The sequence below is a fragment of the Flavobacterium poyangense genome (assembly GCF_011751075.1).
GTDB classification, from domain to species: Bacteria; Bacteroidota; Bacteroidia; order Flavobacteriales; family Flavobacteriaceae; genus Flavobacterium; species Flavobacterium poyangense.
The window spans coordinates 1-49,149 of sequence record NZ_JAALLN010000027.1; the positions used below are offsets into that span (position 1 = coordinate 1).

General features: G+C 32.0%; 30 protein-coding genes and 2 pseudogenes. 13 read left to right on the forward strand and 19 right to left on the reverse strand.

The features are described 5' to 3' along the window. The coding region (locus G3A47_RS21860; RefSeq protein ID WP_166926320.1) for a DUF11 domain-containing protein at positions 1-1,553 on the reverse strand (1,553 nt) is incomplete at its 3' end. 1,500 nt (positions 1,554-3,053) lie between these two features. Between G3A47_RS21860 and G3A47_RS21865 the strand changes: the two genes are divergently transcribed. Then, positions 3,054-3,749: a LytR/AlgR family response regulator transcription factor gene (locus tag G3A47_RS21865; protein ID WP_166926322.1), complete on the forward strand. Its 696-nt coding sequence runs from the start codon at positions 3,054-3,056 to the stop codon at positions 3,747-3,749. 52 nt (positions 3,750-3,801) lie between these two features. Here the strand turns inward: G3A47_RS21865 and G3A47_RS21870 are convergent, their stop codons facing one another. The 4 genes from G3A47_RS21870 to G3A47_RS21885 form a co-directional block, all read right to left on the reverse strand. Beyond that, entirely contained in the window at positions 3,802-5,880 is a 2,079-nt protein-coding gene (locus G3A47_RS21870; RefSeq protein WP_166926323.1) for a tetratricopeptide repeat protein, read from the reverse strand. Between the two features lie 551 nt (positions 5,881-6,431). Continuing rightward, positions 6,432-7,985 carry a cellulase family glycosylhydrolase gene (locus tag G3A47_RS21875; protein ID WP_208328386.1) on the reverse strand — a complete coding sequence of 518 codons (1,554 nt, stop codon included), beginning with the start codon at positions 7,983-7,985 and terminating at the stop codon, positions 6,432-6,434. Continuing rightward, positions 7,972-9,201: a hypothetical protein gene (locus G3A47_RS21880; RefSeq protein ID WP_166926325.1), complete on the reverse strand. Its 1,230-nt coding sequence runs from the start codon at positions 9,199-9,201 to the stop codon at positions 7,972-7,974. The genes G3A47_RS21875 and G3A47_RS21880 overlap by 14 nt, the downstream gene beginning before the upstream one ends. Further along, positions 9,201-12,293 carry a hypothetical protein gene (locus tag G3A47_RS21885; RefSeq protein ID WP_166926327.1) on the reverse strand — a complete coding sequence of 1,031 codons (3,093 nt, stop codon included), beginning with the start codon at positions 12,291-12,293 and terminating at the stop codon, positions 9,201-9,203. Before G3A47_RS21885 ends, G3A47_RS21880 begins: the two co-directional genes overlap by 1 nt. A gap of 543 nt (positions 12,294-12,836) precedes the next feature. On the opposite strand from G3A47_RS21885, the gene G3A47_RS21890 reads away from it, so the two are divergent. From G3A47_RS21890 to G3A47_RS21900, 3 genes are read left to right on the forward strand one after another with little or no spacing between them, the layout of a single operon-like run. Further along, positions 12,837-14,075 carry an MATE family efflux transporter gene (locus G3A47_RS21890; protein WP_306783668.1) on the forward strand — a complete coding sequence of 413 codons (1,239 nt, stop codon included), beginning with the start codon at positions 12,837-12,839 and terminating at the stop codon, positions 14,073-14,075. Positions 14,076-14,087: 12 nt separating this feature from the next. Beyond that, the gene (locus G3A47_RS21895) at positions 14,088-15,254 is read left to right on the forward strand and encodes a glycosyltransferase (RefSeq protein WP_070905725.1); all 1,167 of its coding nucleotides are present in this window, start codon (positions 14,088-14,090) and stop codon (positions 15,252-15,254) included. A gap of 16 nt (positions 15,255-15,270) precedes the next feature. Next, on the forward strand, positions 15,271-16,443 hold the full coding sequence (locus G3A47_RS21900; RefSeq protein WP_166926329.1) for a response regulator: 1,173 nt from the start codon (positions 15,271-15,273) through the stop codon (positions 16,441-16,443). 207 nt (positions 16,444-16,650) lie between these two features. Here G3A47_RS21900 and G3A47_RS21905 read toward each other — a convergent pair whose 3' ends face one another. The 6 genes from G3A47_RS21905 to G3A47_RS21930 all read right to left on the reverse strand — a co-directional run bounded on the left by G3A47_RS21905 (position 16,651) and on the right by G3A47_RS21930 (position 24,685). Then, positions 16,651-16,971 (reverse strand): histidine kinase, encoded by a 321-nt coding sequence (locus G3A47_RS21905; protein WP_070905723.1) that lies wholly within the window; start codon positions 16,969-16,971, stop codon positions 16,651-16,653. Further along, positions 16,958-17,998: a sensor histidine kinase gene (locus tag G3A47_RS21910; protein WP_070905722.1), complete on the reverse strand. Its 1,041-nt coding sequence runs from the start codon at positions 17,996-17,998 to the stop codon at positions 16,958-16,960. Before G3A47_RS21910 ends, G3A47_RS21905 begins: the two co-directional genes overlap by 14 nt. Further along, positions 17,998-19,131: an FIST signal transduction protein gene (locus G3A47_RS21915; RefSeq protein ID WP_070905721.1), complete on the reverse strand. Its 1,134-nt coding sequence runs from the start codon at positions 19,129-19,131 to the stop codon at positions 17,998-18,000. Before G3A47_RS21915 ends, G3A47_RS21910 begins: the two co-directional genes overlap by 1 nt. Before the next feature lie 5 nt (positions 19,132-19,136). Continuing rightward, a complete protein-coding gene (locus G3A47_RS21920) occupies positions 19,137-22,133 on the reverse strand; it encodes a PAS domain S-box protein (RefSeq protein WP_070905720.1) in 2,997 nt (998 codons plus the stop codon). Positions 22,134-22,418: 285 nt separating this feature from the next. Then, the gene (locus G3A47_RS21925) at positions 22,419-22,832 is read right to left on the reverse strand and encodes a response regulator (RefSeq protein WP_070905719.1); all 414 of its coding nucleotides are present in this window, start codon (positions 22,830-22,832) and stop codon (positions 22,419-22,421) included. Positions 22,833-23,470: 638 nt separating this feature from the next. Next, positions 23,471-24,685, reverse strand: coding sequence for a sensor histidine kinase (locus G3A47_RS21930; protein WP_070905734.1), 1,215 nt, complete (start codon positions 24,683-24,685; stop codon positions 23,471-23,473). Positions 24,686-25,561: 876 nt separating this feature from the next. Here G3A47_RS21930 and G3A47_RS21935 point away from each other — a divergent pair. Together G3A47_RS21935 and G3A47_RS21940 are read left to right on the forward strand one after the other, a co-directional pair. Beyond that, positions 25,562-26,137, forward strand: a complete 576-nt coding sequence (locus G3A47_RS21935; protein WP_070905718.1) for a Crp/Fnr family transcriptional regulator — start codon at positions 25,562-25,564, stop codon at positions 26,135-26,137. 56 nt (positions 26,138-26,193) lie between these two features. Further along, complete coding sequence (locus G3A47_RS21940; protein WP_166926331.1) at positions 26,194-27,141, forward strand: MBL fold metallo-hydrolase; 948 nt, start codon at positions 26,194-26,196, stop codon at positions 27,139-27,141. 1,043 nt (positions 27,142-28,184) lie between these two features. Here the strand turns inward: G3A47_RS21940 and G3A47_RS21945 are convergent. The 3 genes and pseudogenes from G3A47_RS21945 to G3A47_RS23915 form a co-directional block, all read right to left on the reverse strand. After that, entirely contained in the window at positions 28,185-28,436 is a 252-nt protein-coding gene (locus G3A47_RS21945) for a hypothetical protein (RefSeq protein ID WP_070905716.1), read from the reverse strand. Positions 28,437-28,559: 123 nt separating this feature from the next. Further along, positions 28,560-30,635 (reverse strand): FAD-dependent oxidoreductase, encoded by a 2,076-nt coding sequence (locus G3A47_RS21950; RefSeq protein WP_166926333.1) that lies wholly within the window; start codon positions 30,633-30,635, stop codon positions 28,560-28,562. An 86-nt stretch (positions 30,636-30,721) separates the two neighbouring features. Beyond that, a pseudogene (locus tag G3A47_RS23915) lies at positions 30,722-32,650 on the reverse strand (amidohydrolase). A 523-nt stretch (positions 32,651-33,173) separates the two neighbouring features. On the opposite strand from G3A47_RS23915, the gene G3A47_RS21960 reads away from it, so the two are divergent. The 6 genes and pseudogenes from G3A47_RS21960 to G3A47_RS21985 all read left to right on the forward strand — a co-directional run bounded on the left by G3A47_RS21960 (position 33,174) and on the right by G3A47_RS21985 (position 39,647). Then, the gene (locus G3A47_RS21960) at positions 33,174-33,536 is read left to right on the forward strand and encodes a hypothetical protein (RefSeq protein ID WP_166926335.1); all 363 of its coding nucleotides are present in this window, start codon (positions 33,174-33,176) and stop codon (positions 33,534-33,536) included. Between the two features lie 258 nt (positions 33,537-33,794). Further along, a complete protein-coding gene (locus tag G3A47_RS21965) occupies positions 33,795-35,087 on the forward strand; it encodes a hypothetical protein (protein WP_070905713.1) in 1,293 nt (430 codons plus the stop codon). Between the two features lie 1,215 nt (positions 35,088-36,302). Continuing rightward, entirely contained in the window at positions 36,303-37,148 is an 846-nt protein-coding gene (locus G3A47_RS21970; protein ID WP_070905678.1) for a chromate resistance protein ChrB domain-containing protein, read from the forward strand. An 85-nt stretch (positions 37,149-37,233) separates the two neighbouring features. After that, positions 37,234-37,731 (forward strand): hypothetical protein, encoded by a 498-nt coding sequence (locus G3A47_RS21975; RefSeq protein ID WP_070905711.1) that lies wholly within the window; start codon positions 37,234-37,236, stop codon positions 37,729-37,731. 10 nt (positions 37,732-37,741) lie between these two features. Then, positions 37,742-38,917: pseudogene (locus G3A47_RS21980) on the forward strand (chromate transporter). Positions 38,918-39,098: 181 nt separating this feature from the next. After that, complete coding sequence (locus tag G3A47_RS21985) at positions 39,099-39,647, forward strand: superoxide dismutase (RefSeq protein WP_230001321.1); 549 nt, start codon at positions 39,099-39,101, stop codon at positions 39,645-39,647. 286 nt (positions 39,648-39,933) lie between these two features. Here the strand turns inward: G3A47_RS21985 and G3A47_RS21990 are convergent, their stop codons facing one another. From G3A47_RS21990 to G3A47_RS22000, 3 genes are all read right to left on the reverse strand, one after another. Beyond that, the gene (locus G3A47_RS21990) at positions 39,934-40,326 is read right to left on the reverse strand and encodes an amidohydrolase family protein (protein ID WP_255664656.1); all 393 of its coding nucleotides are present in this window, start codon (positions 40,324-40,326) and stop codon (positions 39,934-39,936) included. Between the two features lie 445 nt (positions 40,327-40,771). Continuing rightward, a complete protein-coding gene (locus G3A47_RS21995; RefSeq protein WP_070905708.1) occupies positions 40,772-42,265 on the reverse strand; it encodes a hypothetical protein in 1,494 nt (497 codons plus the stop codon). 52 nt (positions 42,266-42,317) lie between these two features. After that, positions 42,318-44,102, reverse strand: a complete 1,785-nt coding sequence (locus G3A47_RS22000; protein WP_243860550.1) for a T9SS type A sorting domain-containing protein — start codon at positions 44,100-44,102, stop codon at positions 42,318-42,320. A gap of 46 nt (positions 44,103-44,148) precedes the next feature. Between G3A47_RS22000 and G3A47_RS22005 the strand changes: the two genes are divergently transcribed. Beyond that, positions 44,149-44,391, forward strand: coding sequence for a hypothetical protein (locus tag G3A47_RS22005; RefSeq protein ID WP_123923537.1), 243 nt, complete (start codon positions 44,149-44,151; stop codon positions 44,389-44,391). Positions 44,392-45,011: 620 nt separating this feature from the next. Here G3A47_RS22005 and G3A47_RS22010 read toward each other — a convergent pair. Both G3A47_RS22010 and G3A47_RS22015 read right to left on the reverse strand, forming a co-directional pair. Continuing rightward, positions 45,012-45,908, reverse strand: coding sequence for a PorP/SprF family type IX secretion system membrane protein (locus tag G3A47_RS22010; protein ID WP_070905705.1), 897 nt, complete (start codon positions 45,906-45,908; stop codon positions 45,012-45,014). 52 nt (positions 45,909-45,960) lie between these two features. Further along, positions 45,961-49,149: T9SS type B sorting domain-containing protein (locus tag G3A47_RS22015; protein WP_166926337.1), on the reverse strand; the 3,189-nt coding region annotated here is incomplete at its 5' end.

Genomic DNA, 49,149 nt, shown 5'->3' on the forward strand with positions numbered 1-49,149 from the left:
GTTTTGGTTATACCAACATTAGACTGCGCAACCGGGGTTGGGGTAACACTAGAGGTATTATTTCCAGGGGTAGGATCTGCTTCATTGGCAGTTATACTCGCACTGTTGGTATACGTTCCTGAGGCATTGACTGTAGCAATGATAGATAAGGTAGCATTAGCTCCATTGGCTAAAGTACCAATGGCCCAGATTCCTGTTCCACTTGTATAGGTTCCTGAAGCTGTGCTGGCGCTTACAAAAGTATAACCGGAAGGTAAAATATCCGTTACACTTACTCCTGTTGCGTTGCTTGGACCTGCATTAGTTGCTGTTAAAGTAAAAGTAACATTACTGCCAACATTAGGCGTAGCGCTACTTGCAGTTTTGGTTATACCAACATTAGACTGCGCAACCGGGGTTGGGGTAACACTAGAGGTATTATTTCCAGGGGTAGGATCTGCAATATCTGGAGATGCTATAGAAGCACTATTCAAATAAGGACCTGCAGCTTTTACCGTAGCAGTAATTTGCAAAGTTGGGGAAGAGCCTATATTTAATAAACCAATATCCCAAACCCCTGTCGAGGAATCGTATGTCCCAACACTTGGCGTAGCAGACACAAAAGTGTAACCAGCTGGTAACAAATCAGTAACCTTGGTATTTGGTGCATTACCAGGACCAGTATTGCCTGCTGTGAGTGTAAAAACAACATTGCTTCCCACATTTGGACTTGGGTTATTTACAGTTTTAGAAACAGAGAGATCGGCAGAAATTATACCCTCTATAATATCTAAAAAAACACCCGAATCCAACGATGCATCACCAGCGTCAGCAATTACAATTTTAAAAGTATAAGTTCCTCCAGGAGTTAAGCCAACAATGGATTTCTTTATCGACTTTGTTAAACCATTATGTTCTGTAAAAATTGGGAAAGGTCCTGGTTGAGGCGCTGTATTCAGGTTATATTTACCTCCAGTAGTAGTTGTAATGTGACCATTATTGATATACAAAGCAGATTGAGAACCATCGTATGCAGCGACAGGTGTTGCCGGTGAGCTAAATCCAGGAATACCAGAATTTACCTTATTTATTGATGTGGCATTACCATTTGGCAATGTTGCGAAATTCTGAACTCCAGAAATACCAGGCCCCGAAACAAAAAAACCAAAAGCATCATCAAAATTAGAACCTACATAATCTGGAAACTCCTCTGAACCAAATTGATAACCAAAAATTAGTCCCGAAACATTCGGTGCTAAAGTTATTGTAAAAGAATACGATACTAAGTCACGTGTTGCGGTAGGATCAATTAAAGATAAATTGGGATCTGATAATGTTGTAGCTCCAGCAGGGTTAGAACTATTTTGGACAGCAGTATTTTTGTTTGCTAATTCGAAAGGGGCACTTCCTGTAGTAAAGTACACACCGCTCGGTATCTGCAAACCAGCGCCACTAATACCATTAGAAAAGGTGGCAACTTGATTTGCACGCAATGTTGCGGCAGTTGCTGCTCCCGACAATGTTCCACCAACGATAACTATTCCAGGCCCATTTAAAGCAGTATTTATCTGCAAATTTGAAGGATTTGTTACAACAGTAGCTTGAGCATATATTGAAGATGATATATTAAAAAGAAAAAAAACATTTATAAAAAAAGAAAAAGAATTAAACTTTAATAACTTATTCAAAATCAATAGTACTTTGCTAAATAGAAAATAGAAAATCGATAATAAACTTTTAATTACAGAATTAATGAGTGTAAAATTATTCATACTATAGAAATTTTAATTAAAAATTAGATATTAAATTAAAACACGAGATAAATTATAAATTGGTTTATATAACAAAGAAAAAATCGGACAAAAAAACTTAAAAAAACATTATAAACCTACAAATAAAAATCAAAATGTTGCTGATTTTTTTAAAAAAAAAAGTTTTTTTTTTAAATCATCGACGGACATCAATAACCACAAGGATTATTAATTTGAAATTCGAATTAAATACTATATAATATTTAATGTTATGAAAAAAAATATTAAAACTTATAGTTAAAATTTAGCCACTTGTACGAAATTATTTGCTTCATAATTATTGGTTGCAAATAAGTATTAAATTTTTGTCTACAGAAACAATGAGATTAAACTTTTGGCATTTTGCAATTAAAAACTTTAAATTAATTTAATAAATCAAGGTATACTATTTTTTAAAAAAGTTATTTGTACTGACCAATTTGAAATACTTTTATAATTAATATTTCTGAATACATATCGATGAGTTAAATCTATTATCTAATACCAAAATTATCATCTATTTTTTTAGACGATTAAACATTTTCGTTAAGTCATTAACAAGTTACGGCAAATCACCAAAAAATATCGACAAACGGTTTCTAGCCTACTGACGTTGAACAAAAAATTAAAGAATATCGAACTTATCATCTGCAAGCGAATAGAGCTTGAATTCAGATCGAATTACAGCAAATGAAATAATATTAAAATATAGATAAGCAAAATATCTTAAGCTTTCAATTATTGCATATCAAAAAATTCTAAATTACATTCCATCAATACAAATCCGCTTTAAAACAATAAAAACTTCTTGCCACTTCTATCGTAATAAGTAATTTACAGCTTAATTTAGTAGGGAAATCGTTTACAATATTCTAAATTCACTATGGATTAATCTTAGATTAGATATTGTCGCAAAAATATTTTTGGGTTCAAAGATTTAAAAATATCCGAACTATCAGTAATCTAGAAATCAATACTGATATATTAACAAAATCTTAATAATAATAATAATTTCAAAAAAACCAACAAGAAACTGCAAAACACTTTAAAATAATAGAAAGATTAATTAAACTTTTACTTTAAACTATCCAAAAAAACTTTTTTAGAATCATTTAAAAATTAAAATCTAAAATTTCCATATTAGGTCTTGCAAAAAGTTCATATATTGCTAAAAAATAAGAAGAAAATTAAAAAAAGAAATAGTACTAACCGACAATATGAACTTTAGATTACTTTTAGGAACTACAATAGACTTGTAATATAATTATAATATCTTATTAAACTATGAATTGCATTATTATCGATGACGAAGAAATGGCAAGATCCATAATAGAAAAAATGATTGAAAATACATCTCAATTAAACTTGTTAAAAGAATTCTCAAATGCTATTCATTCCATAAAGTATTTAAATGAAAATAATGTCGATTTAATTTTTCTAGACATCCACATGCCTGATTTTACAGGTTTTGATTTTATTAAAACAATTAAAAGTCCACCCAAAATTATACTGATAACTTCTGATAAAAATTTTGCTATCGAAGCTTTTGAATACGACTGTATTGTAGATTATTTAGTAAAACCAATTACCGAAGATCGCTTTCAAAAAGCAATTCAAAAAGCGAATACTACAACAACAATTTTAAATAGAAGTGCTAATGAAGATAATGCAAACGAATTTTACATCAATATTGATCGCCGTCTGATCAAAATTGAATTTGCTTTCGTCAATATTATAGAAGCTAAAGGAGATTATATTCATATCAAAACGGAAAACAAAAACTATGTGGTCCACTCAACCCTTAAAAAAATAGAACACAAATTACCTAAAGATTTGTTTTTGAAAGTGCATCGTTCCTTTATTATCAATACAAAAAAAATTATTGACATTGAAGACAATAGTGTCTTAATTTGCAAAGACGTCGTTCCTGTAAGTCGCGCCAATAGACCAGCTTTAATGAAACGACTGAACTTATTGTAGCATTTTTATAAAAGAAAATACTACTTCTTTAATACTAAGTTGAAAAAAGCTGTTATTTCTCGTTTTTCTTCACTTTGAATACTGGTTTAGATGTCAACATCCATCTAAGACGCAAACCTACTTCTGTATATTGAAACCCGGCAGCAGTAGCAGACGCAATATTACTTTTAACACCATAAAAATTCGCCAAAAAGCGATCTGAAAATTTATAGCCAAATTTAGCTTGCACTCGATAAGTCGATTGCTTGCTATCATTTTCAATGTATTGAAATCCTGTTGCAGCACTTAGTGTGTAAAAGATAGCATTGTTTTCAGCCGATTTTTCATCTTTCAAAAAATCAACAAAAATCTCATAAGCATTAAATTTACTTGGACTAAAATAAATTGTTGGCACTTGTTTTTGAAAGGCAATAAATTGATAATTAAAGCCTGCTTTCAAAATTGGTTTTGATAAAAAATTATAATATAATGAGGTAAATAATAAGTTTCGCTGGTTACTATCACTTTGCGCGCTGTAATAATATTGTGTAAACCATCCTAATTTGAAGTTTGTGCCAATATTATAATTGAAATAAAAATTATTAGCTGTTATCTCTCTACTTACCAGATCAGCATTGAAGTTCTGAATATCTCGCTTATACCCTAATTCTAAATCTTGCAATTTTAAGGGCTTTATTTTGAAAAATACGTCTACTAATAATTGACTATAATTACTAACGAAAGATCTTGCATTACTTGAACCTACTAAAACATTAAAATTTATTTTGGGATGAAATTGCCATTGTGCGCCGACCTTGAAGTCATTAGAGACAGCCGAATTTTTAGTGACTGTATTTTCAGTTTTTCTGTATTGATACATTCCTAAAAAAGCCCATTCCGTCGATATTGGAAAATTCAAAACTGTATTATTAGCGTAGGCTTCATTCTTTCCATTATCAAATGAATAACTTATTATCTCCTCTACACTTGGTGTGAAATTTTCATTTATTTTTTTTAGAAATCCAATAGCATCTTTTTGGTTTTCAAATATTTTCAAGGTAGTATCAACTGCTTCATAAGCTTTTAATGGTTCGCCATCTGCAAAGTAAGCATTCGATATTCCTAAGTTTCCATCAAATGATTTTGCATCGTTGACCAATATATTTTGGTAGTCAGCAATACTTTCCTTAAAATCACTACGATACATTCCTAAAGTTGCAGAAAGCGCTAATACCCAATTTTCATTGGGATTACTAATTTGGTATTCCTTTATTTTTGCTGCTGCTTCTTTGTACTTTTTATTCCAAATTAGTGCCTGAACATAGCGTTCTTTTGTTTGACTTTGTAATTTTATGTCCTCAATAAATTGGCTATTTTTTAATGCTTTTTTGGCTATAGATAAAGCTTCGCTATCTCTTTCGGCTATATGCGAAACTAATGACAATCCGTTTAAAGAAAACAAGCTATCCTTTTTGGATACTGCTAATTCTTGATATGCCTTGGTTGCATTTTTTTTATCCTTAGTGATTAAATAAATATTAGCTTTATTCATTAATGTTTCCTTGTCTTTCGGAAAATCCTCAAAATTTTCATCTAATAAAGAAAGTGCAGTTTTATAATTTTGTTGTTGTACCAATTGATTGGCGTATCCCATGCGAATGTATTTCTTAGAAACTAGGGCATTTGGATTTTTAACAGAAACTGCCAAAGCTTTATTTACATATATTAAAGCCTCCGTATATTCTTTTAAATTAGACAAAGTATTTGCATAGCCTAGTAAAGCCGGAAAACTTTCGGGATGCTTTGCTATCAGGCCAAAGTAATAAGGTTTTGCCTCAGAAAAATTTTTATTCCATAACATGCATTCAGCATAATTCAGCTGGATTTCAAAATCATCTGGATAGGTTTTTAGTAATTCAGAAAAAATCACTGTGGCTTTTTCAGGACTCGAATTTAAACCGACAGCTCTCCCGTAACAAAGCTTTGCCGTTTTATTATCTGGATATGTCTTTAAGATTTTGCTGAAAAAAATTTCGGCTTGAGCAAATTCTCCTTTCTCTAAATTGGTAAAACCCCCTTGCATATCTTGCGCTTGAATTGATAATCCAAGGAGAAAGCAAAAAACTAAGACTATTTCCTTTTTAATGTTCATTTTTAAGATATTATTTGTAATTAACTGCAAGTTAACTATAAACATTGATTATCCCTCTACAGTAAACGCAGATCATCGAAAAAAAATAAAAAAAAATCTTATAATCAATGTAGATTTGTATCAGAATTAAGAAACAAAATAGTAAAATTAATTATGAATAACAGATTTAGCTTGCTGAGTATGTAATACTATTAAGAAAAGAAAGAATTTTAAGAGCTGTCTGAAAGATGACAAACTAAAACACTTTTTTTTATTTCATTTATGTCACTGCCATTAACCTGTTTGTACCAATATTATGCGACTACTTCCAGAATTACATTGCCCTTTATTGTTAGACTTTTGCCTTTTTAAAAATCAATTTTAAAATTGCCTGCAAATTCAAAAAAGACTTGCTAAGTATCAAAAATATGATCTCCTTTTTTGCCCCAAAAGCTATACGTTTTTTTTAAATTAAAATCAATAAAGGCGATGTAATTCTAGTGAAGTACTATTTTAAAAGTTAATTCAATGTCAAATAAAAAGACTTAATTGTTTTTATTTAAAAATTAAAATCAATAATTTATATACAAAAAAGAAGGTTTGTTTTTTCCTTCTGAATCGATGAATCCAAACTGTTTTTGTTTGTTTTTTATCCACGGCCATTTTCCAGCAACTTTATCTGGAACTTTCGGAAAATCATATAAAGTCCAGGAAACAAATGCAAGTTGCTTCTTTTTGAATATAGATTGCATTTTTTTATGATAATTAGCCTGCTTTTCTTTTGAATTACCAAACCAACTCCACAGTCCTCGATTGGACGAAAGCCCAAATTCTTGCATTACCAAAGGCTTTTTGGCTGCTTTTTCTAAAACAGCAAGTTTGTCTTCAAAAAGCGAAATATCTTCATAATAATGATACGATACAAAATCTACCTTATCTTTTAGTATCTCTGCCGATGCAATATTAGAATATCCAATAGTGACCAAATGATTAGCATCGAATTTCTTGACTGCTGCAATCATTTGTTCCAACCAAGGCTTTACATTTTGTTCCCCACGTGATTCAAAATCTAAATCAGGTTCGTTTTTAATATCCCAAGCAATAATATTTTTGCAGTCCTTAAAAGTCGTTACAATTTTCTCTGCATGTCGATGAGTTAAAGTCCAGCTTTCTGGAGCATAATCTCCATAAAAATCGAATAATGTAACGATTACAGCTAGTTTTTTTTCTTCAGCCAAGTCTAAAACTATTTTTACCTTATCTAATTTCTCTTGTGAAACCTCTGCTTTACCAAATTCTTCATAAGGAACAAAAATCCTAATCGTATTGAGTTTTGCTTTTGTTATTATATCAAAATCAGCAGCTATAGTATCTTTATTAAATTTATTTCCAAACATATCCCAAGCAGAATTTTTAGGATAATAATTAATACCTTTTATGATATAGGGAGCACCATTTTTTAAAATTTCATTTCCTTTTACCGTGTATATTTTTTTATTCAATTCTACAGCAACCAAACTCTTTTCTTTTTGCATCCGAACATAGTGTCGAATACGCCAAAAACCATCCTCTAGCAACATTAAAACCTTATAATTTGCAGTATCCCGAACAGAAGTTATAAGCTTGTTATCTTGATAAATATTTTGAAATTCAACTACATTTTTATCGGTAATAACGACTTGTTGGCCGTCTTCGCTATAAAAATCTAACGATGCATGATGTTCTATTATTGTACTCTGGATCGAAATTTTTTTGGCCTTATTATAGGCTATAATTTGTTCTAATTGCTTTCGCGAACTTTCTGTAAAATAATCGTCAATTCCATCATTGACATTGTTTTTAAGAGCATTATTTTTTATTACATAAGAAAACAAATAATGCTTCTCAATTTTCTGGATGGTTTGATTTTCCATCCGTCTACCTTGATTTTTGAAGGTTTCCCACGTTACTTTGGGTAAATATGTATCTGAAGTCTCTTTCTCTAAATGCAGCATCGAACTTCTATCTGCTCCCGAATTTAAGTAGCCCAAAATTTCACTCATTCCAAATAATACCAAAATATTAATCGCAATAAATGAAACTATTAAAATTGCCCGATAATTATTTTTATTGTTAATTACTATCATAATTTTTTTCTTCTACTTTTTGAATACTTCCTAAGGTTGAAATTTCAAATGAATATTTTTTTTCTTTATAATATTCAGATGAAATAGTAAAAACAGCATGGCCTTTTACGCTATCTTCTTGCAAAGTTGCTACGAGTTGATTATGATGATACACTTTTAGAGTCACTTTAATTCCGTCTGGAACTAACTGATTCATAAAACTACGCAACGGACCAACTATTACAGTGCGCTTATCTTTTGAAAATTCAAATTCAATTTTCGGATTAATCGGTTTGTAGTTAATTGCTATAGAATTACTTTCTGCTATTCCCGCTACATACGCTTTTGCAGTATAAACATCTTGGTGATCAGGATGCAAAATCTGAGCAGTTGCAACTCCGTTTATAGTTGTGCCAAATGATTTTAAAACCATATTATTAGCAGTAGAAATCACAAATGAGACCATGGTTCCGTCGCTTACAACGTTACCAAATTTGTCTTTAATAACAGCTGTTTTTAAGGTCGTAATTTGATTTCCATCAGCATATAGATGATTTCTAGTAAAAGAAATTATGAAATTTGTAGCGATTCCAGGAAAAATTACAGCGTTAAATTCTTTAGTAATTGTAGCATTGCATTGGGCAGAAACCAAAACTATTCCTGATTTTGTAGGGGCATTAACTATTTTCCAAGCAATAAGATCTTTCGTTTTTACCGTTTGAGACGTAATAGCATTTAAAAACTGACTTCTAAAAATTACGGGAGTATTTTCAGGTTTCGGATTATCAAAGCCATCTGTCGGAATCGTAACGTACATTACAAAATGACCATCTCCTACCAACGTACTTGGTGGGCCTAAATAATTTTCGATATCCGTTTTAGTGTCGTTGTTGGGCAAAATTTCAAAGTTTCCCTGTAGTTTATTTTCTCCGTTTACAACCAAAAACCAATCAATACGACCCGATTTTTTAGCATAAACTTTAGGAAGGATAAAAGTTAATTTATCATTTTTTATGGTACCCTCTAAAAGCGTTTTTCCTAAAGAATGAATTAAAAATAACTTCGGTTGATTTGACGAATTTACCGTAAAATCTAAAGCTATTTTGGCACCTGCGGAAAAGGTTTTCTGTTGGGTCATTAATACAATAGTACCCGTTTGTTTTTTAGGCAATAAAGTAACTGATACCAATAATATAGTAAACAAACAAAAACAAAATATATAGATTTTATTCTTCATTATCTAGGATTTCCAATGTAATTATTGATTTCAATTTTAATAAACGAATACCCTTTATGTCCTTTAACCCTTTGCATTTTTGCACTTTCTTGTTTACTATTTCGTACTGGAATTACCGCACGAGCAAGACCTTCTGATTTTAAACCATTTACAAAACAATTTTCTGTTGAAGATTTTATAATCACAGGATTCAAATCTCTTGGCAAATTATAAGTAAAATATTGCTTACGCTGAATGCGAACACCCTCTTTTATAAACTGGTGATCAACATAAACCAATTCTTTTTTATCATTGTAATACGAAATTAAGAGCTCTGGAATGGTTACTTCTTGAATTCCGTAATTGAATAAAGTACCTTTGATCTGGTTGTTATCTATCACTAAATCTGAAATAGCAACCGAATTATACAAGTCGGTGGTTGCGACATTTCCAGCACTTTGAATATCAAATGTAGCGGGAATATTTTTCAATTCTTTTGGTGTAAATTCATTGGGGTTAAAAGTTGTTGGCTTTACATCAGTTGGCTTTAACCACGCAATATCTTCAAAATTCACCTTAAAACTCGTGACTTCTTTTGGCATCAACTTATGTTTAATATTATACTTTGCGTTGAAAACGGCAATCGATTTATCATTTCGATCATATAAAGTAGCTTTCAAGACCACATCTGCAGGAACATTATCTATATTTTGAACTTCACCAATCACGATATATTGACTGTCTATTTTTACCAAACTTGCCGATATAATTTCTAAATCTGGTTGGCGCAGTACATCTTCATGATAGGTCTGCTGGGCAGTTATCTTTCGTCTCCCTTGCTTGTAATACGAATTGATATTGTCTGAAATAAATTCGTCTGGAGGAATATCGGTATCTTTTTTATCTGGAATAATAAACCATTTCCCTTTTATTTTCTGAACGTTATGTGTGTACTTTTTTTCAATTAATTCTAATGGTGTAACCCATTTGGTCGTAGCAATAACTCTGGCTTTGTCTTTACTTTGCTGAACAATTTTAGTTTCGATAGCATCTAACTTGGCGTAAGAATTAAGAATACCATCAGAAACAGAAATTTCCAGCATAAACTGAGCCACCGAGTATTCTTTATTAGGAACAACATAAGAGTGCGCTTTATCATAAAACTTAAAATCTAGAGCATCATAATACGCTTTTACAACATTTTCAGGACTAATCTGCGTAGCATTTTTGATGTAAATGCGATATACTCCAAAGCTTATAATTAGCAGTAAAATCCCTGTCCAAATGTGTAGAAATTTTATCATCGCTCTTGGAAAATTAGCATAAACAATTCCATACTTATTGAAAGAAGGTTTTTCTAAAGGCTTTATTTTTAAGGCCTGCAACCAAATCATCTGAACATTAAGTATAAAAGCCATAAGAATGGTTAACATCGGAATAATTCCCCACATTAATTTCAAATAGATCGGTACTTCATCTTTTGGAAGAATTTTAGACAAGGGCTGCACATTTAGTTTTTCCCACACCATTATACCATTTTCTAATTGTGATAATCGATGCCAACCGCAGAAATATAGAATTGGATCGTAGAATTTATCGTTAGAAAAAACATATTTCAAATTGTATTTTTCAGGAACGGTTAGAAATTGCTGCAAGGAACCAATACCTTCGAGTCCTCGAAATTTAGAGTTTTCAAGCCGCTCTACTGCACGAGAAGTTAATTCTGGTAATCTTCTTGCAGAATGGTAATTTCCATCAACCGTCATTGCCTTTGTTTGTGTCGATAAGTAGGCCATCTGATCGCCAAAACCTAATGGTAGAAACCTCCAATGATCATGCTGATCCTGATTCAAGAAATTGATAATTGGCAAAAAGTTAATTTTTTGCGGTTGCAAGGGTCTAAAATAACCTAACGTCATGGTAAACACTCCAAAAAACAAAAAGCAACCAGCAAATAACCCGCCTACGATCCTCCTATAAACACTCCCGAATTTTACTTGCAAAGCCGTTCTTAAGTCACCTTCAACTAATCGGTACACAAATTCACCAAAAATGGGCAAACTCATTATAGAAGCCCAAAGTGTAAAGCGATCCAAGGTTAGGATATTAAAAGCATTTTCTCCTAAAATTGCTAAGGGAATTGGAGTTGTGCCGCCTGTTCCTAAAACAGTGAGCAAGGTTAAGGATAATCCGAAAAAAATATACCTTTTGCTGTAATATCTATAAAATATATAAGGCAATATAAAAAGTAATATTCCCCAAGGTATCAAGAAGAACATCAAGCCAGAAGAGGTTACTTCTATAAAATTGTCGCGACTCCCATGCGGAATAGGAACCTGAGTGATGGGATTGGCTTTAGAAGTAATCCAATACGGCAGTATACAAAATACTAGCAGAAAAACGGCGCTACCACAGAAAAGAATAATCCGTTTTAATAATGATAGAAATGTTTTATAGAATATTTTGAATGTGATTTCCTTGAATGAATTGACATTTTCGCGAGCGGTATCCATTACTATCATACCGATTAAAGGCGAAACAAAAAATACCATTCCAAATAAAGGTGTAACATGATGCGAACAAACGGTTACGGCCATCAAAGACAGAGAGGTGAAGTAATATTTCTTTTTGCCTGTTTTGATAAAAAGATAAATCTCTGGAAGTGCATGCATTAAAACAGAAACTCCAATAATACTGGGAAGCTGTCCAAAAATATGCAATGTTTCTACAAAAGAAGAAGAAACCACCGCCAGAATAGCAGAATAGCCTGCAACGGTTCTATTTCCAGTTATTAAAAGTGAAAATCTAAAAGTTCCTGTAATGAATAAAATAATCCCAACGATGGCAACAGTAAACATACCAAATTTCAAACCTCCAATTAAAGAAAGTAACCCAATGGTTTGGTGCACTAATGGAGGATAACTCATCACATTAAAACCCGTATACCAACTATAATTCCAAGGTTCAAACCAACTGTGGGCATAATGATTTCCGAAAAACATGTGAATTAAAGCATCATAAGTACTTTCTAAAGTAAAAAAAATAGCGCTGCCATGGAAAGTCAATCCAAAAAGTAAGGCTACTATCAAATATTTATTAGAAGTTTCTTTCAATCACTCTTATTTTACATTATTGTTTTTGTAAATATAGCGATATCGTCTTATAGAAGAAAACGATATAACTGTACAAAATGTCCTTTCATCGAAAGAAACAGTACCAAACATCTAAAATATCAAAAAAAAACATACAAAAGCACCAATATTATATCAGAATAATGATCTAAAGGTAATTATTAACAGAATGAGAACATTTACTGTGATATTATTTTATAAAAATATAATTCAATAAATTATATCAAATAAAGTTGAAGTTTTTTTTTAATAGGTTTTCAAATTGGCTTTAGGTTTAGAAAAAGACAGCATTACATAACCTTGTTTGTTTAAATCTATGTCTTGGCATTGATTTAAATTACAGTTAAATTTCAAAATTACAATTCATAATAAATATGTTGATTTAGTTAATTGTTAAAAAGAGGGAATTTATCCTAATAAATTTCTTTGTTACTCTTGTTAAAATTTTCTTATTTTTATTATATTTGTTTGTAAGAATCAGCCCTTTAAAATATTATTTTTATTATTTATTACAATACACTTGAATTGAATATTAAAACTACATATAGAAAGATCACTGCGGAGAATTTTTTCATGCTTACAATTTTATTTGTAAATGCAGGCAATTATTTGTACAATCTGCTATTAGGAAGAATACTTGGACCTTCTGGATTTGCTGATGCTGCAATCTTAATAACTTTGCTCTTAGTATTATCTTTTATTGGAATTACATTTCAGGTTACTGCTACTAAATATACCGTTTTACTCTCAGTAACTCAATCGCATTTCTTTTTAAAATTTATTTTTAAGTATGCAATGTTATTCGGTGTAATACTAGGATGTATAGTAGCCGTATTCAGTACTCAATTACAGGAAATTTTTAAAACCAAAACCTCATTAATGTTCATTTTGTTTGGTTTGGGACTTCCAATCTATTTTATAATGAGTATTAATAGAGGTTTATACCAGGGAAAAAATGATCTGAGAAATTTGTCAAAAACTTACTACTTTGAGATGTTATGTCGTTTGATTGTGACACTTTTGTTGCTCTACTTTTTACCTCAAATCCAATCTTCTATTATTATCTCACTAGGAATTTTAATTTCTTTTGCCTTTGGTTTGATTCCTTTTCAAAAAATAATTTACTGCAAAAACAACAAAACTCTAAGTAATAATTTAGATAAAAAATCCATTATTACATTTTTTGCTCTAACAGCCTTCTATGAATTAACGCAAATTATCATTAACAATAGTGATATTATGTTGGTTAAACATTATTTTGATAATGAAAAAGCGGGCTTATATGCTTCTTTAGCATTAATAGGCCGGGTTGTATATTTTGTTGCCTGGATGTTTGTAATGCTCCTTTTACCTAAAGTAATACATTTAAAAAAAAAAGGAGAAGATACACTTCCAATTCTGTTAAAATATGTTTTATATATTGTTTGCTTGTCTACTATAATTGTTTTAGGTACACTCTTATTTCCCGAAATTGTAGTGCAATTGATGTTTGGCAAGAAATACCTACCCATTGCTTTCTTGCTTTGGAAATATGCATTGGCTACTTCAATTTTTGCCATTGCAAATATTTTTACTTACTATTTTCTTTCTATAAATAAGTATGTACCTGTTATAATATCAGCCTTTCTGGGGCTTACACAAATAATTCTGATCGTCCTCTATCATAATTCAATCGAACAGATCGTTGTTATGCAAATCATCGCGATGACAGCATTATTATTATTTCAACTGTTTTTTTTCTTTTTTAATAACAATAAAAAGTAACATTTTTAAAACATGAAAGTAGCTCTAGTCACTGCATTTCCACCAAGTAAAGTTACACTAAATGAATATGGTTATCATTTGGTAAAAAACTTTGTTCACAACTCAGAAATAGCCGAATTAATTTTATTATCGGATAAAACACTTGAAGCGAAACAATTAGACTTTGACCAAAAAGAAAAAGTTAAAGTTAAAGAATGTTGGAGATTTAACAGTTACACCACTATTTTTTCTATTCTTAATGCAGTTCGACAAGAACAACCAGATGTAATTTTATTTAATCTTCAGTTTGTAAAATTTGGAGATAAAAAAATACCTTCTGCCTTGGGATTATTGTTACCTATGATTTTGAGATTTTTTGGATATAAAACAGTGGTTTTATTGCACAATATATTAGAACAGGTTGATCTGAAAAAAGCGGGATTCACAGAAAATAAATCCATGCAGAAGATTTATAATTTTATTGGAACTAACATTACCAGATGCATTTTGAAAGCCAATAGAGTTGCTGTAACTATTCATAAATATGTGGATGTTTTAAATGTTAAATACCATAGCCAAAATGTAATACTAATACCACATGGAACATTCGAATCGGTCAAAAATCCAAATTTTGAAATTAAATCCGGACCCAAACAAATTATGGCATTTGGAAAATTTGGAACTTATAAAAAAGTTGAAATTTTAATTGAAGCAGTTGAAATTGTTCGAAAAACAAATCCAGAAAAATTAGAGGTAGTGATTGCTGGAACAAATAGTCCAAACACAGCTGGATATTTAGAGGCGTTACAAGAAAAATATAAAAATGTTGAAGGAATTATTTTTACCGGATATGTTGATGAAAATGATGTAGAAAGAATCTTTACTGATAGTACAATTGTGGTTTTCCCTTATACATCTACTACTGGTAGTTCTGGAGTGTTGCACCAAGCGGGCAGCTATGGCAAAGCAGTTATCATGCCTGACTTGGGCGATTTGGCCTTGCTAATTAAAGATGAAGGGTATAAAGGAGAATTTTTTAATCCCGAAAGTGCAGAATCTTTAGCTGTAGCCATCGAAAAAATTATTTCAAACGATGCCTATAGAAAAGAATTAGCTATTGCGAATTTTCAGGCTGCGAGTGCCCATTCAATGGATAAAATTATAATGATGTATATAGAATGTTTCAAATCAATACAATAAACTTAAATTGAATATTATGAAAATACTAATAGTAGATGATCAGCAATTGGTTTTGTTGTCTTTAGAAAAATTACTAAGCAGTTCAGGATATGAAGTTATCAGTGCAGACAATATAATGGATGCCATTGCAAGATATGACAGTGAAAAACCAAATTTAATTATTGTTGACATTAATATGTCTAACCTTTCTAATGCGGAATCTTTGAACGAAAGTGGATCTGGTTTGGAGGTCGTCAAATATATCAAGCAAATCAAAAAAGACAGCACACCTGTAATGGTACTATCTGGTAATACTGATGAAGAAGTCATTATAAAAGCTTTTGATTTAGGCATTGATGACTACATGAAGAAGCCTTTGAGTTTAAGCGAAATTGGCGCAAGAGTAAAAAGGTTAATTGGCTCTACTATTGAAAAAAGTGTTACAGAAAAAACCAATTCGAAAGAGCGATATATCCAAAACAAATGTATTGGAGTTGTTATTCCGTGCTATAACGAAGAAACCCGTTTGTCTAGTGATGAATTTAAGTCTTTTGTACATAAAAATTTAGGATACCATTTGTGTTTTGTGAACGACGGAAGTAAAGACAATACATTAGCAGTTTTAAATGAATTAACAAAAGGGAAAGAAGAATATATTAGTGTATATGATTGCATAAAAAATGGTGGAAAAGCTGAAGCTGTTCGCCTCGGAATGTTACACTTAGCTAAGCAAAATCAATTTGATTATATCGGTTTTTTAGATGCCGATTTGTCTACCAATTTTGATGATTTTCAAGATTTGGCAGATACTATCTATAACTCTAAATACAAATTAGTTTTTGGTTCGAGAATTTCAAGAATGGGAGCTGACATTACCAAACAATCTGCAAGAGTACTGATCAGTAAAACCATAAATTATATTATCATAAAGATTCTTGGAATGAAAATTAATGATACACAATGTGGAGCCAAAATAATGACAAAAGAAATTATAGAAAAAACTTTTAGTGAAAAATTTGTAACAAAATGGATTTTTGATGTAGAGATTTTCATGAGAATGAAAAAAATATATGGTTCTGCAAAAACTCAGGAATTAATTTTAGAGAAACCTTTAAATAGATGGATTCATATGGATGGTTCTAAATTATCATTTAAAGATTCAGTAAAAATTATGGGGCAAATTGGCCAGATTGCACTCCATTACAGGTAAAAAAACTACAACCAATACTATATAGAGCAAGTCAAAAAAAACTTGCTTTGAGTTTTTTTTATTAGAGAAATGTGTTAATTACAAACAGTTAAAGATTATTTTTTATCATGTTTTTTTACATAATATATATAAGAATGCAAGGTATAATAATACATCTATTTATTTAACCGCTAATAATAAATATACCATTAGAAAACTATGTTTTTTTTACAAGTCGTTTACAAAACTTTGCATTAACTGTAAAATACGTGCAAATTCACCTTCAGATTCAAATGTGCCATTTTTTAATAAATGATTTTCATATTCTTGTGCAAGATCGTAGCTTTTTTCAAGACCTAAAATAGATATTTTATGTTTTAATTTATGAATAACCTCTGAGGCAAGTTTGTAATTCTTGCTTTCGATACTTTTATAGTATGCGGTTATTTCAAGCGGAAGTTCTTTTTTAATAATAGTAATAATTTTTTGCTTAAACTCATCGTCTTCTGCACAAAGTTGGTCAATATAATTTAAATTAGGCTCCTCCATAGTTTTTAGGTAAGGTAAAATAAAATGTTGTTCCAATGTTTTCTTTACTTTCAAGCCGGATCGAACCTTTATAGTACTCTATAATTTTGTTAACTATAGAAAGCCCTACTCCTGAATTTTGATTGTTATTTTCTAATTTCGTGAATATTTTAAAAATTTTGCCGTGGTATTTTTCAGCAATCCCTACCCCATTGTCTTTGATATAAAATTCAAAATCCTGCTCTTTTTCTGTACAGCCAATTTCAATTTGACCTTGAGCCTTATTGTTATAGTGAATACTATTTTCAATTAAATTTTGCATTAATTGCTTGAATCGCCAGCTATTTCCCTTTATTTTTGGTAAATCATTAATTATTGAAATTTTAATATTTTTCGGAGTATGAATTTCTCTCTTAATTTCGTCAATCACCAGATTAAAGTCAATTAACCTTTCTTCCGATTCTACTTTGTCTACAGTAGAATAATCTAAAATTCCTTTGATGAGCAAATCCATTTTTTCCACATTAAGTAATACCTGATTAAGCGAACTTAAACAACTTTGCCTCATTAGGTCTTTATTATCCTCAAGAACCCAATTAATAAGAGTATCTATATTCCTGAGTGGCGCTTTTAAATCGTGAGAAACTACATGAGCATACTCGTTAAGTTCTCTATTTTGGTTCTCTAAACTTAACAACAATTCTTCTCTTTGCTTGTTCATTGCCACAATTTCTATGGATTGCTTTTTTAAGAAATCAGACTGATTAAAATCTTTTTCATTACCCAATTTTTCGGCATCCAAATTCATAGAATTTAAAATCTCTGTCAAATTTGAATTTATTTCTTTTAAACTATTAGCTTCCTCTCGCAGTTTTTTATTGGCTTCAAAAAGCTCATCGGAACTAATTTTCATCGCACGTTGAAACATACTCATCTGATCCTCATGATTATCATAAGATTCATTGACTGCCTGCAAAAAATACTTTAAATCTTTTAAATGCTCAGGGTTTATAAATTTGACAATTTGCCTTTTTAGTAGCGTATTCATTATTCACTGATTAGAGTTAAAGTCATTGTTTGGTTATGCAACTCGCAAAAAGTATTATCGCTAAATGGAGCCATTTCGCCATAAGAGTAAAACCCAGTAATCGCTACTTTATTTCCTATTATTTCCTGAACGTGCTCTATTTCCTCTTCAACCCTTTGATTCATAACTAATTTTCTTCCCACACAACTTACTAGTAAAGCAAGTTGTGGATGATTCTTTCTATTTTTCATTGCTAAAATGGCCGCTTGAGATGCTCCCTCTGCGATAGCATCTACTGAAGCCATCATGAGCTGTACTTTGGCATTCTCGGGCGCATCTCCAGCTAAAATCATGGACTGATCATCATTATTAATATTTAAAATGGTACGAACAACAGCTTGCAATTTGCCTTCAGGAGTAACGTTTAAAGGGTACAACAAAGAAGCTTGCGGCAACTGATTGGCTTTGTCTCCTAAGTATTTTTTATACAAATCCAAAGCAGGTTGTCCATCTATCTCATACAATACATTGGCTTCTGATCGGGTAATAATTCTTTCGGGACCAAAAGAGCTCCATCCTCCAAAACTCGAAAACGAAATTTCTAAAGTCTCGCCATAAAATCCAATTAAAACAACTTCTCCTTCTTTTGGATTTTCTTTGTAAGAAGCCAACGTTTTCTCAAATTTCGCGTCATCTCCACACATACCGCCCGAGATAGAAACTTTATTTTGAATACAATTTTCAAACCCCTCAATAAGCGAACTTCCGTTTACGAAACTTCCTTCTGAAAGTACAAATAAATGCTTTAAATTTTTTTTCGGTATCTGTTGATAAAGAGAATCCCCTAAAGTATTCGCATTTTTTTTGTAATTAAAAATATTATCCGTTCTAATTTCAAAGCTGCTTTTTTCAAACTCTATAGCAGTAACTACGATAGAATCATCAAATACATTTGCATCGATAATTTCGCCTGCTGTAGAACCAAATACCAGATGTTCGTAAGGAAACTCCTTTCTAATCGCTTCAATGACTTCCAGACGTTCTAATTGCATTCTGTTTCCGAAAACAAGTACAAGTGGATTTTTTAATTCCCCTTCCTTTTTCAGATACTCCCAATTTTTATTCTTTTTTTTATACGCTTGAATTATTTTCATAGTTTCTATTTTGGTAATTTAATAAAGAAGGTTGTACCTTTAGTAAGTTCACTTTCAATCCAAATTTTTCCGTTGTAATTTTTGACTATTTTTTTTACAATAGACAATCCAATACCTGTTGATCTTTTATTAGAACTAAAAGATTGAAACATTTTAAAAATTTTTTCCTGATTCTTCAGAGCAATACCGGGTCCATTGTCTTTAATTGCAAAAACATAGTACTTTTTTTCCTCTTCCCAACTTATTTCAATAATTCCCAGAGGCTTGTCAATATAATTTACCGCGTTGCTTATAATATTTAAAAACAATTGTTGCATTCTAAATCGTTCTGCCTTAATTGTTGGCAGTTCATTTTTTACCAAAACCTGAATGTTTTTTGGTATATGAATAATATCAATTATTTTACTTATTTCAAGATTCAAATTGATGCTTTCAGTAATCATTTCTATATCATCTACTTTAGAATATGTTAGAATTCCTTCAATCAAATGATCCATTTTCTCCACTTTGTCTTCTATCATATTGAGATATTTAACTGTTTGTGCATTAAACTCTTTATCACTGTCCTCTTTGATCCATGTAACCAGAGAATGTATACTTTGCAGCGGTGACTTTAAATCATGTGATACAATTTGAGCATAATCATTGAGCTGCTCATTCTGTTTTTCTAATTTTTTAAGCAACTCCTCTTTTTGTAATTCCAGGTTTTTTTGTTTAGTTATGTCTAGATGTATTCCTATTGAACCAATTACTTCACCATTGACATTGTAATTGGGCGCACCACTAATTAGCCAATGCCTTGTTTCTCCTTTCTTATTAATAGAGGCTACTTCATAAGAATCTGACTTCCCATTAATACGCTCTTTATTTTTAAAAGTAACTAATTTTTTATCTTCAGGATGCAGCAAAATTTCAGATGCTTTGTTGCCTAACAAATCAATCAAAGAAAAACCGCTCATATCACAAAAGCACTGATTAGCCAATTGTATTATATCATCCTTATCTACTTCCAATAAACCCATATTCATATTGGCAATAATATTTCGATATTTTTCTTTTTCTGCTTCCAGGCTTTCTTTATACTTTTTTTTAATTGTAATGTCTTCAAAGCTCCATAAATGACCGTCATTTTTGTTCCCTTTAGATATAGTAATAAAGCTTCTTTCATACACGCGTCCATCGGCCAGTTCAATTTCTTCAGAAAATACATTTTTTTTGTTTCTTAAAATTTCTTCAACTCTTTCAATAAACTCATCTGGTCTTTTAAAAAAGTATTTATTTTCCTCAGTGGCCATTTTTGAATCAAAACCTATCATCTCTTCTGGTTCTCCTTTAAAATCAAATAAATCACAAAAGCGTTTATTGGCAATTAGAACCTTTCTATCCTCATCTTCTAATAAAATACCAGATTGAAGATTGGTAATTAACGAAGTCAAACGATTCTCAGAATCTATAAGCTGTTGATTGAATTCTTTTTCCTGACTTATATTTTCTTCAATAGCAAAATACTTAATCACTTCTCCGTGTTTGTTATGCAGTGCCTGTCCCTGCACTCTAACCCAATATTTTTCTTTAAATTTTGTATAATTTAAGATTTCACAAGTGAAAGGAAGTCCTTGTTTTATTTGATTTTTTAAATAGGTAATGGTGTCTGGATTAGTTGCTTCTCCTTGCAATAAATGACCTGGACTCTGACCAATCAATTCTTCCTTAGAATAACCAGTCATTTTGGTAAAACTACTATTGATCCACTCTATTTTACCTGACTTGTCACAAATAATGACTGCACTTATATTTTTATCAGCTATCGAGGACAGTAATAAAAGTTGTTCTTCTTTTTGCTTGACTTCTGAAATATCCTCAATCATTGCAAAATATTGAATCACTTTTTTGGAGGGATCTAGAATGGGCTGTCCGACCGTTTTAGACCAAAAAGTACTTCCATTTTTTCTAGCATGCAAAATTTCTACCTCAAAAGCATTTCCATCGTAAAAAGCACTGATCATTCTACGGATTTCCTCTTTATCCGATAAAGGATCTGAACCTACCTCTAAAGGTGTTTTACCAATAATTTCATCTTTCTCATATCCTGTCAATTTAAGATAAGCATCATTACACCAAAATATCTTTCCATCCGGATATGTAAATAAAATGCCATTTTTATTTGTTTTTGCTACCATGGACAGCTTATTTAGCTCCTCATGATTTCTTTTTTGTTCTGTAATATCACGTCCATAGATCTTCACATAGTACTGTTCCTGCATACTTTTACAAACAAAGGAGTAACACTTACCATTACTCTCCGCTTCAAACATCCATCTTTTTTTTGTTTTATCTATTTTATGGACGATGAACTTGAAAAAATCCTTAATTTCATAATTAATTCCATGGTATGTAAGTCTTTTTAAATTCTGAGTTGCTGGATTCATTTTTAATAAATGCCCCTCAAAATCAATCCGAATTAATAGATCCTGATTTTGAGTAGGAAATAGTTCTCTATCATCAATTTCCTTATTGTCCACTTTTAATTCATTTTCCTCGTGATGTATTATAGTCAAAGACTTTTGTAATGCGGCATCAGACTTATCACGATTGTACATTAAATCAAATAAATCTAATGATGCATCGTGCTGAGCAAAATCATAAAGAGAGAGTTTTTTTTCTTCAAAATTTTTATCAGAAGTAAGCCAATTACTGCCTAAAAACAAATAGCCATTACCATATTTTTCAAATTGCCCTCGGAGCAAGATTTCATTCCTGAGTGATTTGATTATGACCAATTGATTTGTGATCTTATAAAAGTTGTCACTGTTTAGCTCTTCCAAAAATGGTTTGGTGATGGCAAATGAATACAAAAAATAGTCATTGCTTTTTAAGTCAGGAAGAATTTTGATTAAACTTCTACCTCTATCTTGGATAAGTAAGTTTTGATCGAGCAGAACATAAAAAGGGAAAAACCTATTGAATGTCTCACTATCAAAATGAAATTGAGAATTTTCCATACCTCTACCTCCTTTAATTTTAAAATTTTATTTGTACATAATCTAATCCTCGCAACACTATCCTATTTGGAATGTTTTTAACACCAGAAAACAGCTAAGCCAACTACTAAAACGACCTCAAACTCTAATTACTCGTTTTTACCAGAATTGTACTTCAGGAGTGCTATTTTTATTAAAATATTAAATATTTAAATTTCAAATCGTTTTCAATTAAAAAAAAGCAGATTAACAAAAAACGTTATTTTTTTTTCTATAAGACTAAATTTAAAAAATCGTGATATTTTTTTACTGCGAAATTAATTCATTTGTACTCCAATAATCAAGTAGTTTTTTTATTCTATCTACATAATCCTCATATTTAAGTGGTTTTAAAACATAGCCCGCAATACCTATTTTATAACACTCCATAACATCCCTATGATTGTTAGAAGTCGTTAAGATAATTGCTGGTATGTATTTTAACACATCATCCGCTTTTAAGATAGTCAAAAACTCGATTCCGTTTAATTTAGGCATATTGAGGTCTAAAACAATAATATCCGGAATTATTTCTTTCATTTTCAATACATTAACCGCTTCCTCACCATTATCTGCTTCGATGATTCGATGATTGAGTTCTAAACTTTTTAGCACTCTATTGAATTTCATCACTTCAATTACATCATCTTCTATTAATAGTATATTTAATGATTTTGCCATTTTTCTTATTATTTAAATTTTAATGCATACTTATTCAATTTCAAATGTATTTCATTAACGTAAGAGTAAAGATTCTTTTTCGTCAAATCATAACAAAGTGTAGACAACTGGAAAAAAAGTGTCGGTGAATAGTATTTATGCAGGTAATCCATTATAAAAATAAAATTAAAACAATTTTAAACCTCAATATTTTTTCGCACTCAATAGTGATTGAATATCATTTTTGAAATTTTATAAGTACCAAAACCGATATTAATTATAACAAGTTAGAATATCAAACAAGATCTTTTTGTGAACTCGTCTAAAATATTGTTCCATTATTGCAGCAACTTCCAGAATTACGTTGCCATTTTTTGTTGACTTTTTCTTTACAAAAATCAATTTTGAAATCGCCTACCTTTTCAAAAAAAACTTCCTAAGTACCAAAAATATGACACCCCTTTTTTTCCAAAATCCCTAAGTTTTTATGCCAATTAAAATCAGTAAAGGTGATGTAATTCTAGTGAAGTGCTATTTTTCTACTACAAAAACATTTTCTATTCTACTTTCATTAAAGAAAAAAACATAAATGCTTATTATAGACGCATAAAACGTTGCGACAAAAATTCCATCCTAATCTTTTATGATCTGTATAGAATTTAGCAGTTGTACTCTTTGGGTAAAGTAAAACAAAAACAAGCACCTTTTTTATTGGCTTCTCTATTCTTCAAATAGATAGTACCTCCTACTCTATCTATTATGGCTTTTATTGTTGACAAGCCAATACCGGCATTCTTCTCATATTTTGAACTAACCGTTTCAAATAATTCAAATACTTTTTCCCAGTATTCTTCTGGTATGCCTGGTCCATCATCTTCATAGACAAAAAAACAACTAGTTTCATTTTCTGTTAGTGATATCCAAACATTACATTCCTGTTTATCAGTATGTTTTACTGTATTTGATAAAAGATTTTGAATAATTTGAACAAAACCTATTTTTGAATGCCTTATTATGGTATTACAATTCCTATAGTGAATATAAGTTGGAACATATAAAGCACCATTATCAACTATATATTGAATAATACTTTCGACATTAAAATCTTCAAAATGAATTTGATCGTTACTAACTTTCGTATATTCTAAAATGCCATTAATCAAGAAATCCATGTATTCATTTCTAGAATAAATCAAATCAATCCAGGCCTCTATCTCTGTGTTTTTGATGAGTGTATTATAATCTTCTTTTATAAAAATTAATAACGAATTTACACCTCGAATTGGAACTTTTAAATCATGACTAAGACGATGAGCAAATTGGCTCAACCGTATATTTTTTTTCATAATCTCATCATTCAAATCTTCCAAAAATTTATTTTTTTTATGAAGTTCAAATAGAGAAATCACTTGGTTTGCCAATGCCTTTAATGATTCTTGCTGACTATATGTAAGACCTTCTCTTGGTTTGCTATCAATAACACAGAGAGTACCTAATGAATAACCGTCCTTGGTGTTTAAAGGAGCACCTGCATAAAATATTACGTTCGGAGCATTTATACTTAATGGATTATCATGAAATCTTTGGTCTTTAGAGGCATCTGGAATAATAAAAAGTTCATTAGGCGTATTTATTGCATGTGCACAAAAAGCAAAATCTCTCGGTGTTTCGGTTACATCTAAACCATGATGTGATTTGAACCATTGTCGATTCTGATCTATTAATGTTACCAATGCAATAGGGGCGTCACAAATTTGGGCCGCTATTTTGGTTAAGGAATCATACTCTTCTTCTGGGAGGGTATCTAGTATATTATAACTGCTTAATGCTTCGAATCTAAAAGCTTCATTTTTAGGAACTTCAGGTTTATACATATTAGACAGATTTTTATTTTCAAGTAAAACTAAAACATATCCTATTTTTTTATAAAAATAAGAAAAGTTTTAAATAATTTTGACATTCCTAAAGTTAAAATCCGATGTTTTAATAAGATTCTGTCACATCCGCAATATAAATCTAAGAAAAATCAGAGGTCCGAAAATTATGCAGCCAATTTGCAAAATGATTTAAACATAATTTTTTCAGGCTTAAACATCTGATTCTTTCTCAACATATGTATAACCTCGATCCCACCCAAGGTTCTTTTCGCAGATTCAAAATTTTTGAAACCCAAACCATTTTGTACCCTCCATTTTATAAAACGATAGTCCTACTCAACGATATTATTGAGATATTTTACACTGTCGAATCTTAATCTTTGTGAATGAGCGTTTGTTATAAACTTTGATAGCGGCAGTATTACAATCACTTTTATCAATGTTTATTACTCTGGTTTGTAGTTATGACTAATTGCTTTAATTAGAAACAACTGAGTACTCATTCTCTGTCTTTTTCTGGTCAAAAGAAAATCTACTGTATGGCCAAATTTATCTACCAGTACAATATAAATAACACCAGATATCTTTCAGTTTGATATAGATTTTATAGATTTGTCTCTACCATTAGGCTAATGTGTGTTCTTAGAAATAAAAAAATATTTAACCAGACTATCTTAAATTGACTAGCCAAATTGCACGAAAAAAGGATTAAATCTTTAAATGATGAATAATTCAGGTACAAAAAAGAATAAAATAATAAATCTTGAACCTAAAGAACTGAAAACGAGTTATCAATTAAGATTTTATAATTAACGTTTGTTTAGTTACACATATATTAGACGGAAGTAAAAAAATAATAAAGAATAAAAATTAATGAATGATATTCGACAAAGTTTAAGTCAATTTATGAGTTTGGCTGATGAAGAGTTTGACTTAATTAAATCTAAATTGGAGGTAGAAGAGATTAAAACAAATACCATAATTATAAAGATTAATCAAAAAGTTTCAAAGCTATATTTTGTAAAATCAGGTTTATTGAGAACTTACTTCTTATCTGATGGGAAAGAAATAAATACCTATTTTGCTTGTAATGGACAATTTATAACTTCCTTTTCTAGCTATATCACACAAACACCATCAATCCAATATTTAGAAGCTCTTGAGTCAAGTACATTGTATTCAATTACATTTGAACAATTAAACAATCTATACGAAAGCTATCCTAAATTTGAAAAATTTGGAAAAATTTTAGCAGAACAAAACTATTTATGTGTATTAGAAAGGATGATTTACTTACAGTCAAAATCAGCAAAAGAGAAGTATCTATATTTTATTGAAAAATATGAAAAAAAAATTGTCCAAAGAGTTCCACAACTACATATCGCAAGTTATTTGGGCATTACTCCGGAAACATTGAGCAGGGTAAGAAAAGAAATTTCTATTTCTTGACATTTGTCAATGCCAAGCAGTGAAATGTACTGCAATTTTGCTAAAAAAAAAGCAAAATGAAAAAAAATACACTTTCTCTCATCGTAATGGCTTCAGTCTTTGTATCAATTCTATCCATAAACTCTTGTAATAGTATTTTAGAGGTTTCTAAAATAGAAACAAATAGGGCTTTTAATACAAGGACAAATAATAAAGTACAGTTTTCAATCATTGAAACAGGAACAGCAAAAACACAAAAGGCGTTTGCGTTTAAAGGTGGTAGCTTGTTTGAAAACCTTAAAATAGTACATATTTCTGTTTGGGTCAAACACCCTAATGGCGATTTTTTATTTGACACAGGACTTGGAGATAGTATTAATATTCAATTTGATAAGGGAATGTCGTTCTTTCATAAACTAATGTTTAAGTATAAAAAGGGACAAAGTGTCAAAGAACAATTATTATTAAATGGGTTAAATAATAATTCAATAAGAACTATTATTTTATCCCATTTGCATTGGGATCACGCAAGTGGGATTAATGACTTTCCAAATTCGGATATTTATACTACTGAAGAAGAGCTAAAATTTGCACAATCAAACAAAGCCTTTTCGCCAGCATTTATAAAATCTCAATATAACAACAAATCTACAAAATGGAAATTTCTTAATTTTGAAAAAAATAAATACGAATTTTTTGAAGAATCTTGCGATTTTTTTGGCGACGGAAGTGTGATTTTTGTAAAACTGCCTGGACATACGCTTGGTTCAATAGGAATGTTTATCAATGGGCAAAAAAGATACTTTTTTACAGGTGATGTCACTTGGGCTATTGAAGGTTTTAAAAGACCATCATCCAAAAATAGAATACCAAGTAAATTAGTTGACTACGATAAAAATAAACTAGATACAACCATTATAAAGATACATACCTTAATGAAATTAGATACAAATTTAGTAGTTATACCTGCACACGACTTTGAAATCCAAAAAACATTAAAACATTTTCCTGAATTTCAATACTAATGATTGAGTTAGAATCCAATAATGTATTTGATGATGAAATCAAACATAAAAAAGAACGAACCGCTAACAAGTGTTTATAGAATTTACAAAAACAATTCAAACATACTATTCCTATCACACACTATAGACTCAGAACACGATACTGTCGAAAGACTTAAAGCTTATACTAAAGTGACAGAATATCTAATAAATGGTATTTTGTAACTGGTAATAGAGATAGTATTTACAGTATTGCACCAAAAGTTGTTTTGCAACCACATATAAAGATTCAAAAGAACCAAGTAATTATGTTCATAGTGCGGATATTCTGGACAAAGTGAGCAGTATAAATGAACTCAAAAAGGTGTCTAAAAATTAGGAAAATGTTTTTTTTTGTGGAAGATCAAAAGTTAACAGACTTAAGTTCAAATATTACTAAAAAAATAACACCTATTGTAACTAATAATAACTATAATTTTGATTGATCAAGTCTGAATTGAAAATTACTGTTGCTGTCAACTGTTTTAAAATCAATCTTTCCCCAAACATAGCACACACTATTATTTATTGATTGAATAAAATATTAAGTTACTTATGTATTAAATAAAGCAGTAACTTCATCGATCTTGATACAATTACAATACTTTTTTTAAAACCATAAATTAATTTCACTATATTTACTGTAGTTTTGCCCCTAAACAAATTTAAATTTGGAAGATTTGAATTTAATCGAAAAGTCCTATACTGCCTAGTATGGGATTTTTTAACAATTTTTAAATTTCAAGAAAAGAAAAAGCCAAAAATTATTATAGTATTCAGAGGGTTTTAGTAATTCCTACAACAGTTAATACTCACCTCTCCCTTCTCTAAAATTCATTACAAACATACAACTAACAACTGGATGTGCTAACTTAGCGTGGAGTCCTAATTAAGGACAAAATCTTAACTTTAAAGCATGAAAGAAAATCTTAAAAATTACGACTGCATTTTCAAAGAGAAAGCAGTTCAATTAAGTTACGATTCTCCAAGCCCTGTGTCAAATAGAAAACTTCCTTTTGTATGTTTTACCCAAACCGCATATGTACTATTTTATGATTTTTAAAAAGACTTCCTCCTTTAAACGCAAATGCTTTTTGCGTAATGACAGTTCCGGTTTCAATAATAGAAAATTGTATATTCTTATTAACGGTTTGAGAATTTAATGTTCTTTCCAAAGGTATTTTAGGGATTGTTAAAGTGCTACAACAAGAATTAATAATAGGAATAGCAACTATAATGGAGATGATTAAAATTAGGTAAAGTTTGATTTTTAGCATTTTTATTTTTTATGCAAATTTGAATTTCTTCTTATGAATTATTATTGACAAATATCAAGAAATAGATATTTCTTTTCTAACTCTACTCAAAGTCTTAAACAGCTATACTGACTCTTTTCACTATTAAATAATTGTTTTTCTGGTTCTAAAATGATTGAGGCTATCTCTAGAATATTTCTTTTTAATCTCTTTTAATCTTTCATAACTGGTATCAAAATAAACTTCTGTAGGAATGGAACTGTCTTTAAAACTAATGAAAGCACCAGATGTATTTGGAATATTAAAATCTCGACAAACTTGCATCCAATCTAATGCTTGATTGATTCTGTCATAAACAAAATTATTTTTCCCTTCTTCTTTTCTTTCCAAAGATTCGTTCCACCAGGTTTGATATTGAATCGTGTATTGCTTGTTTTTGTAAGGAAATGCGCTTTCCAATTCTTTTGTTTCATCTTGATAAAATATGCCCGAAATAGCACCTAAAGTGATGTAAGTAAACAGTCCCATCTCTCTATTTCCATCTAATATCAATGGAGAAGTCAAGCTACGTAACAAGGCTTCATGCCCCTTCGGCCCTAGACCTTGAGTATCTACTAGGCAGGAAGTGATTTTGTGAGGTGCGGGGTTTTCTAAATCCGGAGATATAGGACGGCTTTTTGATAATTTACCTTGAACTTCCCCTTTTAATAATTGTTTTATAGTATGAAAAGATTCTCTATCCCAGTTACTCATCATGTTCGCTCCATAGGCTTTGCCTGCCTGCTTTCCTGCGATATCAGTAATTATAAAATCGTAGGTTTGTGGATTCTTGAAACTCTTTTCAATAAACTTGGAGAGATCGCTCGCACTTCCTTCCCAATAACCATACATCACGCAATTATGGACCACTGTGTTTGCATCAAAATTTTCAATAGCTGGTATAGCTGAAATTTTCAAATTAGTACCGATTAACTTTTTATTCAAATTCAAATAATTTGCATTACTTTCTAAATTCCTATTTGCATTGATTACATCTTCCCATTCTTTTAGGAATTGTATCGTTGGCACCCTATTTTTGTGCACTATTTTTAATCGTTCTGTGTCAAAGTCAGTTTCATATTTATTCCATTCTATCTCGAATCTAATAAGCTCGCTTGGCAGTTCAAAAGTTTGTAATTTTAGCTCAGTCACTATACCATAACTAAAACCACCTCCACCTTTTAATGCCCATAATAATTCTCTGGCTTGGAGATCACCATCTTCTGACAATTCTTTAATACTCCCGTCGCCAAGTACGATTGTTGCGCCTACCAATCGCTCACAACACATTCCTTTTGAGCGTGTCCAAGGCCCCCATCCACCCCCAAATGTAAAACCTGCAATTCCAACAGTTGCACAAGTTCCATGCGGAATCATTACTTGCTGCTCTGCCAATAAAGTGGTCAATCTTTCAAATCGATTACCAGGTCCAATAGTCGCAACTCCACTCTTCTTATCAACTTCTACCATATTCATTCTTGATAAATCAATCAAAATAGTATCGGTTCCCGAGCATTCACCTTCATGATCATGTCCTCCTGACCTTACTCGGATTGCTAAATTATTACTCATCGCTCCCTTGTAAACCCGCTGAACTTCTTCGGTTGAAATACAATAAATAATGGCAAAAGGCCTAAGCTGTAACCTTGTATTAAAAATTTGACATGCTTTTGCGTAACTAATCATATCAAACAAATTGCCTCCCCCCATTTCTATTTGATCTCTGTTAATATGTTCTTTCAGTTCATTCAGAAAATGATACACATTTCTCATATTAACTGATACAAGACTCTCGGCTATAAGCACTTTTGTATCTAATTCGAATTTTGTATTCTTTAGAAGTATAACATCACCTATCAAATCATTTTTTACAATAACACTAACTCTAGATTCAAATAGATTAGAGGTCTTGTATATTTTAAGTTCAACAGTACCGTATTCATTTTGATAATAAACAGAGATATCTATTTTCTTATATTTTACTTCATTTTTAAGACATAATTTTACCTCACTATGGGCATCAATTTTTTCAGGAAAATCTAAGTAATACTTATTCTTCTCTAAATCTTTTGTTTTAGTTAAGACTTGATTTGTGTTATTGTAAATTTTAAGTTGAGCAGTTAAGACATTAAGATATGTTTGGCTGTCTTGACTGATTTGATTGGATAAATGTTCCTCCATAGTATTTGGATTTGCCTAGTGTCTTATAATTTTAAATAGCTTATATTTTTCCATATTTGGTACAGCAACGTTAACTGTCAAAAAGATTATAAATCTCCTTGTATGTCCATCACCTTTTCCCCATCTTTCCATGTTTCTAACACAGGTATATTTCGCATCCCTGCAACAGAATTCAACCCTTCTTTATTGAAGTAAGTTAAAGGTGATTCTGATAAGATTACAAAGTCGGCACATTTCCCTACTTCTAATGAGCCTACCCATTGATCTGCATGACATTGCCAAGCAGCATCGTAAGTCATAGCTTTTAATGCCTGAAATCTTGTAATACACTCCACTTCGTTAAGTACCTGATAATCTGTTTTTTTAGGAGTACCTTCAATCACTCTTGCAATTGACTGTTCCATCATACGCAATGGTCCCAATGGAGTAACACTATTATCGCTATGAAGAGTTATTCGCATGCCATTCTCTAAAGCGGTTTGGCATCTATCAAGAAGATTTACTTTTTCTTTTCCAAAAATGGTTTGCTGAAAAACCCACCCCCAATAACCTACGTGTCCTATTAAAAAACTTGGAGAAAGCCCTAATTCTTGCATGTCCTTCAAATTTTTATCTGTCAATAAAGAAGCATGTTCTATTCGGTCTCTTCTAATATTTATAGTGCTTTTATTTATTCCTGCAAATTTAAACGCATTGATTGTTCGATCTATAGCATGATCCCCGTTGGCATGAATCATCACTGGCCAGTTATTTACTTTCGCTTTACTAACCAAAGCATTAAACTCTAGTGGATAACCAAAATTAAACACTCCAGTATTGTTTTGGCTGTGACAGCAAACCATATCATAAGGTTTATAATTTGCATCGCAAGCATAAGGCGTATACTAATAACCTGTAAGTCCTTGGTTAGAACCATCACCAATGAGTTTAATATATGCCAAGTTGAACTTATTGTTACCTTTATTAGGTTTGTATTTCCCCTCAATAACAGTATTGAATTTCTCTAATGACAGTGCTACTAAAGCACCACCTATACGAACGGGACAACTTTTTTGATGGGCTAAAAAATCTAAAAAAAGGGGCTGATTAAGATTTAATACTTCTCTGTTAGGGCTGTTATCATAAGGCTCTATTCCACAATCAAACATATAAGTAACTCCTCTTCTACTGGCTTCTTTAAAGATTTCTTTAACTTCCTCTGCTAATTTTTCTAAAGCAAGAATGGGATCTATATGTAAACTTTTGGCCACAACTGCTAAAACAGGCTCAATTCCTTCAACTTCTTTTAAAACACCATTAGTGTTTATTTTAGGTATTTGAATCTTCAATAATGTTACTGCAACAGTATTAATGTATGCCAAATGCATAGAAGAATTCAAGATAAAAACAGGTTGTATAGTTGATACTAGATCTAAAATTTTTGCATTAAACTCTTTATCTGAGCCCTCAAATAAAGCAGGATCAACATTTCTACCAATAATCCATACATTCTTGTCGTTTGTTACTTTCTTTTTTAGCTCTTCTAATACCCACCTTCGACTGTACTTACCTTCTTCTGTTTCAGCTATGCTGGATCTTAAATCTTGCCCGCTAAAAGGACTAACATCCGTAGCTTTTTTAAAAACCGCGGAGGATATAATGTGAAGATGTGGTTCAATAAATCCAGGTAATAAAATTTTTCCGCCATCAATAATTCTTTCCGAAGTTCCTGGTGGCATTTGTGCGACAACAGTTTTGTAAGACCCTGTTGCAACAATTTTACCTTCAGATATGGCAATGGCTTCTACCATTACATCTTTTCCTCCTTCTAGGGTTTGAATGTATCCAACTTGCTTACTACCTGTACTATCTTCTTTTACTCCAGTACGAAAAATAAGATTTTTACAAGATGGATGTTTTTCTAATTCATTGTTTTTATCAGTCATAATAGCCATCCCATTTGTATTGGGTAATAGCATTTTCCATAATGGACTACAACACGAACACTGTAATCCTTCTGTATGTTTATGTTTCATAATTTTGTTTTTATATACAAATTATTTGTATCTTACATTATGTAAACTACTGCGTATAACCAGATTTTAAAAATAAAAAAGATTTTTTACTCTACTTCTTTATGATCTTTCTAAATCCAATTTGATTAATCATTCAATCAAACCTATTTTAAATTATATTTAAAAAAATTACCTAAAAACTATCGTAAAATTTTGTTTCCAAAATAAAACTACTGTTTGATTCTATAAATAATAACAAAAATGTCATGAACGAAAAATTTAATGTCATGAATGATGTTTTTTCTAGCGTGAATGAGAAACCTATAAAAAAGATTGTTGCTTTACTTTTTATATGATATCACTATAAACTTATCATTATCTGTTAATTTTAGATAGAAATTACTCCCAACATCTATTGTATCACCTAATTTTTCTTAATCTTTTCAATTATTTAAAATGATTAATTCTTTAAAATTGTTATATTTGTAATATTTTGGTATAAATTTTATCCGTTCAGATAATTTTCTATTCTCAAATACTCCGCATGAAACAGTTTAAATTTTTAATTGTTATTTTACTATTCCTTCTTTCTTTTGTTAGTAGAGAAGAATTTAATAAATATGTGTTCGGTGGCGAGAAATTTAAATCCGAGAATAACTTTATCTCTGCTAAAATTCAGCTTGTCTCAACATTAACTTTAAAGTACTTAAAAGATGCAGATGTTCATTTAAAAATTAAAAAGAAGATTAAGTATCGTGCTACAGCTTCAGAAAACAGTACTTTAAATACGCCTTATCTAACCAAGTTAATACGTTTTAAGTTTTCTAAAAATCGCCTATCCTATGGTGTTGTATCTGTTTATCAAATTCAACGACATACTTATCTACACCTCTACCATTTTTTTTAGAGACTGTCCTGACTAATTTAAATTTAGAATTTCTGCTATTCTTTTTGATGTTCTTTTTACAAGCTATATTGTTTCTTAGTGTACATCGCTTTAGAAAACAAATCTTATAGTTTTAGCATTCTATTATTAAAAGTATTTAAAGCTCTTCTAAAGACTTAAAGCGTGCCTTTGTATTAATAGAAAAAACTAAACATATCAAATAAAATATTAATAGTTTCAAAAAACACAAGGATAAAAACTAATAAAATACAACTTGACATGAAAAAAATTATTGAAATAATCTGCGTTCTTTTCACAGTAGCAAGTATTAATGCCCAACAGGAAAAAGGAATAATTGGTTATACAAACTGGTTGTCCAATTGGTCAGAATTTAAGCCTCATAAAGTTGAGTATGGAGAACCTAACCAAATTTTAACTGGAAATATTTCTGTTAATACTAAGTTACTCAAAAGGAATATATATGTTTTACAAGGAAACGTTTATATAACCAACAATGCTGTTTTAACCATTGAACCCGGAACTTTAATTATTGGTGATTTCCAGACGAAAGGAACGCTTGTAATTACGAAAGGTGCACAACTTATTGCTGATGGTTTAGAAACTGACCCAATTGTATTTACTTCGAACCGCGGTCTTAAAAAAGCAGGAGACTGGGGAGGCATAGTAATTCTAGGCGATGCTCCAACCAATAAATTTGGAAATATTGGTTCTTATAATTTAGATCTTGACCCTTCTTTAACAACTTACGGCGGAGATAATACTTTTTCAAATTCGGGAATTTTAAGATATGTTAGAATCGAATTTGCGGGCAAAAACCTGAAGAATGTTGCTACTTTCAACGGACTCACAATTGCGGGTGTTGGCAGCAAGACCATTTTAGAAAATATAATGGTAAGCTATTGCGGTGGCAACTCATTTGCTTTCTATGGTGGTGATGTAAATGCTGTCAAGTTTGTTTCATACAAATCAATTAATGATGATTATAAATTTACACAGGGTGTTCAATGTCGCTTGTATAATTCGCTGGCTGTAAGATCTTCCTACTTGTCAAGTAACAAAGATGGCTCTCGTTCTATGGAAGTAAAATTATATGAAAACAAAAATGAAACAGATTTTACCAAAAAACAAACTTTTGTTTCGGCAACTAATATAACATTGTTAAATGACAGTGAGAATATCAATACCGATATACAGTCAGGTTTAGTTAAAGAAGCACTTTATGTAGCAGAAGGTGCTTCTCTCGAAATGAAACGCAGTGTAATTTCGGGGTTTAATCCAGCAGTTTTATTAGACAGTAAAACGGAAATTAATTCTGCTAATCTGAAAAGAATTAAATTTGAAGAAATGTTTTTTAACCTGTGTACCGGAAACATCTTAACAGAAGGAAACAGAAATAAAGAAGACCTAGAACATTGGTATGGTAATAGCTTATTTTCTAATGTCTATTCGAAAAGTGATAATAAGGAAACTTTTGTGGACATATTCAACATTAAAAGACCGGATTTCAGATTACAACTAGGAAAAATTACAGCACAAAACGGAAATAGATAATTTCAGTTTACTACAAAAACAAATTAAATCAAAAAGCTAATCTTAAAATACTTGAAAGATTATCGTTTTAAACTTTGTAAAAAATAAAGTCCTGAAAATTTCAGGACTTTATTTTTTTGCTCCAATACGAATTCTGAAGAATTAAAGAAATCTGGTTCAAAAATTAGCGATTAGATATAAAAATTAAATTGAAGTTACCCTATAATTTTGGCGTTGCCTCCAATTTTGCCACAAAAAACTAAGGTGGTTTCTGAAAAAAAACATAAAAAGAGGTAAATTACCTGTTTTTTTGACCTATAATTCTAAAGATTAAAAAAATAATACTCTCTAAATTTTATAGCTATGAAAAAAAACAGATAAAAGTCCACGTTAGAGTTTAAGATGCTGACCGCTTCGATAAGCACCCATTGTGGAAAAGTTATAGATGTGACCCGGGAGCTTAATTACCAGGATTTATCATTGGAGCCAGTGCAGGTATGTGAGCCCCAGAATTGCCAAAGAACTATCGGTAATCGACATTAAAGCATTCTGGGCGTTTGTAGCTAAAAACAAAACGGAAAATCATCTGCATAGCATCGCAAAAATGAGATTCAGAAAAATCACAAACTCTGCTCATAGATATCTGACTGCGCAGAACATACTTGGGTACGATTTTAAAGCAATAGACCTCAATGAAGTATGAGTTTCGGGCATAGCTTATATAGAAACCGATGAAGGATTTCTGTATCCCACCATGGTAATAGACCTTTTTTCCCAAAAATGATCGGCTGGCCTTTAAGCGATAACCTAAAAGAAGAGGCACACAATATCCATTTCTGTGATTTGCTTCTTTATTGGAAGGTATCGAACAGATAACCTGCAGCATGAGCTGAAAGGGAAACTTCTTTGACAATACCGTACCCGAGAGTTTTTTCAAAACACTGGAAAACGAATGAGTTTACCATAACACCTATGCCACAAAAGAAAAAGCAGAAAGACTCTATTTCAGACTATATAGAAAACTTTTATAACAAGCGTATAAAACATTCTGGTCTCGCAATTTGATAATAGAGGAATTTCACAATCAATTTCCAGTTACTTAAACATGCTTTTTTAAACTAATTCTTTATAAATTTTATCAAAAAACTAATTTCATTCCTTTGCACATTCTCACTAACTGATACTTAAATAATAAAAAAATGTACCTTAGCACGTATTCTAAAAAACAATTGATTTATGAAATGGATCACCAGAGAAAGGCCAAAAATAGACCGAATTGCATGCCCATGGCTTATTAGAAATTTTGTAGATCCTGAGGCTGAATTTATTTACGTCCCTTTTGATCAGGTTCTGGACAAAGCAAAAGAATTAAATGCCGTTCCTTTTGATATTCCAAATGTTGAATTCACACATTATCAGGAGCAGTGCACCTTCGATTATATTGTAAAAAAATATAAAATCGAAGATCCCGCTATTTCCATCATGGCAGGAATTGTACGCGGGGCTGATACCGATCGTCATGAAATTGCAAAAGAATCTGCCGGACTCTGGGCGGTGTCTGCCGGACTTTCGCATAATATTACCGATGATTATAAACTCCTTGAAACCGGAATGGTGCTCTATGACGCACTTTACAGGTGGGCTTCACATCTATATAAACAGAAACATCTGAAGAACAGTCCCTTTGAGAACCTGCTACACGAAGTTTACAACAAGTTTCTTAAAGACAAAAAAACAACCGGAAAAACACCATCCTGGGTAAAAGACCTCAAAAATCTTATTCAGGACCAGATTGATGCTCAGTTTACTTTCGACCTTAAAAAAATATCGGGTGAACTCGATTTGAACCCATCCTACCTGTCGAGAGAATTTTCTAAATATTTTGAAGATTTAAATTTCGGGGACTATGTCAGAAAACAAAGGATTGAAAAAGCGGTAAATCTTATTGAGAATACTACCTATACTTTGACGGAGATTGCCTATAGAACCGGATTTTCAGACCAAAGCCATTTTACAAGAATTTTTAAACTTCAAACCGGAAAGAATCCGTCGGCGTACAGAAAAAAAATCCAAAAAAAGTAATCCATATACAAAACGTAAAACGCATTCTATTTAGGGAAGTTTAATGCTTGTAATTTTGTTTCTATAATTTATAAAAACAAAATCGATGCTTTTAAGATTCCTGTACCTTTCTATTCTACTACTATTTAGTCTTCCCTGCTTTTCTCAGACTACGTATCCTAAAATCACAGGATATTTTGGTATACTGCATCTTCTGGTAACCTTAAATAAAGATGAAACTGCAGTAAATTTCAGAGACTACTACGCTGTAGGATTTCCAACCGGAATCAATATCTGGAAAAACGAGAAAATCGGATTTTCTTTTGAGGTAGTTCCCAATATAAAGGACGATCAGGGTACCAGTAAAGTAACTCACATATTGTTTCATCCCGGAATTCTGGTAGCCTTGGGACACGGATATACTTTTGCAGGAAGGGCTGCTTTTGACTCCTCCGGAAGATATGGCATTACGCCTGTTTTGAATAAAACAATAATAAAAAGCACCAATTGCAGCTACTTTGCCGCAATCCCCCTGCCCATCCACTTTGGTAATAATCATCCCGCTTCTTTTACAGTAGGGTTTCAGTTTGGAATTGCATTTTAATTTACAGATCATGAACGAAAATCCCAAATATACATTACGGGAATTAACACTTTATTTTTTAAAGCTTGGTACTACAGGTTTTGGCGGTCCCGTTGCTCTGGTGGGCTATATGCACAAAGATCTGGTTGAGAACCGAAAGTGGATATCAGAGGACGAATACCGCGAAGGACTCGCTCTGGCTCAGCTTGCTCCGGGGCCTTTGGCGGCTCAGCTTGGAATTTATATTGGTTTTGTACATTACCGCTTTCTTGGTGCGACATTAATTGGAATTGCCTTTGTTCTGCCTTCTTTTTTAATGGTCCTTTTATTAGGGATCATTTATAAACTCTACGGAGGCCTGTCCTGGATTCAGGCAGTATTTTATGGAGTTGGTGCAGCTGTAATCGGAATTATAGCATTGAGTTCTTATAAGCTTACTTTAAAATCTATTGGCCAGCTGAATTTGAAGTCCATGAAATCCAAATGGCTGCTTTGGCTCTTCTTTATTCTTGCTGTCGTTATTACTTATATTACAGAACAGTAAGAAGTCCTTTTATTTATTGCAGCCGGTCTTTTATACATGGCAATTAAAGCGCTTCCTAAATGGTGGAACAGCAAAACCGTAAACTCTTTATCCTTAGTTTTTTTACTGACAGGGTTTTGGAGCTATGAAAGTTCTACTCTTACTAAAATTGCTGTTTTCTTTGCTAAAGCAGGAACTTTTGTATTTGGAAGCGGTCTGGCGATAGTTCCTTTTCTACATTCACGAGTTGTAATCGAAAATCAATGGCTTACTGAGCAACAATTTCTGGATTCTGTTGCTGTTGCCATGATTACACCTGGTCCGGTCGTAATAACGGTTGGTTTTATTGGATATTTGGTCAATGGCTTTTTAGGCGCATTAGTAGCTGCGCTAGCCACTTTCCTTCCCTGCTATCTCTTTACCATTGCAATGGCGCCTTCTTTTAAAAAAATAGCACAAAACAAACCCGTTAAAGCATTTGTCGAAGGTATTACAGCGGCTGTGATAGGTGCTCTTGTCGGATCTGTAATGGTTATAGCTAAAAGAAGTATAATAGACATTCCAACGGCTCTAGTAGCAATTATCACAATTTTTGCACTACTTTATATAAAGAAAATTCAGGAACCCTATATTATTGTCGCAGCGGCTGTTCTAGGAATAATCATTAAATTAGTAATAATATGAACAGAAAAGACTTTTTAAAATCAAGCACCCTTTTTGGCGCGGCAGCTTTAGTACTTCCATTCCATCCTCTAATGCTTTTTTAAATAATCTGGCAGGTAATTCCATTGATAAACTAGTAGACGCAAACGGAAATTATATACAGCAGACGTTACCATATAGTGAAAACTTTCTTGAACCTTATATGGACGCAGAAACACTTCACCTGCATTATGCCTTTCACCATGGCGGTGCTGTAAAAGGAGCTAATAAAGACCTTCAAATGATAAAAAAGGCATTGGAAGAAAACAATCTAGAAACAATAGATTTTTGGACCAAAAAATTATCGTATCACTTTTCTTCTCATATTCTTCATTCTATCTTTTGGACCAATCTTACCAATAAAGCTAATGCACCCAAAGGCAATCTGCTCAAAAGGATTGAAAAAAGTTTTGGAAGCTTTGATAAGCTCAAAGTGCTTATCGCTGCAACATCTAAAAATGTAGACGGAAATGGATGGGGAATACTCGCCTACCAACCCTACAGTGACAGTCTTGTAGTACTTCATTGTGAAAATCACGAAAAACTAACCCAATGGGGTGCGGTTCCAATTTTGGTAATTGATGTATGGGAACACGCATACTATCTTAAATATAAAAACAAACGCACTGATTTTGTTGACGCATTATTCAATATTATAAACTGGGATAATGTAGCATTGAGGCTGAATGATGCTGAAAAATTAATCTTATAATTTTTTTTAAGTTCAAATTTTCTTCTTGTTTAAAATAACAAAGCGTTATCGAATACTCAATTTTTAGATTCCTATGTTTAGAATAAAATTCAATTGTTCACAACATTACACCCTAGCATACCATAAATTTGCGTACCTTTTTTTGAAATTAAATATCCACCATAAAGTTACTTTTTATCCATTTTTTTTCTGGTAATAATTAAATTTCATATCAAACCAGATTTGCAAATAATTACACTATTTCGGTCTATAATCTGACTTAAAACATTAAAATGTATTCTAAATTTTATTCTCTTCTATATATTGATTTTCCATTCTTAATCGTTTGCAAAACCTTAATATCTTTTATTTTCATACCATCTACTTTTAATGGATTTTTATCTAAAATAACTAAATCGGCAAGTTTACCGGCTGTCAAACTGCCTTTTCTGTGTGTTTCATCATACTGTGAGGCAACATTAATAGTCATTGCCCGCAGGCCTTCATACGGAGTAACCCTTTGGTCAGCTCCAACTGTTTCTCCTCCTCTGGAAATTCTGTTTACCGCGGACCATAAAACCATCATCTGATCAAGCGGCACAACGACAAAATCAGTATGATTAGTAGGTTTTAATCCTGCATCAACAGCATCTCTCATCGGGCTTATATATTGTGATTGTTTAAATCCCCGATTTTTCAAATGAGCTTCATAAAAATTGATAAATTTTGATGCACTTTTTTCTATGATATTAGTTTGAATTTATTTTCAACCGTTTGGCTTTTTGCTTTCAAATTCTATTGCCAAAATTTATATTCCTAAATCATTACAATCCAAAGAACACCTTCGTCGAATTAACACTTTTTAACATTTAATCCTCATAATTAATACTTGCAAACATTTCCAAAATAAAAAATCTAAAAAAATTATCTTACAAATTCACTTGAAAACAAACCAATTTCCCTAAATCTTATACAAAATGGTTTGTATTTCGTAAGGTAAACTACTTTACAGGACATAAAAACAGTAACTACTCACAAGAAAAATGGTCAAATAATGAACTTTAAATGCCGAAAATGCACATTGCAAGCATATTCACCTATGAAAAATTATTATAAAAATATGACACTAATTCAAATTAAAAAAATTATTTAATAGTTAATGTCATATTAGGAACAATTATAGCGTCAGTTATTCCTCCTGTGAATCGTTGAGCATAAACTTCAAGATAATCATTTGTTAATAATTCAACCGAAGCATTTAAAGGAAGGACTATAATGTCATTTATTGCTACTCCTCTTCCATAAATTTTATTCTGTGTTAAAGCTGTTCCATTCTTTGCAATATAGATTATATAGGTACCTACTGCGGATACTTGAAAGGAAATAGAGCCTGTAACCTGAAAAATTCGTTTCTTTTTTCCCATATATCTCAATCTGTTATTATTATTTGTTGGTGCATCTAAGGAAAATCTAAATAAATTATAGGATGTTGAATTCCCATTAACTTTAACAATATTACTTGGATTCGATGTATTAAAGCTTGTAGAAGCACCGGAGCCAACAGGATAATCCATAGTGAAATCGGCTACAGCACTGGCATCCGTTTCGGTAGGAATTCCGGCCGACCGTACGCTCCAGCTATTGGTAAAGTTATATCCGGTATAAGTACCGGCAGTATAGGATTTTACATATCCACTTGTGTTGGTGCCGGTAAAAACAACCGATTCTAAGACACCATCTCCTAATATTGTTGGATTTGAAGATACATCAAATCCAATAGCAGTACCATTGACCTGACTGAAGCCTCCTTGCTTTTCCACAAGAGTAAAGGTTCCGGTTAGTTTTTCATAAGTGCCTGAATTATTACTGAACCATCCTAAATTACTAAGTAATAATTGTGTGATATTATTGTATGTTATTCCATTTGTATTTCCTGAGAATTGTATAATACTTAAAAAAACCAATCCAAAGCCAGATATGCTTCCTACAGAATTGGAATTAGCCACTATGCAATCTCGAAATATTAAGTTTTGAGTTGCCGCTCCATTAAGGTTAAACACATTTCCAGTTGGAGCAAGAAGAGTTAGACCTTTTATAGTTCCTCCGTTGGCACCTTCAAAAATATTTCCTGATGATCTGATAATAACATCTTGATTGGAATCCACTCCCTGTAAATAAGCATTATTTAGGTCAATAGGAAAATTAAAAGTAACATTACCGTTAATTTCATATAATGTACTGGAATTCAAAAGATACTTAGAACCTCCTCCGGCGGCAAGTTCATCAGCTAAAATAGTGGCTAAATTATCCGTAGATTTTATACGTTTAAAATTGATCCTTCCCTGTACTCCGCTACTTAACGGCATCCATGAAGTGCTGTCTGCTGAATAATAGTAAAAAACTTTTAAATCCGTATCATAGACTATAAGACCATCAGCCGGAGTTGTGATCGCAGTTCTTTGAGCAGTTGTCATTCTGGGTGTAAGTAATCCTTGTGTAGTAGAGGTAAGATCTAGTATTGAACTGGAATTTGGCGTTATTGTCCCAATTCCGACTTGCGCATTAGCTATAAATCCAAAAAGAAGAAAGAGAAACACTAAGAACATTTTATGATTTCTAAGAGCAGGTTTGTTGATCATAATTTTTTGGTATTAGTTATTTTTTTCTGTTGTCTATTTTGAGTAATTACTCTTAATTTTTAGAGTTTAAAATGATTATTTTCTCCGTGAATCTTTCATTATTCAGAGTTAAAAATTGGGCAATATAAACTCCATTGCTTAATCCATTGGTTGAAAAAATATAATTTTGTTCTGTTCCCAGATTTTCTTTATGCAGAATAACTTTCCCGGTTATTTCATAAAGCTTAAACGTTCTTAAAGAAAGATTTTTGGGATTAGATACTTTTAAACTATTATTGATATTATCCTGATTAATGAAAAACGGATTATAGTTTTTTTCACTGGTATTAAGTGTTTTATCGTCTTTGAATGTAATTTTAAAACGATCTGTATAAACGCCCTTTTCAAGATTTACCTCATACATTCCATTTTTTATGTCATGAAAAGAATTATTCAGTGCATCATAGAGGTAAATCATTTGCGAAGCTTCCCAATTTATTACCTCGGGAATCTTGAATTTAAAGGTAGTATTGGTAGTTGCTTTTACGATTATGGGGATTTTTTTTTCAGCATCAAAATTTAAACCCTGAATGATATAATTATTATTTTCTATTAAAAAGTTCACATCATTAGGAAGTTCATCCATACCTAGCGCATCAATACCAATATCAACTCCATCTGTTGCGCGAGAGACAAATACAAGAGCTAATTGTCTGGTAAACTCATTATTGATTATAACATTTAATTTAAGGTATGAAATCCCCTCAGTGGCTTCAATTCCTTTGACGCTCTTTTCTTTAGGAATATGTTTTTCAAACTGTGACAAACCACTTCCTTGTTTGTAAAATGCCCTATGGGCATTTTTAAACGTCGCAGTCCCGCTAGCGGTCGCATTAATTACAAACCCCTGGCCAATTGGAGAATATTTTCTTTGTATTACAAGTCCGGAAGACAGTCCCGTGTTGTTTACTGAGCCATCCGGATTATAAGTATTGAAAGTGGCCGGTACATATATACCATTGGAACCTAAACTGATTGGAGAATATGCACCATAGCCCCCTTTGTAATTTACTAAGGTGTGTGTGTTTACTGTCTTATCTTGTTCCCAGAAGTAAGCAATACCACCTGTATTTGCATTAGAAGGATCTAAAAGAAAAGCATTTAAATGTAAAGCTGATGGATATGGATTTCCGGTTAAAGTGGCATTATTAGCCCCTAAGGAAATAGTAATATTGCCATCATTTGGTTTTCCTCTAAAATCATATCTTTGTGACCCGCCGGAATTATTTGTAACACCGATTCCCTCAGGATCGGTTGAATCAGTTCCACTTGTTCCTTTCATTGAAAAACCTTCACCAGGTGCTAAAATAGTAGATCCCCCAACAAAAATCCATTGCGAATAATTATTGGCATTTATGAGTTTATAAACCCATTTTGATGCTATTGCCAGAGGATTGGAAGTTCCATCGGAATTACTTACGGGTAAAATTGTTGATGCTACTGAAGCAATTTCCGTGGTAGGTCTGCTCAGCAATGTAATACCAAAGTTTTCATTTCCGGATGAATTCGTGGCGTTTCCAACAGGAGAACACCAATAATTATAATCGAAATTATCTGAAGTTCCCCTTTGATAAACTGACAATGTACCCAATCCCGAATTAGTTGAATTGCCTGTTGTTCCCTGCAACAATTGTGAATTATTACGTAGGTAGAGATTAGAATTCAAAGCTAAGTTGATACTCTGTTGAACATATAACACTTCATTCTTTACATACATGTTCGTATTTGGACTGAAATAAATTTGTGAGATACATTTTGAATTAATCAACAGGAAAATAAATAGAATTATGATCTTCATTACTTTAACTTTAAGATTAATAGCGTTTATTTACTAAAACTGTATATTGGATGTTTTTCTTTTTTTAATTAAAAAAAAAGCTCCAAGTATTATTCCGCTTAGAAATAATATCGAAATTTCATTGTCTATTGGTACAGGATCTCCAACTGGTGGAGGTATGGATTGCGGTTGTGGTACTGGGGGCGATGGCGCAGCTATGTTATTATGCGAAATAAAAAGAAGAATTACTACCAATTTTAACGATTTAACTTTCATATTACTTAGGATTAAGAGTTGCGAAATTGATTAAATTGTAATTTTTTTATTATTCTATTTTTGGTATAACAACAATAAATTAGGTAATTTGCTTATGTGAAGATATAAAAAATCTTACAAAATAAAAATTAAAAAAATAATTTTGCGTAAAATTATTTACATTATAGAATTACTGTTGAAAACATTATCTTCAAAAGGTCACAAAGTAATATCCCATCGCCATTTTATATAAAAAAGTATTCCCATTTAACATACTGAAAAGTAAACTCGAGTTATCTTCTATTGTGCCACAATAAATTAAGGCAGCAAATTCATTTATAATCCTGCTTTACTTTGTAACATCCGATCATTGCAAAATCGTAGCACGGTATATACGTTTTTTAAACAAGGAATTCGGTAAAACTAAATTCTAAAAGTTTTAGATTCGGATATATTAAGTATCAATATAATCTTCACTTAAATAATTATATATAAATTAACCATTTTTGATCTATTTAGAACTTTGAAAATTTCAAAACCAAATTCTTAAAAACATAATTGAATGAAAGATCTACCTTAAGTTTTACTCCATTTTAAACTAGCACATCCATGTACTGTATCTACCTAAAAACAACTCTACTACTTTAACATTCTCCAACTAATACACTAGAAAAATTAAGGAGTTGTCGCTTTACCCTTATATTTAAATAATTCATAACGTAAAAATATTTCATGCGAGCCAGAGTTATACTTGTTCAAATTGGTCGTTTCCCAATCATAACCATAGCCAATATACAGTGAGTCACTAACCTGAAATCCTGCCATAGCGCTTATTGCAGCGCTCCATCTGTAGGCTGCGCCAACGACGAGTTTATCGATAAACATAAAGTTTGCCGAAACATCTGCCTGTAATGGAGCTCCATCGACCATTTTTAAAAATGCAGCTGGTTTGAATTTTACATCCGAGCCGAAATCGAATACATAGCCCGCCATAAAATAATAATTAATTCTACTCTTGTATATGGCAATATCATTATCATTGTAACGGTTGGTTTCAATAAAATTCGGAACCGATAAACCTAAATAGGCTTTACTGGAATGCCAATAGATTCCGGCTCCGATATTGGGTTTAAAAATATTGTCTAAATTCTGGAATTGTGGATCTCCCTGATGGAGAGTATTGAGTTTATTAACGTCCAAACTGAATAGACTTCCAGTTGCTTTGAGACCAAATGAAAGTTTGAAATCTGAAGAAGTTTGTACGGAATAAGAAAGATCAGCAGAAAAAGTACTTTCGTTGGTGGGTCCAATTTTATCATTAACAAAAGAAAAACCTACCCCTAAATTACTATTATTTATGGGCGAATTTACAGAGAAACTACTTGTTTTAGGAGCTCCGTCAAGTCCAATCCACTGCGTACGATATAATCCAAAAATGCTCAAAACTCCCCGGGATCCTGCATACGCGGGATTGATCGTTATAGTATTGTACATGTATTGTGTAAATTGAGCATCTTGTTGCGCAAACCCCATGACAGAAAAAAACATTAAAACTAAAACTAATTTTCTCATTTATTTTACTTTTAAGAGTGGTTTAATAAAAAACTATTATTCCCTTTTCCAATTACTTAGTAAGAAATAAATATCCTGCCAATTGATGCGTCTTTGACTCACTATTTTTGTATTTTAAAATATAATAGTAGGTGCCCTCTGGTAGTCCGTCAGTATCTTTAACAGTTGCGCGACCATCTGAAAATCCTCTAAATACGACATTAAGATTATCATAATGATTTCCCTGGTAGACCAAAACTCCCCAACGATTATAAATTTCAACAACATTATCAGGATAACATTCTATTCCTTGGATATAAAATAGCTCATTCATTTTATCCGAGTTCATGGAAATAGCATTGAATACTTTTATAACACAACCCGAAATTGGCAATACTGTAGGTTTATCATCAACCACACTTCCATAATCTGATTTGTCTTTCACTAAAACTCCGTTTGTACTTATTCCTGATACTTCAGCCTGATTTGATATACTTCCCAGATTAATATCCGATTGCATAATAGAATAAACACCTGTAAATGAAGCTGAATCTACTTGACCAACTGCCAAATCTATTGCCCCCCCTGTCATGATTATTCCTGTTAGCGGATCTCTTACAGATACCTTTGTCAAAGCTACATTTCCAGTATTAGTCACTATAAAATTATAGGTAACAGTTTCTCCTGCCTCTGCATACCCATTTCCGTTTTCGTCATTAAAATGAGCTGTTTTCACTAATGCAATACTTGGCCTTGCTACAAATACAGTTACAGAAGCCGCGCTACAATTGGAAGGGTTTGCTTTTTCACAAATCGTATAAGTTAAAGTATAAGTCCCCCCAGGAGTGTTTGGTAAAATATCCAAAGTTCCATTTGAATTAGATACGAAGTTGACGTTTGGCACAACAGTTAATATAACATCTTGCGGATCTATAGGTAATCCATTGAAGGTATCATTTGCAAGAACATTTAAGAAACCTTTTGTACCAGATATTCCATCAACCGGATCTGCTGAATCATCGACAGCGACCAGATTTGCAAAAGAGGTACAACTGATTCCAAAATCTAAATCTAAATGCACACTTTCCGTTGTACTCAGCGTAACCGTTTTGATACTTTGGGCTGTGACACCGCAAACCATAAAACTTTGGGTTCTATTTGTTTTAGAAGAAATTTCCTTTAGAGTATTGCCCGGAATAATTTTTACCAAGCCAGTACTGCCAATTGCCTGCGATTGTGCCTCTAGATTTGAATCCATTTGCAATTTAATGCTATACTCTCCCCATGGGTTTGAAGCTCCAGGTCTGTCTCTCCAGTATCCTTGAATTCCTATTATCGTACTTTTTGAATATCCGTTTGGACCTGTTATCAAAATATTTGGACTTTTAGAATTTCCAAACCCTGCCCTATTTAACTCTCCGGCATTAAGCGGTCCTTTGCTACTACCATCTCCATTAAAATCAATCCATTCCCATTGACTATAATCAACAGAACCGTTTGCATCAGGAATATTTTTGGTAACAATTCCATCATTATTGGCATCATACCATTCATCCTGAATTCCATTACCATTCAGATCATACCATACATAGTCCCCTAATACAGGTAATGCAGAGAGATCATATTCAAAATCAAATTTTTGGAATTCACAATTTTGTATGGTTGTAAAACGTAAACTTCCGTTTACAGGATACAATTGATATACAGTATTTATATTTGCATCCTGAACCTGTACCAAATAATCTCCAGGAATTATTCCTGAAAAACTATAAGATCCATCGCTTTTTGTAATTTGCAATAAAATGGGGCCGGTCGTTTTATTTTGTGGAATCAAAGTCACGGGGACATTTGCCAATACAGTATTAGTCTTTAAATTTTTAACAATCCCTGCAATATTTACTGTTGAATTACACGTTACTACAATTTCATCTGAAACTGTTGCACAAGTCTGTGGAATCAATCTATCACACAGTTCATAAACAACATTATAAATCCCTGGTGCTATTCCTGCGGCCACAGTTACTTTTCCGGTTACCGGATCCAATGTGATTCCTGCTGGCCATACTCCTGATACTGCAACAGTCGCATTTCCTGTCGCTCCTAATGTTGCCGGCATTCCATTTACAATATCATTCGACGTAATGTTTGCGAAAACTGTTCCTCCTTTTACTACAATGCTCCCATTTTCAGAAATTGGCTCTACAATTGATAGCACTTTGATTTCATTTGAAACTGTTGCGCAAGCCTGCGGAGTCAATTTATCACACAATTCGTAAACTACATTGTAAGTACCCGGTACTGTTCCTGCGGCCACAGTTACTTTTCCGGTTGCCGGATCCAATGTGATTCCTGCTGGCCATACTCCTGATACTGCAACAGTCGCATTTCCTGTCGCTCCTAATGTTGCCGGCATTCCATTTACAATATCATTTGATGTGATGTTTGCGAAAACTGTTCCTCCTTTTGCTACAATGGTTCTATTTTCGAATATTGGACATACATAATTATTTAACACAATAGCTTCTGATGATAATGAACTGCATAATCCCGATTTTGCTATTACAGTATAAAAACCAACAGGAGCAGTCACTTTATTTCCAACTATACTTACACCACTTGATGGAATTACTTCATAGGAGTATAAACCATTATAATTTGAAATATTAAAGCTACCATTAGCATCTGAACAAGATGGCTGAATCAAATTATTTAATACTGGCTTTGGTATTAAATCTACCGTTACGGTTGTACTACTAGAGCTTATTTCCGTACAGTTGCCGTTTTTAACTATCGCTCTAAACTGTGTGGTCTGAATCAAATTTCCTGAAGTATAACTAGTTGTTGTGTTAGCAATGTCGCTCCAGCTTAAAAATGGATTAACAGCAGATTGCCATTTGACTACGGTACCTGTATGTCCGCTTAAAGTCAGTTCTGCACTTGGACTTCCCAAACAAATCGTACTTCCTCCGTTTACGGAACCTGCAATGGTAAGCGCATCTACCATAACGATTACCTCAAATCTGTCAGCTGACTCACAGCCAGAAACCGTCTGAGAAGCAAAATAATGCGTTCCATCTGTCAAAGGGGTACTCGTAACCAAAGGACTTCCTCCACTTGATGCCGAATACCAGTTGATCGTACTTCCAGTGGCACTTAGATCGCCAACCGTTGAAGCTGCACAGAAATTTTGGGTTGCATTGCCTATAGGCGCTGGGGTGATATTTACTGTAGCAGTTACCTCAAATCTGTCAGCCGACTCACA

Bases quoted from the DNA above. Each gene is read 5' to 3' on its own strand.
- G3A47_RS21865 (WP_166926322.1), top strand. From the start codon at position 3,054: ATGAATTGCATTATTATCGATGACGAAGAAATGGCAAGATCCATAATA.
- G3A47_RS21870 (WP_166926323.1), bottom strand. From the start codon at position 5,880: ATGAACATTAAAAAGGAAATAGTCTTAGTTTTTTGCTTTCTCCTTGGA.
- G3A47_RS21875 (WP_208328386.1), bottom strand. From the start codon at position 7,985: ATGATAGTAATTAACAATAAAAATAATTATCGGGCAATTTTAATAGTT.
- G3A47_RS21880 (WP_166926325.1), bottom strand. From the start codon at position 9,201: ATGAAGAATAAAATCTATATATTTTGTTTTTGTTTGTTTACTATATTA.
- G3A47_RS21895 (WP_070905725.1), top strand. From the start codon at position 14,088: ATGAAAGTAGCTCTAGTCACTGCATTTCCACCAAGTAAAGTTACACTA.
- G3A47_RS21900 (WP_166926329.1), top strand. From the start codon at position 15,271: ATGAAAATACTAATAGTAGATGATCAGCAATTGGTTTTGTTGTCTTTA.
- G3A47_RS21905 (WP_070905723.1), bottom strand. From the start codon at position 16,971: ATGGAGGAGCCTAATTTAAATTATATTGACCAACTTTGTGCAGAAGAC.
- G3A47_RS21910 (WP_070905722.1), bottom strand. From the start codon at position 17,998: ATGAATACGCTACTAAAAAGGCAAATTGTCAAATTTATAAACCCTGAG.
- G3A47_RS21915 (WP_070905721.1), bottom strand. From the start codon at position 19,131: ATGAAAATAATTCAAGCGTATAAAAAAAAGAATAAAAATTGGGAGTAT.
- G3A47_RS21920 (WP_070905720.1), bottom strand. From the start codon at position 22,133: ATGGAAAATTCTCAATTTCATTTTGATAGTGAGACATTCAATAGGTTT.
- G3A47_RS21925 (WP_070905719.1), bottom strand. From the start codon at position 22,832: ATGGCAAAATCATTAAATATACTATTAATAGAAGATGATGTAATTGAA.
- G3A47_RS21930 (WP_070905734.1), bottom strand. From the start codon at position 24,685: ATGTATAAACCTGAAGTTCCTAAAAATGAAGCTTTTAGATTCGAAGCA.
- G3A47_RS21935 (WP_070905718.1), top strand. From the start codon at position 25,562: ATGAATGATATTCGACAAAGTTTAAGTCAATTTATGAGTTTGGCTGAT.
- G3A47_RS21940 (WP_166926331.1), top strand. From the start codon at position 26,194: ATGAAAAAAAATACACTTTCTCTCATCGTAATGGCTTCAGTCTTTGTA.
- G3A47_RS21945 (WP_070905716.1), bottom strand. From the start codon at position 28,436: ATGCTAAAAATCAAACTTTACCTAATTTTAATCATCTCCATTATAGTT.
- G3A47_RS21950 (WP_166926333.1), bottom strand. From the start codon at position 30,635: ATGGAGGAACATTTATCCAATCAAATCAGTCAAGACAGCCAAACATAT.
- G3A47_RS21960 (WP_166926335.1), top strand. From the start codon at position 33,174: ATGAAACAGTTTAAATTTTTAATTGTTATTTTACTATTCCTTCTTTCT.
- G3A47_RS21965 (WP_070905713.1), top strand. From the start codon at position 33,795: ATGAAAAAAATTATTGAAATAATCTGCGTTCTTTTCACAGTAGCAAGT.
- G3A47_RS21970 (WP_070905678.1), top strand. From the start codon at position 36,303: ATGAAATGGATCACCAGAGAAAGGCCAAAAATAGACCGAATTGCATGC.
- G3A47_RS21975 (WP_070905711.1), top strand. From the start codon at position 37,234: ATGCTTTTAAGATTCCTGTACCTTTCTATTCTACTACTATTTAGTCTT.
- G3A47_RS21985 (WP_230001321.1), top strand. From the start codon at position 39,099: ATGGACGCAGAAACACTTCACCTGCATTATGCCTTTCACCATGGCGGT.
- G3A47_RS21995 (WP_070905708.1), bottom strand. From the start codon at position 42,265: ATGATCAACAAACCTGCTCTTAGAAATCATAAAATGTTCTTAGTGTTT.
- G3A47_RS22000 (WP_243860550.1), bottom strand. From the start codon at position 44,102: ATGAAGATCATAATTCTATTTATTTTCCTGTTGATTAATTCAAAATGT.
- G3A47_RS22010 (WP_070905705.1), bottom strand. From the start codon at position 45,908: ATGAGAAAATTAGTTTTAGTTTTAATGTTTTTTTCTGTCATGGGGTTT.